Below are 57671 nucleotides of genomic sequence, written 5' to 3'. Positions count from 1 at the left end.
CACCACTGGCTACGGCGACGCCATTTGGAACCACCGAGGTCGCCCTGGATGGTGTCAACGGCCTTGGTTCTCCCCGTAGGCGGCCGTGAGTTCGCCCCACACCGTCTCGCGGTGAAACCACGGAACCTCCAGCCGGCTTCACTTGGTTGCTCTCGAAGAGCAGCACTGCGATGGAGACCTGACGAAGCTCACGGAAACCAAGGAGCGCCGGATATCAGGCCCTCCGGACTCCGGACCGAGGTCGTGCGCATTCTGGGCAGCGCGGTCTGGTGCCTGCGCACCCACGGGAAGGCGCTGGATAGGGTCGGGTACTCCCGGCTTGAGAGGTAGTGGCATGACCGACATCGTGATTGCACAGACGACCATCGATGACGAGAGCCAAGCAAGAGCGCTGGCTCGAGGCGCGGTTGAGAGCAAGCTGGCAGCGGGCGCGCACATCGACGCGCCGTTCACTGCCGTCTACTGGTGGAAGAGTGAGATCGAGACGGCGCAGGAGTGGCGGATCTCGTACATGACGACCACGGACCGGCTGCCGGAGCTGGAGGCGTGGGTGTCCGAGAGGCACTCGTACGAGGTGCCGCAGTGGGTCACGCTTCCCGTGACAGGCGGATCGGGCGCTTACCTGTCCTGGGTCGTTGAGGAGACGACCAAGCGCTAACGCGCTGTACGATGACGCATTCGCGTCTTGAGCGAGTTCTACGTTGGGTGTGGCACGAGCCTCAAGACGCGAACTGCCTTAGTTGATCGGCAAGTTCTCGCTCGTTGCCAGGAAGCCAAGTCGCGATGGCTCGGGCCCGCTCCTTGCCCATCGTATTGGGCTTAGCGTGACTCGCAGCCGCAAACTGACGTGTTACGAAGACGCCTTGTTCGACATCTCCACCGCGTAGCAGCGCGGAAGCGAGATCGCCGAGCACGACAACACCTCCATCCGATAGGCCGTCGCCGAGGCGTTTGAAGGCGGTGTCAGCCGTGGCGGTCAGCTCGGATCGTCCCAGCTGTCCGTACACGGAGAGTGCCAATGAGTCCATGCGGTAAGGGGTTACGAATCGGACCCATGCCTGCTCGCTTGTGTGATCCGCGAAGTCGTAGGCGAAACGTGCTCTCTCCAATGCACGCAGTGCCTCTGTTTCGTCGCCGAGCGCCGCAGCCTCTTCCGCGTGCCTGCCGAGCACCCAGGCGGCAGCCGTCGCGTTGCCGGGGCCCCGAACGTCTTCGGCTGCCTGGGAAAGAAGCCTCAGCTTCTCCTTAGGCGTCGGTGCTCCGTAGCTGGCGTAGGTCAGGGCCAAAGCTCGGAGCGGAGGGTGCCCAGCGGCCGATGCACATTCCGAGGTGACCTGGTAGTAGGCGTCAGCCTTGTTGATCTCGCCCAGATCCCAGGCCACCCACCCGGCCAGGGCTGCGGTTTCACCGGCGGCGATAGTGAGAACCCGTTCGTGCTCGCCAGCACGGGGCAAAGCTGCCGTGATCGCGTCAAGGTGAGACTCGACCGTGCGCTGCAACCGGCGTGCATTGAGACTGAGTTCTTGGATGTGCAACTCAGCAGCTCGGTCAACGAGAGCGGCCACGGAAGGCGCGTCGGCCTTGGAACCTCTACTGAGGGCAAGGGCGAGCCGTCCCCATGGCTCGGAAGCCGCGCTCACGCCGATGGCGGCGCCCCCCAGCAACGTGCGGCGCTTCACGTCCTCCTGGTCCTCCCCATCACGGACGTATTCCCTTCTCTTTCTGGCGCGAGCGGCCTTGGCCTCCCGCTTCAAGTCTTCGAATGAGACACCGCAGGCCGCCGCAATCTGTTCAAGTGTGTGGTTTGTAGGGATGTTCTCAAACCGCTCGTAGCGGCTGATCTCTCGACGGGTCATCGTGTCCCGGCCGGAGACAGCGTTGATGGCGGCTGCCTGCTGCTCCTGCGTCCGGCCTGCATCCTTCCGGAGCCGGAGGAGCAGTTCGGCGAACGGATCTGCCATGAGTGTGACCTCTGTCCGGGGGCGGAATCCAATCATGGCCTCAATTCCCCCTCCAGTTTCCCCCCTTGACAGATTTTTCCCCCTCCGGTTTCCCCTGGTCCAAGGGCCCAACACGCGATGCGATCGGCTCATGACGACGTTCCGCAGGGCGGCACCGCCCCCGCTCACGAGGAGGACCATCCCGGCGGCCGGAACTCGGCCGAGGGGAAACCGACTCTGCAACGCAGCCAGGCTGTCGGGTCGAGGTTCTCTCCTTCTTGCCCGCAAGAAGGCCGGCCTTCTCACCGAGGACAGTCACGGTCGGATCGGTTCCGCGCTCCCCAAGGAAGATGCGCAGGGGATCACCGTGCTAGAGCGGCTGTTGAGATCGACGTCGACAACAAGCGCACGCTCGGACTGGCTCACCACGACCTCGCCCAGCGCAGAGCTACGGGCCGGCTGCGATGCAGCGGAACCCGGTGTCGTTGTCCTTCATCGTGGAATTGGCCGCGTTCACGAGCGCAGGCGCGGCACGCTCGAACGGGCTGCTGAACGCGGATCCCTTCAACTGGTACCGGTTCGGCCCGTCGGTTCCCGGCGTAGAACTCCACTCCCACACGTTTCCGCACAGGTCGAAAACCCCGTAAGGGCTTACTCCAGACTGGTAGCGAGTCACAGACGTCGTGCCGTCGATGCCCGACTCTGCGGTATTGCACTTCGCGGCGGTGGGATCGCTGCCCCACGGGTAGGCGCGTCCCTTCGGGCCGCGGGCCGCCTTTTCCCACTGGCTGACGGTGGGCAGCGCCTTGCCCGCCCAGCGAGCGTACGCATCAGCGTCGTGCCACGTCACCCAGACCACGGGATGATCGTGCAGCGCGCTGGGGCAGCGCTGGCCGGGCCAGTGCTGTGGCGGCCGGTGCCCCGTGGCGCGGACGAACCGCTCGTAGTCGAGATTGGTCGTCGGGTAGACGTCGATCCGGTACGCGTCCACCCAGACCGACGTGTCCTCAGGGCCGGACAGGTAGATGCCTTCCTCGATCAGCACCATGACCTTGCCGTCGACCGGATGCCTTATGGTGCGCGGGTCGCGACGCAGCAGCTCCTCGGTTCGCTCGTGATGCCCCACCGCGGCCTGCTCGGTGAGGAGCTGAGCGAACCGCCACTGGGCGTCGGGGGACGATGTGGAGAGCAGGGTGTCCAGCGCGGCCTGGTTGTTGGGGTGGGGCTTGATCGACTCACCCCGCCCCTCCCAGTTCACGAGTTGCCTGGTGCTGATGCCGACCTTGGCGGCGAAGTCCTTGCCGTTCATGCGCAGCGCTTCGCGCAGCAGAGCTACTTCCCGGCCGGTCCACCGTGTGACCCCCGTTGTCACGCTCGCCCCCTACGGCTACAGGGCCTCGCCGGGGATGGACAGGTACGCCTCACGGAGTGCGCTGAGCACCGGGTGCTCAGTCGGCAGTTCCTTGTCGTCGATCGCCGCCAGGGCCCGAACCCCGATGCTGGTGTTCGTTGCGAAGGCCGCCGCCATGCGCTTGGCCTGGTCGAGGGTGACAGGGGCGGTGCGGTGCTCGACCCCGTGGGCGTGCTCCTGGAGGAGGGCCATCGTCACACCGGGCAGGACCGGTGCCTGCGGCCACACCACCGTCCCGTTGCCGTCAATGAAGGCGACGTTCCAGGTGCCGCCTTCGCTCACGCGACCGTCGCGGCCGACGAACAGGGCGTCGCCGAATCCCGCGCGCTGCGCTGCCCCGCGGGCGTGCAGGGCGCCGAAGAGACCGACGTGCTTCACCTCGGGCAGGTCGCGCTCGTACGGCACACTCATGGCGCGCAGCGGCTCCGGGGGCAGGGCGCCTGCGCCGCGCACGGACACCATGATGTGCGGTTCGTCAGCGTTGGCCGGGTGTCCCATCTCGACCTTCGGGTCGTAGATCGTGACTCGGACGACGCACGGACGGCTCTGCCCTTCCAGGCCCCGGCGGACGTACTCGCGAACGAGCGTGGTGTCCAGGTCCGCACCCCACACGGTCTTGCAGTCGCGTACGAGCCGTTCCATGTGCAGCGTCAGGCCCCGGATGCTGCCATCGCCATCGACGCGCATGGACGTGAAGTGACCGAAGTTGGTCAGGGCCAGGGGGAGCAAGTCGTCTGCGGACACGGGGTTTCCATCAAGAGTTGCCATGCCGCCCAGCATGTCAGGACCCTCCGTTCCTCCGGCACCCCAATCGTAGTTACTGACGGGTCAACTTCACTGAAACTTCCTTCCCTCTTCGGTGTCGCACGGTGTTCGCTTGTCACTGTGCGAACACGCCTGGTGATCGACGGAACGAGGCGTGCCACGCGACGCAGTGACGCCGCATGCCGCACGCTCCCCCACACCGCCCGCACGGGAGGCCCTCGATGAGCCCCGCCCCAGCCGTCGCGCCGACTGCCCCAAAGGCGCCGCCGCAGGCGCCGCGCGCCTTCGACGTGGCCCTCACCTCTGAGGCCGCCGTTGTCGGCCAGGCACGCAGGATCACCCGCGCTTTCCTGGGCCTGTGGAAGGTGAACGGCGAACTGGCCGAGAACATCGTGCTCGCCGTCTCCGAGCTGGTCACCAACGCCGTCGAGCACGGGACCGGCGACGTGGGACTCCGGGTCCATTATCCCGCCGGCGAATTGCGGATCGAGGTCACTGACGACAACCCGACGCCTGCCGAACTGCGCTTCGCTGACGACGAGGACGTGTCGGGCCGCGGCCTGTTCCTCGTCGCCGTCCTCGCGCGGAAGTGGGGCGTCAGCAACGAGGGCAAGACGACGTGGTGCGTCTTTCGCGTCCCTGCGAGGAGGCCATGATGGCCCCAGTCACGCCTGAAGCGGCAGCTGGACTGGGCCAGCGACGCTCCGCGGGCGATATGAATCCCTTACTTGCATCTTCATCCCCTTCAACGTCCTCAGCATCGCCATCTGAGGGCCGCATCGGAACGCCTTTGCCTCAACGGCGTGCCCCTGTTGGGTTGCTTGACCCCGAAATTGATCCGGACAGCGGGACGTCCCGGGACGTCCCGACCGAGTCCTGTGCGGCGGTACCGGCGTCTCCGAACTCCCTGAACGATGCCGGTGTAGCTCGCCGCGCTGTGTCCCTCCTGAACGAACTGCCCTTGTCGGTGAGTGGCGGCTCGAAATGCCTCGGCGGCTCCCCCTTGGGGGCCGCGGAGGTGACACCCCGATCGTCAACTTCGCATCTCACTATTGGAGTTGCTCTTATGCCTCGTACCACGACCTCGGCCCCCGCAGTCGGGGGTGGGCAAGTGGACGGCGTGTCCTGGCCGGAGGGCTCGCTCAGAGAACTGGGCCGTAACTTGAGCACCCTTTTATCCACCCTCGCACCCGGGCCTTCGCCTCTCGCGGTGCAGGAGATCCTTCATCGCGAAGTGACCCGATTGGCCTTCGCAGATATTGCCTCCCTCAGCGAAGACGCGGACGAGCGACACGCGCAACTGCGGTTCTTGCGCGGCCTTTTAATGCGGTTGCTCGGCGCAGTCGTTCCGGTCGATGCCAACGAGTCTCCTCTGGAAGACGATCGGCTGGTGGGACGCGTGCGTGCCCTACTCGCCGAAGAGATTCCCGGCGACGCCGTGCGTGCGGCGTTCCTGCATCGGCGGATGTCCGAGGTCGGGCGGGAGACGCTCTCCGTCCCTCCTGCTGTCGGCGCCTCTGACGACGTGGTCGACGGCTGGGGCAGGACTGTGTGCGCCGGGTTCGATTCAACGCGTATCCGCGAGGCCATTCGTGCGGCGAAGTCCTGGGAGCAGGCGGAGGTGTACCCGCACCCGCACACCCTTGCGGCGGTCACGCGGGCGCTCAGCGGCTACGTCACGACGCTCATCCCCTATGTCTCGTTCCACTTGGAATCGCTCGCAGCCGGAAGCCGGGGCTGGTCAGCTTGCCGGGAGGCGATCGAGCGCTCGAAGGAGGCCCGCGACGCCGCTCCGGGAGAGGGGCTCAAGGCGGCAAGGGAGCACGCCTTCCGTCTCGCGGTCCACACCGAGGTCCTGCTGCGCTACGCCGAACAGGACTGCGAGCGGGACGGTGAGTGACGTGACCATGTTCTATCGTGCGGCGCACCCTGAGCAGCGTCACCGTGCTCCGGTCTCTCCACCGAATTCGGGCCTATCCCGAAGAGACGAGCCGGCCCCAGGGCGTGTTCGACGTGGCTGGCGGCAGGCTCGCGCGCACCGGAGCGCTGTCCTTCTCGCTGCCGCTATCAGCCTGCCCACCGTCTGCGTCCTCGCCGAGCTCGCCCTGCAGCTCTACGGCGGGTCGTAGCTCACACCCCAATGAGCCGACCAGCGAAGTGGGCCGGCACCGATATGACGACGACTGTGCCAGAACACCGAAGGAGTAGGACCATGCCGGCCCCGGACGAGACCATCTCGCCGCCGCTTTCCCTTCAGGAGCGGGAGGCTCTCCTGGGCATCTCCCAGGGAAAGACGACCGCAGAGACGGCCTGCGACATGGGAGTGTCCGACAGCACGGTCAAGACGTACATCCTTCGGATCTGCGGAAAGCTCGGGGCGTCGGAGCGGGCGGGCATGGTGGACCTCGCCTACCGTCACGGGCACTTGGACGTCCCCGAGCCCGTGGACCGCGTGGTCGAGCTGCCCGAGGAGCAGCGCACCGTCCTGGCAGGGCTCGCCGGCGGAAAGACCGTCCAGGAGATCGCAGCCGACGAGCAGCGTCCGCTGGACGACGTGCGCAAGGACGCTCGACGCCTGTTGCGGGCGCTGGGCGCTTCTTCGGCCGCGCACGCGGTCACGCGAGGCTGGCAGTTCCGTCTCCTGGGACCCGCGACCGGCCATGAAAGCTCCCGAGACGTCGTCGCCGTGGCTGGACAGTCATGAACGCCCGCGTCGAGGCCGGCAGCCTGCGACCGAGCAATGGCCACGTCCACGAGCACACGGGGGACGCGTTCACCTGCGATCGGCGACAGGACTTCGTGCCACACGTGATCCGTACGCACCGAGGTGGCCGCTGGCGCAGGGTGGACCGGAGCAAGAACGCCGGCGAGTGGGCGAAGTTCGTCCATCGCTCCGAGATGCTCGTGTTCGACGTCGACGACGGTGGGGAGGGCGGCCCTGGCCTCGTCACGGGCGTGATCCCGTCCAAAGAAGACATCGCGGCACGCCTCGCCGCGCTCGCCCCAGTGCCGGGGACGGCCGTTGCCGAGATCGGCGCGGACTGCGGCTGGACGGCAGCCTTGCTGGACCACCGCCTCCAGGGCGGCCATGTCGTGACGGTCGCGGACACCGAACGTCTCGCCGAGATCGCCCGCCAGCGCCTGCGCCCCTACCCGCGGGTGCGGGTAGTCAGCCGGCCGGACGCCGGGGTCTTGGGGCCGGCGGGCGCCTTCCACGGGCTCCTGTCCCATCGTGCAGTACGCCGTGTGCCGTGGGAATGGGTCACCCGGGTTCGTCCGGGTGGCCGGCTGTGCCTGCCAGTCCGGACCGCTCTGGGCGGATCCAGCACCCTGCTCGTCCTGACCGTGGCGCGCGACGGGGCGTCGGCCAGCGGGCGTTTCCACGCTGGACCAGCCCCGCAGACCGTGTGGCTGCGCGAGCACCGCCCCGGCGAGGGCACACCCGTCGAATCGCAGGGCAGCCCAAGGGCGTCTGAAGTCCTGGACACGAGGGAGGCGCACGTACGGCCGGCGGCCCGGTTGTTCGCCGGGCTACTTCGCCCCGACCTTCGGATGCAGGTCGTGCGCGGCGTTGCGCAGCTCGAAGGCGACGTTGCCGACCGCCTGCGTATCCATGACCACCAGGCGTCTCGGGCCGTGGTCTTCCTCCGCTCCCCCCGTATCTACGAGTGGGGCCCGCGTGATCTCGGCTCCGATCTGTTCGACGCGCTCGGTCAGTGGCATGCGGCCGGAGAACCAGAGGTTGAGCAGCTGGGCGTGACGATCACGGAGACGGAACACACGCTGTGGCTCGGTGCACCGGACGGCCCGTCGTGGCGTCTGCCCGAACTCCACGCGATCACCGGCGAGGGGGAGCGAGATGCGACCTGACGATTCGATGCTCCTCCACTCCTCCGGTGCGGTCGCCGAGGTGCAGTCGCGGCCGTCGAGCGCCCGGATGCAGAACTACCTGCTCGGCGGGCGGGACCACTACATCGTCGATCGGGACAGGACCCTTCGGGCGGTTGACCGGATGCCGTTCCTGGAGAGCGCCGTCCGCCACGAGCGCCTGTACGTGCTCCGGATGGTGCAGGCCCTGGCCGTAGCGGGCATCCGGCAGCTGGTCGACTTCGGCTGCGGCCTGCCCCATGCCCCAACGCCGGTCGATGTCCTGATCCGCATTCATCCCGACGCCCGCGCCGTGTGTATCGACAACGACGTGCTGGTGCACACCTACGCCGACGAGATGATGACGGCCAAGGCGCCCGCTGTCGTCGCGAGCTTGTGCGCCGACGTACGCCACCCCGAGTCGATCCTCGCCTCGCGAGAAATCCTGGAGACGATCAACTGGCGAGAACCGGTCATCCTTCTCCTCGGCAGCGTGCTCCACCACATCGAGGACACCGCGCCGCAGCCCCTGACCGTCCTCGTCGACCAGTACAAACACGTCGCCGCTACCGGCAGCGCTCTGGTCATCACGCACGCCACCGCCGACCTCTCGGGCAAACCCGTGCGCAGATTCGCCAAGACCATGACGGCGGCCGGCTGCCCCGTCCACTTGCGAACGAAGGAACAGATCGCCCGGCTGTTCGACGGCTGGCAACTGACCGCCCCGGGCCTGGCTGCGCCACAGACACTGGCCCTCGAATACCCGCTCCCGCAGCAGGCTGCCTCGTACGCCGGCACCGCCCGAAAGGACGCCGCGCATGGCCGGACTGTGTGATCAGCGGACCGGCGCGATCAAGCCGGTGACCAGCCAACTCCCCATTGTGTCCCGGCTAGACTCCGTGGCGTCCGGAAACGGGCACCCGGGCGTCGCGGTCACTGACGCTGGACGTCACGTCTGCACCCCGGAGATCTGCATGCCCAACCCCCGCGCCTTCCCGCGCGTTGCCGTAATCCACTTTGTGGGGCGGTTGGCTGATGCCGCGCCCTGCTGCCCGGACGCGAGTCGGCTCCGGACGCACCACCGTCGGGCGGGCCAGCGGTGAACGGGCAGGCAGCCTCGCATCCGGGCGGGGAGGACACGGCGCAGAGTGAGTTCGTACACGCCGCGCTGCTCCGCGGCTTCGGGGCGCGAGCAACCACGGTGACGCGTGTGCGAGCCGGGACGGACACCGTCAACCATCGCGCCGTACTCGACGACGAGCGGCAGGTCTTCGTCAAAACCATGCGCCCCGGCCAGGCCGAGGCCGAAGTACGGGCGGCAACGCATCTGGCCTGCTTCGCCCGCACCGGGGGCCTGCCGGTGCCGCGGTTCTGGCTCGGCCGCGACGGCATGCCCTTCGCCCGGCACGGCGGCCGTCTCGTCACGGTGCAGGACTACATCGACGGTGCCCCGGCCTCCACCCGGCCTCTGACGATCTCCCTGGCCGAGGAGATCGGGTCCGTCATCGGGCGTCTTCACCGGCAGCTGGCCGCCTACCCCGGCACCCTGCCGGTCCTGTCCGCCCGCTGGTGGACCGACGCGGGCCAACAGCGCTTCGACAACGACTACCAGCGGCTTCGCGACGTACTCACCCACCATGAGGGCGCGGCAGCCGCGACGCATGCGCAGATGCTGGAGGAACGGCGTCAGGACCTGCTCGCCCACGCCGATTCGCTACGGAAGGGCTTTCCGGCCGACCCGGTGCGGCAGCCGTTGCACGCCGATCTGACCACGCCCAACGTGCTGTTGAGCCCGGCTGGCCAGGTGGTCGCGGTCATCGATTTCTACGCGCGCACGGGACCGACGGCGTGGGAGGTGGGCCGGATCGCCCTCGACCCGCGGACCGTGGCGAGCGAGAGCGACTGGCTGCCCGTCGCCCTCGCTCTGATCACCGCTTACCGGGAGGAGAACCCATATCTGCCCGGGCAGGATCTGGTCGCGTGCGCGCGCGTGGCCCTGGTCCACGCGCTGCACTCGCTGTTCGGGCTGTACGAGCACTACGTCGAGCCCGGCACCTACGACGTTGGGGACGTATTGCGCTACTGGGAGCAACGACACGTCATGACCCGCCGGGTGCTCCCCCAGCTCGACCTCCTGGAAGAAGAAATCCAAGCCGCGGCAGGTGCGCGATGAAGCCCGGCGGACACCACGCCAGCAGCGAGTCCGGCGTGCAGCAGAGCACGGGGCACGAGAACGCCCCCGCCCCCCTGGAGCTCTCGGCAAGCCCGCGCCACCGGGAACCGGTCGACGTCCATCTCATCCTGCGGCGCGGCGGCGAGGTGCTGCTGAGCCGGCGCGCGGGCGATATCTACGCCTCGGGCCTGCTGCACATGCCTTCCGGGCACCTCGACGACTTCGAGGACGTGGTCACCGGGGTGATCCGGGAAGCCGAGGAGGAACTCGGGATCCTCATCCGGGCAGAGCACGTCCGGTTCGCGTTGGTGATGCATCACCGCTCGCCCGGCGGCGAGCACCGTACCGGCTGGTTTTTCGAGGTCACCCAGTGGTTCGGGGTGCCGCGCATCGCCGAGCCGCACCGCTGTTCCGAACTCGGCTGGTTCCCGATCAACGAGCCGCCAGACGACATGGTCGCCTACTGCCGGGCCGGCCTGGAGGCATACCGCGACGGCCACACCTCCGCCCTTCACCTCCAGGAGCCGGACGACCCCGTCGCCTACGACCCGGCCGGGCCCGTCCGTCTGCGTCCGCTGCCGACCCGGTCCCCCGATGCCCGCGCCGTGCTCGGTGATCAGCTCGCCGACTTCGCCGAACAGGCCATCGGACCGCTGGCCGGCGCCAAGGACGCGTCCTGGGCGCGCGAAGGCTCCTGCGTGTGGAAGGTGACCGGCCGTGGCGGCGGCAACTGGTTCCTCAAGGTGCACCAGAACGACAGGTTCCACCAGCGCGAGGTGGGGGCCTACCGACGGTGGGTTCCGGCGCTCGGACGGGAGCACGTACCCCAGCTCGTGGCCGCCGACCCCGCCCAGCTCGCTGCCGTCGTCACCGCCCGGGCGGGCATCAATCTGCACGGCGCGGAGCTGAGCGAGCCGACCTGGCAGGCGGTCTACCGCCAGCTCGGCCAGCTGCTGCGCGTCCTGCACTCCTGCGAGCCGCCCACGATGGCGCAGGCCGTCGGCGGCCTGGCAAAGCTAGAACGCCATATGGCCGCGGCCGACGGACTCCTGGAGGACGGCGAGGAGGAACTGATCCGCCGCCTCGCCCACCACCTGACGACCCTGCCGCCCATCCCCCACGGCCCGCGCCACGGCGACCTCCAGCTGCGCAACCTGCTGCTGGACGACAACATGGTGCTGGTCCTGATCGACTGGGAACGGTCCGAAGTCGGCCCCCTCGTCAGTGACTTCATCCGGATCTCCGACACCTGGGCCAACGCCCCTGCCCGGCAAGCCGCCCTCTTCGACGGCTACGGCCGCCTTGTGTCGCCGGATGAAGCACAGGCTCTGCAGGGCCTGTCCGCGCTCGACGCGCTCAGCGGCATCCAGTACGGCACCGCCCACGACGACCCCGAACTCGTCGAACGCGGCCACCGCACCCTGCACCGGCTCCGCAAGAAGGCAACGTGAACACATCCGATGCCACGACACCGGAAAAGGTGAATGAAGAAGCCTGGGCTGAGTACGGACGCCGACAGATCGACCGCGGCTACCAGCCTCCGGAGGTCACGGAGATCGACTGGGGCTTTTGGGGCACCGGTCCCGGCACAAGCGTCCTCGGTGACGTCGCCGGCTACCGCCTGCTGGACATCGGCTCCGGCACCGGCATCCACGCCGCGCATCTCGCCCGCGACCACGCGGCCTTCGTCGACGCCATCGACCTCTCCGCCACCCAGCAGCAGCGCGCCCAGAGCCGGTTCGCCTCCCTGCCCGGTGTGCGCTTCCTACTCGGTGACGCCGCGGCACACCTGCGCGACGCCGAACCCTACGACCTCGTCTACTCCGTGCACGGACTGTCCTACATCGACCCGTACCGGCTGCTGCCCGCACTGCGGGACCGGATCCGGCCGCACGGACGACTCGTCTTCTCCACCCTTCACACCAACCTCGACGGACTGGGCCCTTCCGACACCGTCGCCGCTCGCCACGGGGAGTTACGGCTGGCGAAAACCGCCCCGATTCCGGTGCAGGTGTGGACGCTCGCCCCCGCCCTCTGGGAGCGGCTACTGGCCGAGTACGGCTTCGCCGTGGAGTCCATCGAGCTCCTGCACGCCCCAGGTGCCGACAACCCGGTGGTCTGCCAGCTCATCCAGGCTCGCCGCCTTCCACACACCGAGGCGCCCAGGGTGGTAGCGCAGGAACGAAGCCTTCGGCCACCCCTCGCCCAGGCGGCCCTGGGCGTCGGCGTCATCGTCACCAACCCGGACGGTCAGGTGCTGATGGGGCAACACCGCCTGGGCACCTACGAGTTGCCGGGCGGCAAGGTGGATGCATGCAACGGTGATGGCGAGTCGATCGAGGCCGCCGCGATCCGTGAACTCGCCGAGGAGACCGGCCTCGTGGCACACCCCGAGGACGTCCGGGTGCTCGCCGTGCTGCTGGACGCACGGCACGACCTCAACCGCCTCACCGCCGCGGTCCTCATCCGCCGCTTCCAGGGCACGCCGACCGCCAAGGAACCGACAGTGGTCGCGCAGTGGCAGTGGCGCCGCCTGGACGATCTGCCCAGTCCGCTGTTCGTGCCCTCCGCCCAGATCCTCAACTGCTGGCGCCCCGACCTGCCCATCGACCATCCGCCCGCCCACCGCTATCCCGTGCGCTCGTCCCCGTCCGCCTCGGCCGCGCACTGACCACGACGCAAGAAGGAGTCCCGCCGTGACCCCGGCGCTGTTCCGATTCGGCACATACAACCTGTTCAACCTGCAGATACCGACCACGCCCGAGCACGAGCGCCGCTATGAGCTGATCGTCGGCATGGTCCGCGCCGGCTTCCAGAACCGCAGAGGTGTCCTTGGCGTGCAGGAGCTCCTTGGCTCCACCAAGACCGAAGCGCGGCGGCTGCTGCGCAGGCTCGCCCAGGACACCGGCATGAGGTGTGAGGCGCTCCCGGCCCGGGGCACGAAGGCGATCCCCGCTCTGGCCAGTCAGGCGCCGGGGGCCAGTGCCCACCGCTTCCATGTGGGGCTGCTGTGGACGCCGGACGTCGAACCGGTACCGGGCAGCCTGCGCGCGTACGAGGGTGGCAGCGACTTCTGGCACGGCCTGGCCATGGCCGACTTCCATGCCGGCGGGCCGGTACCCACCCGCTGGTGTTCCTACCACGCCGACCCCTTCCGCCCGGAGCGGCGGCTGCAGGAGGCCCACCGTGTGCTTTCGGTGTTCCAGGAGCCCGACGTGGCCGGCGGGGTCGCGGCTGACTGGAACTCGATCAGTGCCGACCGCCGCCCGGGCGGCTCGTACTACGACCCCGAGCCCTACCTGGAGCAGGACCACCGCAAGCTGCGCTACCAGGTCATCTTCGACCCCGACGACGCCGATGCGCCGAAGCTCGCTGACCGGCGGGCCGGGGAGTTCCTGCGCCGCGATCCCGGCGGGCTTCGGGACACCGCCGCTGTCCTGGACACGCAGTGGCAGTGGTCGTGCGGGCACTGGGTCGACACCAGTGGCCGCCCTGACGACTTCGGGCGGCGCCGCATCGACACCCTCCGTGTCACCCCGAACGTCGCCGCTACCGCTCGCGCGCACCGCACCCATTACGGTCCCGATGCCGAGGCCGCCTCGGACCACCTGCTGGTCACCGCCGACTTCGCCCTGCACGAGTTGGCGGTGACGGCCGCATGAAGGCGTTCATGCATCCCGGACGACGGTGGCGCGCCGAGGGCGCTCCCGCTGAGGACAGCGTCCGCCCCCATGTGCTGTGGCTGCCGCCGGCCGACGTGATCGACTACTTCCGGGAGGTCCGCGAGGTCCTCGCCCCGTACGAGGACCTTGTGGCCCCGGTTGCCGACGAGGACCTGCACTGGACGATCCAGGGCGCCTTTTCGCACGACTACGCCGACGAGCGCGTCGGCCCCCGCCAGCTCAAGGATGCCGCCGACTCCCTGCGCACCGAGCTGGCCGACCAGGATGCGTTCACTCTCGACATCGGCCCGGTCGCGCTCAGCCGCAGCGCGGTCCTCGCCCGCGTCTGGTCTCATGACGCCCCCTCGAACCCGCCGCTGCACCTGAATCTGCGTGCCCGGGCCGGTCTGTCCAACGCCGGCCTCGTCCTGCCCGAGGCCACCGAGGCGTACTTCCCGCACATGTCGGCCGCTTACGGCAAGGTCGACACCCACTACCTCTCTCAGATGGACCGCGCGGACTCGCTGGCCTCTGCCCTGCTTCGCCACGCCCGCCATCACGTGACCGTGCGCGTCACGTCCGTGTGGCTGGTGATGGAGACCCAGCATCCCGACCGCCACACCTACACCTTCGAACGTGTCCAGGAGCTGCCCCTGGGCTGCTGAGCAACAGCCGGTTTTGCCAGCCGGCATCCATCGCCGAACCACCATGCAGTTGGCGCCGACGCCGGAGGCGAAGGCGCCTGAGGCCCCGTAAGGAACCCCTCTATGACCGATGTGACCGCTAGCTCGCCCTCAGCAGCAGAGCTGCGAGACAAGCTCGTGAACGAGCTCGTGGCCCAGCACGTGATCCAGACGAAGGAGGTCGAAGCGGCGTTCCGAGAGGTGCCCAGGCACCTGTTCGCCCCTGAAGCTCCTCTGGAGAAGGCGTATGCCCAGGCCCCTTTGACTACGAAGCGGGATGAGCACGGCATCACCATCAGCTCGGTGTCCGCTCCGGAAATCCAGGCCACCATGCTGGAGCAGGCGGGGCTCCGGCCCGGGCAGCGTTGCCTGGAAATCGGCTCGGGCGGCTACAACGCCGCGCTGATGGCCTCACTGGTCGGCGAGAACGGTGAGGTCACCACCATCGACATCGACCCGGACGTCACTGACCGGGCCCGCGCCTGCCTGACGGAGGCGGGATACCCGCAAGTGCACGTCGTCCGCACGGATGGCGAGGACGGGTGCACCGAGCACGCCCCCTACGACCGGACGATCGTCACGGTCGGCAGCTGGGACATCCCGCCGGCCTGGGTGGACCAACTCGCCGACGGCGGAACCATCACCGTTCCGCTTCGGATGCGGGGCCTGACCCGCTCGATCACCTTCGCCCGGGAAGGAGATCACCTGGTCAGTCAGTCGGCGAAGATCTGCGGCTTCGTCACGATGCAGGGAGCAGGAGCGCATCAGGAACGACTGCTCCTCCTGCGCGGCAAGGAAATCGGTCTGCGGTTCGATGACGAGTGGCCGGCCGACCCGGACGCTCTGAACGGTGCGCTCGACACCGAGCGAGTCGACGTGTGGTCGGGGGTGGAAATCCCTCGCGGGGAACAGTTCGACATGCTCCAGATGTGGCTGGCCACCGCCCTGGATGGCTTCTGTCTCCTCGCCGTCGACCCGAAGCTGGACACGGGCCTGGTCGCCCCGCAGAACAAGATGGCCTGCCCGGCCGTGGTCGAGGGGGGCAGCTTCGCCTATCTCGCCCTGCGGAAACTGGGCGCAGAACCGGACCCGGTGTTCGAGTTCGGAGCACACGCCTTCGGGCCGGACGCCGCCGCGCTCGCCACCGCCATGGCCGAGCAGATCCGCGTCTGGAGCCGTGACCACCGCGGCGGGCGCGGCCCGAGCATCGCGGCCTACCCGGCCGATACCCCCGATGACCGGCTCCCCGAGGGGCGCGTCATCAACAAGCGGCATGTCCGCGTCCTCATCTCCTGGCCGTCGGAGGACCTGTCTCCGGCGAGCTAGGGCAACCCGCACCATCTCACTCAGAAGGAGCGAACAACATGAAGAACCTCGAAGCCGCGACCACGCAGGTCGATGTGGACTTCACGCTCGACGTCCGCGTCATCGAGGCCGGTGTGCCGGTCCGTGACCTGCTGCGCGACACCAGCGACGGGTGCGGCTCCAGCTGCTCGGGCACGGCCTGCACCTCGTTCGTGGGCGACCCGGCCTGACGCTGATCACTGCCGGTGGCGCCGGGCGGACATCCCGGCCGGCGCCACCGGCACCACCTGCCCCCGCACGCCACCGAAAGGGAAGAAGAGGAGCTGATGACAGCAGGAGCGGACCGGCTGCTGTACCGACTGGCTGGCGTGCCCCTCGTGCGCGCCACGACGCATCCAGACGGGGCGCCTCTCGCCGAAGGACTGAGCTTGACCGGTTCCCCTGAAGCAGTGGTGGCCGAGGGGCTGGCCTGGCTGACACAGGTGTGGCAGCACGAGGAGGCCCGGCGCGCCGTGGAGACCGCCAGCCCTGTGCTGGCCCAGCAGATCTCTGGACTGCTGGAAGGGCGCGCCGCCCAGGTCCGCCAGGTGCGCCGCCTCGTGGCGTCTTTGGCCTCCTACCAATTGCGCTGGCAGGGGCGAGCCACCCCATTCGGTCTGTTCGCCGGAGTCAGCACGGCTCACATGGGCACCGGAGCTCACGTGCGCTGGGGCGAGAGCCACCACACGGTCGCCAGGGCGGACGCGCAGTGGTTGGGGGCCCTCGTCGCCCGCCTGGAGCAGCATCCCCGCCTGCTGGAACGCCTTACGGTGATCACGAACCCGGTCGCCTTCGTGCGCGGGGACCGACTCGTCGGCCCAGGCGAGCCGCCCGACGATCGTCCCGGCGTGCTCGCGCCGATCGAGATATCCGTCCGCCACACGCGTCCCGTGCGCACCGCGACCGACGCTGCTCACGAGCCCATCCGCTTCGGGGAACTTCTCGCGCTGCTGGCCGCCGAGTACCCGAGCGCACCACCGGAGCAAATCCGTTCCCTGCTCGCCGGACTCGTCGCCCAGCACCTCCTGCTCACCAACCTCCGGGCGCCGATGACCGTCCCGGACGCCCTGGGACACCTCCGCGCACAGCTCGAGGCGGCCGGTGCCGACGAGCTGCCCGACCTCACCAGCCTGGTGCACGACCTGCAGGTGATTCACGAAGCCCTGTCGCACCACAACGACACCGTTGCTTCCCCCACCGCCGCCCATGCCATGAGGGCCACGGTGGCTGAGCGCATGAACGCAATCTGCGACATCGCACCGCAGCCACTGGTAGTCGATACAGCCCTGGACTGCGACGTGTCCCTTCCCGAGGCGGTGATCCGTGAGGCGGAATCGGCTGCCTCCGCGCTGCTGCGCCTGACGCCCTACCCGTTCGGCTATCCCCGCTGGAAGGACTTCCACGTCCGCTTTCGGCAGCGGTACGGAGTGGGCGCCGTCGTCCCCGTGCCCGAGCTGATCGGCGACACCGGGCTGGGGCTGCCGGCCGGATACCTGGGCTCGCCGGTGGCGAACACCCAACGCACGCTGACCGAACGCGACGAAACCCTGCTTGCCCTGGTCCAGCAGGCCGTCATCGACGGTGCTGAAGAGATCGTGCTGACCGAGCCCCTGGTCCGCCGGCTGGCGGTCGGCGACCCCTCCGAGATGCTTGCGCCGCCGCGCGCCGAACTCGCATTCCAGATCCACGCCACCTCCCCGCAGGCCGTGGAGAGCGGGGCGTTTCGCCTGCTCGTCAGCTCAACTCCACGCCCCGGCAGCAGCATGGCCGGACGGTTCACTGACCTGCTACCCGAGGCCGACCGCAAGAACCTCTCCGACACATATGCCGCCCTGAGTACCGACACCCCGGAGGCCATTGCCGCCCAGCTGTCGTTCTTCCCCCGTCGGCGTCGCAGCGAGAACGTCGTCCGCACGCCCCAGCTGCTCCCGCACACCATCTCCCTGGCTGAGCACCGCGAACCCCACCCTGATCTCATCCCCCTGCACGACCTCGCGGTCACCGCGGACGCGCGCCAGCTCCACCTGGTCCAGCTGTCGACCGGCAGGCGCGTCGAACCGCGGGTCGTGCATGCCCTGGAGGCGGGGACCCTCACCCCGCCACTCGCCCGCTTCCTCGCCGAGATCACCACTGCACGCTGCGCCGTCTACAAGGCGTTCGACTGGGGAGCCGGGGTACGCCTGCCGTACCTGCCGCGGCTGCGCTACGGCCGCAGCGTACTCGCGCCGGCACGCTGGCTCCTGACGGCCACCGACCTTCCCAAGCCCGCTGCCCCGCCGGCCGAATGGGACGAGGCGCTGGAGACATGGCGTCGTCGGCTTCGCGCCCCGCAAGCCATCGTCGTGTGCGAGTCCGACCTGCGCCTGCCACTCGACCTGAGCCAGCCCCTCCACCGGATGCTGCTGAGGAACCGCCTCGACGCGGCCCGTGAGGTCGAGCTGCAGGAGGCCCCCACCGCAGCCGACCTGGCCTGGATGGGCCGCGCCCACGAATTCCTCCTCCCACTGCGCCTTGCCCGGCCGCGTGCCGCCGAACGAAAAGCGGTGCCGACGTCGCCGTTCCAAGCGATCAAGCGCGACGCGGGACATCTTCCAGGCCGCTCCGAATGGCTGTACGCCCAGCTTCACGGACACCCGGACCGCCAGGACGAAGTCCTGGCCGAGCACCTGCCGCGCCTCCTCGACGGCTGGACCAGCCTTCGGCAGTGGTGGTTTAGGCGTTACCGCGACACCACCCGCCCAGACTCCGAGCAATACCTCGGTCTCTACCTGCACCTGCCCACGCCCGAACAGTACGGACAGGCCGCCAGGCGTGTCGGAGAATGGGCCGCCGACCTGCGCGGCTGCGGCCTACTTGCCCACCTCCAGCTCGCCACCTATCACCCCGAGACGGGACGCTACGGGCACAGCGAGGCGTTGGACGCGGCACACGAGGTATTCGCCGCCGACTCCGCAGCAGCCCTCGCCCAGATCACGCTCGCCCTCCAAACCGGGCTGCCGCCCGAAGCTGTCACCACGGCCGGCCTCGTCGACCTCGCTGCCTCCTACGCAGAAAGCCCCGACATCGGCATGCGCTGGCTGATCGACCGCCTCCCTCACGAGCAGGGCAAGCTCGACCAGAACGTGCGGGATACCGGGATGCGATTGGCCGACCCCGCCGACGACTGGGCGACGCTGCGCACCACCCCGGGCGCCGAGACGGTGATGCGCGCCTGGGAGCGACGCCGAACGGCCCTCACCGCCTACCGCACGCACCTTGCCCGCCAGCGCGATCCCTACAGCGTGCTCAGATCCCTGCTCCACATGCATCACGTCCGCACCATCGGGGTCGACCCGGACCGCGAACGCATCAGCCACCGCCTGGCCCGCGCCTCAGCCCTGCGCCAGGGTGCCCGCGAACGCAGGAGGACGCCGTGAAGGTGCAGCCTCGCACCGCGTCCGCCGCCGCGCAGGAGATTGCCCGGCTGCTGACCACGCCCGAACCGCTCCCCGCTGAACTGGGCTGGCGTACACAGTCCTTGTCCAAGGGAGCGGCCGGCGTCGCACTGCTGCACATCGAGCGCGCTCACTGCGGGGAGGGCAGTTGGCAGACCGCCCACTCCTGGGTGACGGCCACGGCCGGGGATGGAGTGAGCGCCACAGAGGACGCCAACCTGCTCTTCGGCGCACCCGCCCTCGCCTTCGTGCTCCACGCGGCCGGCGCGGACGGAACCGTGCGATACGGCCCAGCCCGCACGGCAGTGGACACGTCCGTCACCGCGCTCACCCACCGCCGCGCTGACCTCGCACATGCACGGATCGACCGGGGCGAACGTCCCGCCTTCGGCGAGTACGACCTCCTGCACGGCCTGACCGGTCTCGGTGCCCATCTCCTCCAACACGCGGCCGGCAGCGACGCCTTGGAGCGGGTCCTGACCTACCTCGTACGCCTGACGCTCCCCCTGCGGGCCGACGACGAGACCCTGCCGGGGTGGTGGGTCTTCCACGACCCCCAGCTCCAGAAGTCCGATGCCTTCCCGGGCGGCCACAGCAACTTCGGTATCGCGCACGGGATCGCCGGGCCGCTCGCACTCCTCGCCCAGGCCCAGCGCCGGGGCATCACCGTCGACGGGCATGACGAAGCCCTCCACCGGATCAGCAGCTGGCTGGACACCTGGCGGCAGGACGCCGACTCCGGTCCCTGGTGGCCGCAGTGGATCACCCGCGACCAGCTACGCACCGGCCGACCGGGCCAACTCGGCCCGCTGCGACCGAGTTGGTGCTACGGCACCCCCGGCCTGGCCCGCGCTCAACAGCTCGCGGCCATCGCCACACGAGACATCGCACAACAGCAGGCGGCCGAACATGCCCTCGTCCGCTGCCTGTCCGACCCGGACCAGCTCAACCGGATCACAGACAACAGCCTGTGCCACGGCTGGGCCGGGCTGTACCAAACCGTCTGGCGGACTGGCCGCGACGCATGCACACCGGAGGTCAACGCGCACGTGCCCGCCATAGCCGACCGCCTCATGCAGCAGTGCCGCACTCGTCTTGGCGACGACATCGGCTTCCTCGAAGGGAGTGCGGGACTGGCCCTTGCCCTCCACACCGCAGCCCACGCCACACCGCCGCTCTCCGGGTGGGACTCGTGCCTGCTCATCAACTGAGCCGCCCTCGGAACAGGAAGGGATGAGGAAAGTGGAACGTTCCGTATCACCGCGTCAAGCTGCTCAGAGCGTCCTGGAGGTTTTGGCCGGCGCTCCGCTCCACCAGGCTGCCGCCCGCGCGGGTATGAACGTCGGCGACCTCGCCGACGCCGTCGAGGTCTACCAGGCCGCGGGAGAGCACGCCCTCGACGCTCAAGCCGAGGCCGCTCAGGGCTGGTACTCCGTCTCCATCCAGTTTGCCGACTGGAACGCCGCCGAGCAGACTGCTCTTACCGGCCTTGGCGCACAACTGGAACAGGCCGAAAAGGACGGGGCGCTCGCCAACTGGTGGTTCCTTCGCAAATACCCCTGCTGGCGTCTGCGCTGCGGGCCCGGCTCCTCGGCCACGCGTACCGATGCCGAGAAAGTCGTGAGCACCATCCTGGACCGGCTCATGGCCGACGGTCTGGTTGACCGATGGTGGCAGACCATCTACGAACCCGAGTCCCTGGCATTCGGCGGACCCCACGGCATGGCCACCGCCCACGATCTGTTCCACGCCGACAGCCGGGGCGTCCTCGACTACCTACGCCGCCATGGCTCCAGCACGATGCCGGACGACGCCCTTGGCCGCCGCGAGGTGTCCGTCCTGCTGTGCTCCGCTCTCTTCTTCGGCGCCGGACAGGAACCACACGAGCAGGGCGACATCTGGCACCGCGTAGAACAACTGCGCCCCCTGCCCTCCGATACACCCGCCGCCCGGCTTGCCGGGATGACCGCGGCACTGCACGTCCTGATGACTCTGAACACCAGCCCCACCAGCCCTCTGTTCGACAAGCTCGGTGCGCTCGCCTTCCTCGCACCCTGGGCCGCCGCCTTCGAAACCGCGGGACGGCGCCTGGGCAGCGCGGCACACACCGGCTCACTCCACCGGGGCATGCGAGACGTCCTCGCCCACCACGTGATCTTCGCCTGGAACCGCATGGGCCTGGACGACCGAACCCAGGGCATCCTCGCGCGCGCCGCACGGGACACCGCGATGAACCCGTCAACCGGCCTGCACAGCCCCCTCTCACCGGGAGTCAGTTGATGTTCACGGAGCCCGACGACCCCAAGACCACGGCGCGGATGCGAACCGCCCGTGCCCAGGCTTGCCGCGCTCTGAACGCCCGGCCCGAACCAGACGCCGACGAGACCTGGGGGTGGCGCGGCCGAACGCTGAGCGTGCCCGTCACCACCCCCGACGGACCCGCCTGGCTCCGCATCGGCTGCACCCCCTCCGACGAGCTCAGCCCCACATTCTGGAACGGCTCCGTAGCCGCCCAACAGGCCATCCCGGAATCGGTACCGCGCCCTCGACTCCGCGTCGTTCACGACTGGAACGACGCTCACTGGACCTACCGCGCGGAACTGTACGAACGAGTCACCACCCGGCCCGCCTCCCCCACCGCCGCACTGACCACCACCCCGGATCTGCCGTCCGCCTGGTGGCGAGCCGTCCGCACCGTGCTGCACGACATCGCTCAGGTGCCCACCGAACGCTTCTCCGTGCACCAGCCCTTCCTCCAACGCGCCATGCCACAGCTCCTCGGCACACCGATCGACACCACACCACCGTCATGGTCCACTGCGCACGGCGACTTCCACTGGGCGAACCTCTGCGCGCCCGAACTCCGCATATTCGACTGGGAAGGATGGGGCCTCGCCCCAACGGGCTACGACGCTGCCGTGCTCCACGCCTACAGCCTGCTCATCCCCTCCCTCGCCGCCCGCATCCGCCGCGAACTGAAAGGCGTACTCGACACCCCCGCGGGCCGGTTTGCCGAACTCGCCGTCATCACCCAGCTCCTCCACGGCACAGCCCACGGCGACAACCTCGACCTCGCCCTGCCCCTTCGCCATCGCGCGGAACATCTGCTGGGACGTCCCGTTCCCCCGCCAAGCAGCACGGTCATCGCCCCGGGGGCCCTTGAAGGCATCACGCCAACACGTCTGCGCGCAAAAGACGGATCACCGCTTGCCGCTCAACGCGGCGAGAGGCAGGCCACGACATGAGCACACACCTGCAACACAGCCTCCCGGGCAGCCACTTCGCAGAGCGCTTGGTCTCGTCCTTTCCCTTGGTGTGCCGCCCCCGCCTGACCTGCCCGGATCTCGAAACCCGGATCGCGGAGGTGCAGAGGTACGCGGAGGGCTGCACAACCCAGTCGGCACTGGACGAACGGCAGCACCGAGCCTGCGTGGTCTGGAACCTAGCAGCGCTGATCGCGGCGGATTGCGGCATGCCCAGCCTCGCCGCATCCCTGTGCGAGCGCCAGTTCCGTGTCTTTCGCTCCGCATGGCCCGTGACCGGTCGCACGGCGATCGCGTCACTGCAGCCCCTCGTCAACCTCGCCCGTCTCACCCACCGCGCCGGCGACCCTCATGGCGCGTACGAGGCGCTACACGCCGTGAACCACGCCGTGCACCACGGTGGGAGTGCACTGGCCCACGGCACGGTCATCTCCTTCGACCGCTTCGTCGCCACCCCCGCGGACCGGCAAGAGGCCATCACATGGTTGCGGGCGATCATGCTCGAAGACGGCACCCGTCTCCTGGCAGCCACCAGCAAGTGGACGAAGGCCGCAGCGCACGCCGCCCTATACGACAACACCGGCGAACGCCTGCGCGAAGCCCGACAAACCCAGGTCATCGAGAGCCTGTACAACGGCCATACCGGCTCGGCACGCGCGGCCCTTGCCACCACCGTGCTCACCGAACCGTGGGAGCACGCGGTCGCGGCGTGCCTGCGCAGCTACATCGACCTGCACACCAACCAGCTGACGCCCGCAGGCATGGCGCAGACGCTGACTCTGGTTCGGCACGCCCAGCAATCATCCGAACCTGACACCGCGCACTTCCGTCTACGGCTCGGCCTCACTGCGATTGATCTCGCCACCGAGACGTGCAGGGGCCAGGCCAAGGCCCTGTGCAGCGAGCTGATCCGGAACGCCGCAGACTCCGAAGACGCCTTCGCAGCCAGGGAAGTCCTACGCCACCACACCGCTCGCCAGCAGATTGCTCCGGGCGACAGAGAAGCGCTCAACACGCTTGTCCACAGGGCGGGCCTGGGCCGCGGATCGATCCCGCCTCCTCTACTCACCGACTTGTTGGCAGCGGTAGAGAGCGCGGAGAGCGTCCTGAGCCGGACCCTCCGCCCTCCCGCGAAGCACCAGACGCCGCGCGGCGTGAGCGCGCTCGCTGAACAGCCGACCGCCCCTAACCTCAAGCGAATGGAGAGCACTGTGACGCCCGTCACCGATCCCAACGTATGGCGCGACGAGCTGGTGAGCCGCCTCGTCGACAGCGGCCACCTGCGCACCCCGGAAGTCATCGCCGCGTTCCGGGGCACCGAGCGCCACTTGTTCCTCCCCGGTGTCGACCTTCAGAGCGCCTGCGTCGAGGACGCGGTGGCGATCAAGCACGACGCCACGGGCACGATGCTTTCCTGCATCTCCGCCCCCTCCATCGTCGCCACTCAGCTTGAACAACTGGGAGCACAGCCCGGCCACAAGATCCTCGAAGCCGGGGCCGGCACCGGTTACAACGCCCAGCTGCTATCCGAACTCGTCGCTCCCGACGGCCATGTGTGGACCATGGATGTCGACCAGGACCTCGTCGACGGCGCTCGGAAGAACCTCGCGCAGGCCGGGGCCGCAAACGTCACCGTCACGCTGGGCGACGGTGCCGCCGGTCTGCCCGAGCAGGCGCCCTTCGACCGCATCCAGTTCACGGTCGGCGCCGGCGACATTCCCGTAAGGATTCTCGACCAGCTCGCCCCCGGTGGACGCCTGGTCATCCCAATGCGGATTCGCGGCAGCATCTCCCGCAGTTTCGCGTTCGAACGCGACGGCCGGACCTGGCGGACAGTCTCCACCGAGATGATGACGTTCGTCCCCCTGCGCAAGGGCGTCTGCGACGACGTCCGCACCATGGTCGACATGGCCGGTGAGGGCGACGTGCGCCTGGAGACCTACAGCGAGCAGAACGTGGATCGCGAGGCGATCCGCACCGTCCTGGACCAGCCCCCGGCCGAGATCTACACCAGCGTGAAGTTCCGCAAGGGCGCGTCCTACGAATGGCTCTACCTGTATCTGGCATACGTGCTGCCGAACGGCCTGTCCCGGATGCCGGGATCCCGCCCGGGCCTCGTCCCGAACTTCGGCTGGGGCTCGATGACCGCACTCGACGATGACACCCTGGCCTACCTCACAAAAAAGGAAGGCGATGACGAGCACGGCCATTTCTGGCAGATCGGCGTCATCGGCCACGGGCCGCGCGCCGCCGAACTCGCCGGCCAAGTCGCCACCGAAATCAGCGAGTGGCACGAAAACTGGGGCAACAACGCACCCGAACCCAGCTTCCGCATGGCTGTCGGTAGCGCTCGCGACCAACTCACAGCCTCCGAAGCACGCTTCGTCATGGACAAACCCAGCAGTCGCCTCGTCGTCGACTGGCCGCGCAGGAGTTGAGCTGGCGGTGCCATCACAGCAATGGAGTGAATTCCGCCCGGTTGACCAACGTCACCGAGCGTGCACAGTAGCGGTATTTCCCGCTCTGCTCGCCAACTCCCGTTTGCACCATGCATTTTTCACAGGCTTCTGACCTGAGAACATCGATTACTTCCCTGGTTTACCTGTAAAATCAATGCAGGCCGGAAACGGTCACCCGGGCGTCGCGGACATGACGCGAGACGACAAGTCTGCGCCCCCGGAGGACACCGTGCCCGCCCTGTTTCCCGCCTTAGCCGGTATAACGGCCCATCTCGGCCGCGCCCGGACCAAAGCGGTCGCCAGCTGCGCAGGCGCGCCATCCGTCAGGCGCGCCGACGCCCCACGTTCCGCAGCGACGCCGGCCATTGCCGTCGCCCTGATGGGCAGCGCGGGGCCCCCAAGACGCACACACTCGCAAGAAACCCAATTCCGTGAGCATCACTGTCTCCCTGGCCGTTGTGCTGGCCGTCATGGTGTGGCTGCTGGTCCGCAACGGCGGTCTCAAGGCCGGCCACGCAATAGCGGCCATACTCCTCGGCTTCTATCTCCACGACAGCTCGCTCGCCCCGTCCATCAGCCGCGTCGTACAGAGTGTGGTCGAGGCGATCAGCGGCATCCGCATATAGACCGGCCGCCGGGGCACCCTCGTGGGCCCGGACCGTACGCCGCCTCCCCCGTCGGCTGCGATCTGGCGCGCGTGCCCCGGCGGTCACTCCCACCCAAGGCGCGGCCCGCTCGCCACAGTCCCCCTCGCCCGGTACGGGTGCGCTGCTCGCCCGTTGCCTGCCGGCCACTCGTTCCCCCTGTCAGGACCACGTTCCGCGAGGTCACCCATGTCTGATCTGTCATGCCCGCGACCAATTGGTCACCGACGTGGCCAGCGCCGGCGTGCGCGCGGCGCCGAGCCACTGCGCACCGAGAAGGGACTGCACCTGCGCGTGCGGCTCCTCGTTCTCGTGCCCGCCCTCTTGGTCACGGCGACCGCGTCTGCTGCGGCTGCCGTCGGCACGACGGCAGCCGTCCATGTGGAGGGCTGGATCATCGGGGCAGTGGCAGCAGCCGCTGTCCTGACGGTGTTGCTCTCCGCGGACTGGCTGGCCGTGCGCACCGCAGCTGAGCTGCATCGGCAGCGAAGCGAGTACAGCGAGTCGGTGCAGGGCTGGCTGCGGCACTTCCAATCCGGCGTGGATGAAGGGCGCAGGAGCATCAGTGATGCTCTGGAGCAGCTCGACCGGGGCGAGCGGCCTTCCCCGCCCGACTTCAGCGCGGCACAGGCAAACTCCGAGAAGAACCCGTGGAACGAAGCCGAGGCCGCTCTGCTCCAGCTGCACGCAGAAGCCTGGCATGCGGTGGTAAACGGGCGGCAGACAGAACTGACGCAAGCGCTCGTCTATCTGGCCGGCGGCTTGACCCTGCTGCTCGTCCGCGCGCTCGGCATCGTGACGGAACTGACCAACCAGGTCCAGGACCCGGACATGCTGTATCGCGTCTACGACGTCAACAACCTCCTCAAGCGCATGCGGCGCTCGGCCGGACGGCTGGCGGTCCTGGGCGGCGTGAAGGCGCGCACGCTGAACCAGCCGATCGGGCTGGTGGACCTGCTGCGCGGCGCGGCGGGGGAAATCGAGAAGTACGCCCGCGTCCGCATGCACACCTCCAGCCTGCATGTGCAGATACCGGGCTTCGCCGGTCCCGATCTGATCCACCTGCTGGCCGAGCTGGAAGAGAACGCCACGCTCTGCTCGTCGCCGGACACCAAGGTCGTCGTCCGGGCGACGAGGGTCACCGCGGGTCTGGCCGTGGAGATCGAGGACCGGGGCATCGGCATGGCCCAGGGTGAACTCAACCGCTGCAACCGGATGCTGGCCGATCCCCAGGACACCGACCTAGCTGAGCAACTCGCCCAGCGTCAGACGGGCTTGCTCGTGGTGGCCAAACTCGCCCGCCGATACGGCATCCACGTGCGGCTGCAGAAAAATCTCATGCACGGGATCACGGCGCTCGTGGTGGTGCCGGACAAGCTCCTGCTCTGGCAGAAGGAGCTGGCGCCCGCGTCGCCGGCACACGGATTCGCTGGCGCCGTGCCGGGCCCGGCGGCGCAAGCCGCGGGCCGCCCCAGTCCCCGGCCGTCCGGCGGTCCCCGGCCCAGTCCCCCGGCCCCAGCGGGGACGGGCCAACTGCCTCACCGAGGCGCGCAGCCCACCGCTGGGCAGCGAGCTGTCGCTTCAGCGGCGACCGTGGCAACGCCTGCGCTCGCCGTGACATCCGACCCTCGCCCCCAGCTGCCGCAGCGGACACCACAGGCAACGGCCCATGATCGTGCGACCCCGGCACGGCCAGAGGCCGGCCCGGTTTCGCAGACGCCGCCGGACCCCGCCTTCATCAGCAATTTCACCCGGGGCGTGCACCGCGCGGAGCAGGCCGCCGCAGCCGGCGAGGCGCAGCCGCCCCAGGAGGGCACGAACTGATCCCCGCCGCGCACCCCACCCATCCTTCATGCCCGGCCTCGCGCCCGGGCACCGGTCCGTACAGCGTACGGAGACACGGAGAATTGCAATGACCACCGATTCCACGGCAGTCCAGCCGGAAGCGGTTGTGGACGAGCTCCTCAACGATTTGGCCCAGCTGCCCGACGTGACCGGCGTCCTGCTCGCCTCGCAGGACGGCCTGCGGCTGGCTCACGCGGGACCGAGCATGGACGGCAAACTCGCGGACCGCCTGGCCGCAGTGATCAATGGCGCCTATTCGCTCGCCCACGGAGTCGACGACGGCCAGGGGCGCGTCGAACAGGTTCTCATCAGGAAGAGCACATTCCTGCTGTTCATCATGAGCGCCGGAAGTCCGCCGGACGTGGTGGCACGGAACGCGGGACGCGACCCGGCCAAGGTCCAGAGCGTGCTGGGTGTGCTGACCAACACGCGGGCGGACGAGGGAGCCGTCGGCTACGCGATGGTCAACCTGATCAAGCGGATGGGCGAGCTGCTGGCCACCCAGGCACGTGTGGACGGGGCCCCTTCCGGTGACGGCCAGTGAGATGGCGGCCGCAAGCGCCCCGGCCTGGGCCGTCGAGGACGCCGAGGGCCCCAGCCTCTTTGTCCTGACCGGCGGCCAGACCACGCCCACCCACGACTTGCAGGTCGAGACGCTGCTGTGGGCCGAGGGAGAACCGCCCTCCGGCCAGCCGCCGGAAGCCGAACAGGCCATGGCGTTGTGCCGGGAGCAGCCCCGGGGCGTCGCTGAGATCAGCTCCCTGATCGGGCTGCCGTTCCAGATCACCAGGATCCTCATGTCCCGGCTGATCGACATCGGCGCGCTGAGTGCCGTGACCGCCACGGGCTCCACTGACCTTCCCGACGTTGCTCTCCTGAAGGCCATTCGCGATGGACTCCTCAAGCTCTGACCTCCCACTGCCGCGCCCGCTCGGCGGCGCGAAGCCCAACTCTGTCAAGATCGTCGTCGCCGGCGGGTTCGGTGTCGGCAAGACCACCTTTGTCGGCGCCGTCTCCGAGATCGCTCCGCTGCGTACCGAGGCCGTGATGACGGCCGCCTCCGAGGGCGTGGACGATCTCTCGCTGCTCCTCGACAAGAAGGCGACGACCGTCGGGATGGACTTCGGCCGGATCACCTTCCCGCAGCTGAATACCGTCCTGATGCTGTTCGGCACCCCTGGGCAGACCCGGTTCTGGTTTATGTGGGACGAGCTCAGCCGAGGAGCCCTTGCCGCGGTCGTCCTCGTAGATACCCGCCGCCTCGACGAAAGCTTTCCCGCGGTCGACTACTTCGAGAACTTGGGTCTGCCCATCGTCGTCGCCGTGAACGAGTTCGACGGCGCCTGCCGCTACGACCCTGCCGAGGTCTCATCTGCTCTCGCCCTGCCGGCCACGGTTCCGGTGGTGCTGTGCGATGCCCGCAAGAGAGCGGACGCGGCCGGCGTACTCGCCCATCTCATCGACCACGCACTCACCCGCCCACATGCCCCCACCTCCGTCCTTCAAGGAGCACAGCTGTGAACCCCCACGCTCCGTCCGACCTCCTGTCCACCGCGGGCCAGGACATCGACTGGCAGAGCCACCTGCCCGAATTCTTCGACCCCACGGCTCCGCCCGTCGGCGCATTCGACGCCTTCGCCCAGCAGGTCGCCAACGCGGCGGGTACCCCCTACGCCATGCTCAACTGGGTCGGCAGCGAGCAGTTCTTCCTCGGTCTTGCCAACCCCGGCGGCGGCGAACTGCCCGTGGTCGGGCGCACCATGCCGCTGACCCACGGTTTTTGCCCGCACGTCGTCCAGCGCCGGGGCTCGCTGGTCCTGACCGACGTCCTCGACTTCGACGACTTCGCCGGCAATCCGGTCGTCGACGAGATCGGCGTCCGCGTGTACGGGGGAGCCCCCCTCATCGACGAGCGCACGAACCACGTCTGGGGCACGGTCTGCGTGGTCGGCACCGAGCCGCGACACCGCTCGGAAGGCCGCCCGCTTTGGGCCCTCATCGATCACTACCGCGACTTGTTCATGACCGAGTTCTACCGGCGTACCAGCTCGTAACACGCCTGCGCGCCCGGCCGCACCACCCGCGACCACCACCCCGAGGGGGAGACAACGATGCCCACGATGTCGTCCACGACTCCGGATCTCACGCCCGACTACGACGCCCTGGTCCAGCACTTCGACGAGTTCGCCGCCGCGGAAGTCACCCCCCGAGTCCAGCACATGGAGTCCTCCCCCCACACCGTGGAACGCGACCTGGCCCTGCTCATGGCCGAACAGGGATGGTTCGGCGCCACCATCTCCCAGCAGTACGGCGGCATGCACGCAGGGCACCTCGCGAAAACCCTCATGATCCAGAGCATGGCGCGCGCCTCCGGCGCGGCCGGCGCCATCCTGCAGGCGAGCCAGCTGCCCGTATCGATGCTCATCCACTTCGGCAGCGACGAGCAGAAGGCCCGGCTGCTGCCCCAGATCGCCGCCGGGGACACGCTGCTGTCGATCGCGGTGACCGAAGAGAACACCGGCAGCCACGTGCTCGGCATGGAAACCACCGCCCGCCGCGACGGCACCGACTGGATCATCGACGGCAGCAAGGCCCACATCGGCAACTCCCACATCGCACACGTCCACTGCGTCGTGGCCCGCACCGCCCCCGCCGACGAGGCCGGCTCCCGCTCCCTAACAGCCTTCCTCGTCGAACACGACCGCAAGGGCCTGACCGTCGAACCCCACCAACCTGCCCTCGGCCTGCACGGCTTCAGCTTCGGCAAACTCACCTTCGACGGGGTGCGAATACCCGAGGCCAACGTGATCGGCGAGGTCGGCGACGGCAAGGACATCGCCTACAGCAGCAGCATCCTCTACGGTCGGCCCAACCTCGCCGCGCTCTCCCTCGGCCTCCACGAAGCGATCCTGGAGTGCACCACCACCTTCCTCAGCGAGCGCGAGCGCTACGGCGGCACCCTCGCAGACCTTCCCGTCCTGCGTGACCGGGTCGCCGTCATGAAGTCCCGGCTGATGGCGGCCCGTGCCCTCGCTCATCAGTCCGCCCTCATGCTGGACCACGGTCAGACCTGCGACGGCGAACTCATCAACGCCAAGTACCTCAACGACGAATGGGCGGTCGAATCCGGTCAAACCGCCATGCGTCTGCACGGCGCCCACGCCCTGCGATGGGACTACCTCCTCCAGCGGCTGTGGCGGGACATCCAGTGCACCTACGCGCCCGCCGGCACCGGTGAAGTCCAACGCCAGCGCCTGGCCGAAACAGAATTCGGTAGCCCTCCCATCCAGTGGTCCAAGCGACTCGCCGCCAAGACCTCGCTCTTCCTACCGCCCAGCGCAGCCGCCTGACTCCGGGCACCCGCGCCCCCTCGACAGCCCGGTCCGCCTCAGCTGCCGCCCCATCCAGGCTTCACCCGTCCGAACTGGCGTGCCGACAACGGCCGGCCATGGAACAGGTCACGCACGGCGGCATTGCATCTCCCACACGTACTCAATTGACACGGAGCACCTCCATGACGAGCACAACTGCCGCCATCCCTACGGCCGAGCGAGATATCTCCGCTTTGCTGGTCGAGGCGCGGCGGGAGCTGGACAGCATCGCGAACCGGGGCATCGTCTCCGCCCCACGTGCCGTCGCCGACACGCTCACCACGCTGGAGGAGCTCGCCCCCACCCTGATCCCACTTGGCCAGGCCCTCGCCGCACGGCTCGGCGACAGGGAGCGCTCCGAACTCCACGAGCTGATTGAGCGAATCGAGGTCCGCGCAGGCTCCCGGCCGCGGGCAGACCTCGCGTACGAACACCTGCTGGTGCTGGTAAGCCAGTTGCAGGAGCTGCTGCGCAGGCTGGAGCGAGCGCACGGCATCTCATGCCGCCCCAGACGGGCAGCCGCCGCCGACCGCGGGAGCCAAGCCCAACCCTCCGGCCCGCAACCTGGCCCATAGGGGGGACAGCATCCCTGCACGACCGTCGGCTCTCTGGCCTTGTGCCACACGCGATCAACGACACCCCTGGAAAGTCATGACTTCGCCTCGGCACATCAAGATCGTCAGTCGTGACCGCCCAGCAGCCGCATTACCCCGGGGCCGTCCGTCCCGACACCTGCCAGCATTCCGTCTGCCCCGTAGGAGAGCATCCTCGTGACCTATCCCGACCAGCCCTTCCCGGGCCCATCGTCGGAGAAGGAGGCGCTGTTCGCGGCTGCGGCGGCCACCGACTACGCCTGCTACCGGCCCGGGCTGCCCGCTGAGGCCGTACGCCTGCTGACCGACACCCTCCACGGGCGCCCCGACCCCACACTGCTGGACCTGGGCACCGGCACCGGACAAGTCCCCCTAGCCCTCCTGGCCGCCGTTCCCGGCCTCGCGCACATCGAGGCCGTCGACGTCAGTCGCCCGATGCTCGACCAGGCCCGCGCCGCGCTCACCCCCGTGCTCGGACGCTGCACACTCACCCTCGTCCACACCATGGCCGACGTGTACGCTCCGCTTGCCCCGCTGCCCGAAGAAGAAGTGCGGGCGCCAGACTTGGTCACGTTCTGCCGGTCGTACCACTGGATGAGCGGTCCGGACGTCCTGGCGATGGCGGACCGGGTCGCCGCCCCCGACGCCACAGTGGCGATCATGGGGGACGGAAGCCTTTGGACGCACCAGGCCGACTGGACTCGGGCCCTGCGCGAGCTGATCCAGCGCTACCTGGGCCCCGGGCGCCGGGCGGGCGCCCGCGGCACCTACACCGAGCCGCGCCACCCGTACGAGGCGGACCTCGCCGCGTCCGCGTGGAGCGACGTCACCCAGCACCACATTCCCGTGGCCCGCACCTGGACGCCCAAGGACGTGCTCGGCTATCTGCGGACCACATCCTTCGCGGGAGCAGAACTCTTCGGGGAGCGTCACACCGCCTTCGAAGCCGACGCCCGGGCGCTGCTCGACGCCTACGCCGGCGAACACCCCCTGGTGGAAAACACGGTGTTCACCCTCCTGCTCGCCCGACGCCCCGCTGGTGCATCGTGAGCGGAACGAAGCCAAGGCCGGTGTCGGCGAACGATGCGCACAGGCTGCGGGACAGCGTCGCAGTCCTGATTCTCGGCCGTATCAAGGACGGCACTTATCCGGTGGGCACCGTGCTTCCTGCGCGCTGGCTGATTGCGGAGGAACTCGGCGTCAGCCGATCGACCGTCGACGTCGCCTGCCGAGCACTGACAGGGCAGGGATACCTGGTCGGTGTTCCCGGGCGCGGGCGCGGGACGGTGATCCTCGATCCGCTGAACCCGTCAGCAGGACCCGATGTTCATGCGCGCACGAGCGAAGGCCAATGCGAGACATGGCCCAGGCCGGGCTCCAACCGGGACATGCTCGAGCACATCACGGCAGGGATCAGGCAGCGGATTGCTGACGGCACCTACCCACCCGGCCAGCGGATACCGAGCGTGGCCCAGATCGCTGCCCAATCCGGCACCCGAACATGGTTGGCGAGGCAGGCAGTTGACGCCCTCAAGGCGGAGGGACTCCTGTATTGCCGCAATCCCAAAGGGCACTTCGTCTCCACTGATGCCGTCAGCGCAAGCGCGCCGAGGGCCGCGCATTGAGCCACAACCGGACGCGGGCATGATCACACAGCCGCATACAGCTCTCGCCGCATGCACGCGAGCGGGCAGCTGCCCACCCGACTCGGCGGAAACGTCCGGGGCGGAACCATCGGCGTTTCGGCCACCGCCACCGTCGGGAAGGCCCACGCCACCCAACGCCGGCCGCCTGCGCGGCGCGAGACTGGGCGGCTGGAGATACGGCTCAAACACACGCGTTCGAAGCCAGACGTCGCGTCGTTATTCCGGTCATCATCAGCCGTTCCCCCCAAGTCGGCACTGGAGGTGCCCAGTTGCCCGTAGTTCAGGCTGCCCCGAATGATCCCCCCTCGACCGCAGGACCATTTGCGTTTGTCCCCCGGCCAGGTCTGGGAGGTGGCGCGTGAGTGCCGAGCCGACGCCCACGGCGGCGTCTGAAACCGCGGCGCCGCGCCGGTTGCCGCCTCCTCCGCCTGCCGAGCTGCGCTACGGCGGCCGGCATGCCAAGAATCCCCTGACAGATGCGTCGTTCGGGAAGATGTGCCGACGGCTTCCGTCGGTACTGGCCCAGACCGCGCGGATGGCCTGGGCCATCGACCGGCAGGCCGTGCTGCTGCTGGCGGGCTGCCAGCTGGCCATCGGTGTGAGCGCCGCCGTCCTGCTCACCGCCACTTCCCGCGCGATGCACTGGATCCTCGCCGCCGGCGAGGAGGCCGACCGGCTCCATCAGGCACTGCCGGCCCTGCTGGTCATCGCCTGCGCGTCGGCGGCCGGGCGGGTGGCAACCGCCCTGTCCTCGTACGCGGACGGCCGCATCACCCCGCGACTGACGACCGAGTCCGACTGCGCCCTGGTGGCGGCGGTGTGCCGGATGGAAGCCGCCGCGCGAGCGGAGGACGGCTGCGCGGACCGGCAGGAGGCGGCGGAGATGGGGGTGGTCCGCAGCCACGTGATGGTGCAGGACGCCACCCGCTTCACCGCCGCTGTCGTCCGCATGGTCAGCGCGAGCGGGGTGCTGTCCGTGCTGCACCCCGTGCTGCTGCCACTGCTGCTGCTCGCCGTCGTCCCCGCCGGCGTGGGCGCGGTACTGCACGCCCGCGTCAACTACGAGACCCACTACGCCAACGTGGGCGACCGCAACGTCCGGCAGAACCTGCGCGGCTGGGCGACCAGCGCAAAGTTCACCGACGAGATCCGCGCCAACGGCATGACCTCGTACCTGGTGTTCTGGTACCGGTCGATCTCGGAGCGGATCGACGCTCGTACCCTCGCCGCGGCACCGAAGATGCTGCGGATCGTGCTCGCCAGTTCGGCAATCGGCGGCATCTTCCTCGTCGCCACCTGGGCGGCGCTCGCCTGGCTCGCAGCCAGCGGACGGATCGAGCCGTCGATCGCCGCGACCGCCGTCATCGCAGTACAGACCGCGCTCGCCGCCCTCAGCCAGCTCGTCATCTACGGCGCAGCCATGTTCCACACCTCCCTCTACCTCGCCGACATGGCAGGCTTCCTCGACTACGCCGCCCAACGCGCACCCGACCGGGGCGACTTCACGCCGAGCCGCCCGGTGGAGGAGATCCGACTCGACGAGGTCGTCTACCGGTATCCGGGCAAGGACACCCCGGCCGTGGCAGGCGTGTCACTGGCCGTACGCAGCGGCGAGATCCTCGCCGTCGTCGGCGAAAACGGCTCGGGCAAGTCCACGCTCACCCGGCTGCTCGCCGCGATCTTCCTCGCGGACAAGGGAAGCGTCCTGTGGAATGGCCGGGACGTCGCCGACATCGACCCCGACAGCCTGTGGGAGCTGTCCGGGCTGGTGCCGCAGAACTTCGCCCAGTGGCCGCTGTCCGTCCGCGACAATGTCACCCTCGGCCAGCCCCACGAATGGAGCGATGACCTGGTGTGGCGGGCCCTGGAAGAGGTCGGACTGCGCGAGGCCGTCGAGGAACTCCCCGACGGCCTGGACACCCTGCTGGCCCGGGAGCTGTGGGGCGGCACGGAACTCTCCGGCGGCCAGTGGCAGCGTCTGGCCTGCGCACGAGCCCTGTACCGCAGGTCAAGCCTGCTGATCCTGGACGAGCCGACCAGCCAGATGGACGCCCGCGGCGAGCACGCCATCCTCGAAGAGATCAAGACCATCGCAGCAGACCGGATCACGATCGTAGTGACCCACCAGCTCGTCAACGCCAAGATCGCCGACCGGATCATCGTCATGGAACACGGCCGGATCGCCGAGCACGGCACGTACGACGAACTCGCCCACGGCGGCGGCCTGTTCGCCGAGCTTCTGGCCCTGTCCACCGACCGCTGACCCCACCACCCCCTGTTGCCGCGCCCCGGACCGGGGCGCGGCGGCTGCGCCCTGTGCCCGCCCTACGGACGGCAACTGCTCGAAGCCACCACCCGCTGCGTTACATGCAAGGGCACAGTCGTCCTGGGCCAGGTCACTGCCGTGGCTATCGCCCACAATGCCGGGATGCCGCGCGGTCCTGCTGGCCCTGCGGCGCGGCACGAATGCCCCGGCCGCACCCGGTGCGGCCGATACGATAACCGGGCCCGGCCACCCCGACGAGAGGACCCAGGCGTGACCCAGCGCCGTTTGGCCCGTGCTGCGGTGTTCTCCGCCGGGTCCTGGGGCACTGCCGTCGCCAAGATCCTGGCCGACGCCGGCACCGACGTTGTTGTGCACGCCCGCCGCGGCGAGATCGCCGACACGATCAACACCCGGCACCGCAACCCGGGCTACTTCCCGGACGTGGAGCTGCCCGCCGCCCTGACCGCGACGACCGACCCAGCCGCCGCGCTGGACGGCGCGGACTTCCTGGTGCTGTCCATCCCCGCGCAGACCCTGCGCACCAACCTCGCCGCGTGGGCGCCGCACATCGGGCCCGACACCGTGATCGTGTCGCTCATGAAGGGCATCGAGCAGAGCAGCCATCTGCGGGCGAGTCAGGTCATCACCGAGGTGACCGGCGTCAGCGCGGACCGGGTCGCAGTGCTGTCCGGCCCGAACCTGGCCCGCGAGATCATGGACGGCCAGCCCGCCGCAGCCACCATCGCCTGCGCCGACGACGGCGCCGCCCACCGCTTCCAAAAGGCATGTCGCACGGGCTACTTCCGCCCCTACACCAGCACCGATGTAACCGGCTGCGAGCTGGGCGGGGCAGTGAAGAACGTCATCGCCCTCGCCGTCGGCATCGCCTCCGGCATGGGACTTGGCCACAACGCACAGGCCATGCTCATCACCCGCGGGCTGACGGAGACGACCCGGCTGGCGGTGGCCATGGGCGCCCACCCGGCTACCCTCGCCGGCCTGTCCGGCCTGGGTGACCTGGTGGCCACCTGCTCCTCGCCGCTGTCACGCAATCGCACGTTCGGGCACCACCTCGGCAAGGGGCTGAGCGTCGAAGAGGCAACGGCCGCCACCCGGCAGACCACCGAGGGCGTCAAATCCGCCGAAGCGATCCTCGCCCTGGCCCGCGCCCACGCCGTCGAGATGCCGATCACGGAAGTCATCTCCGCCCTGCTGCACGAGAAGGTCACTCTCGACGAGGCCGCGGCCACGCTGATGCAGCGGCCCCCCAAACCCGAGCACTGACCCCCGGGCGCCCCACCACGCGGGCCGCCCCTCTCCACCTTCACCCTCCCAACCCGGAGGTTCCTGCCACTGCACACATCCGTGCTGTCCGCTGTCCAGATCGCCGTCACCCTCGGCCTGGTGGCGTGGGTGATCACCGGCTTCACCCCTCTGCCCGGCCGCTGGCTGCGCTGGAAGATGTTCGCGCACATCGGAGGCGGAGAATGACAAACCAGCACGATCCGGCCCGCCAGTCTTCCGGCCAACTTCGGTGTTCGATCACAGCGGTGCCTTGTGATCGTCTAGCGTCTAGGGCAAGGGCGTTGACGGGCTGCCCCAGGCCGTCCACAACACGAGGTCCTGCGGCGGTCATTCAGGTCGGTCCTGATCGAAGTCTGTGGGGAGAAGCCGATGATGACGTTGACCCGCGAAGGCGACTTCGCCGCGGTTCACACCCAGCAGACCTTGCCGTCCTGGCACCTATGCCACCGTCCACACCAGCATCAGTGGGCGGTACAGCTGGAGGTCGTCGCCGAGGACAATCTCACCGACGACGAGTCGGCCGCGGTGCACACCGCCTTCGCCGAGTTCGACGCCTGGATCGAGGAGCACCTGCACCTCCAGTACCTGAACACGCTGGACGACTCCCTGGCGAAGAACTGCGGGGCCTGGCAGCTGGGCAAGTGGATCTTCGCCACCTGGGCGGGCCGGGTGCCGCATCTCGCCGCGGTGCACGTGCAGGGCCCGACGAGGGACCACCCGACCGACCCCTCACCGCGGCCGACCGAGCGGTACGTCGTCACCTACCGCCCCGAGGACGATCCGTCCTACGGCCGCTATCAGCTGGCCAACGACGACATCCAGGTCGCCGGGGTCGACGTGTCCTGGCAGGAGTCCTGGTGGGGGCCCGAAGGGGCCCGGACCATGGAGATGGTCAAGCACGTCACGGTGCGCTTCGCTGAGGGCCATCACCCCTACGCCCGCTGGCGTCTGGACAACGTCCTGTCCGAGTCCATCGCCCCGGACGACCAGCTGCTGTACGTGGAGTCACTCACCATCGAGTACCGGTACGCCGCCGAGCGCACGCTCTACGGCAGCCGGCTCCCGGCCCAATGGTGGGCTTGCGGCACCGATGCGAAGACCGTGCACACGCACGAGTCCGGTCAGGTCATCGAGCCGCGCCGCGAGCAGAACCTGTACACGCTGGGCTCCGCGGACATTCCCGCCTGGCTGCAGTCGCTGCAGCAGACCTACCTGCCCGGACCGCATGAGGTGCCGCCTGCGCCGCCCTCGGCCGTGCACTCCTGAAACCGTGTGCTTGGCCGGGCGGTGATGCCGGGCAGCCGCCCGGCGCACCCCTGCCCACCTGGACACGCGCCCGAGCACCGTGGGGTCTAGGGCTCATGCATCGTCCGCGCCGCTGGTGCGCCGGCCCAGCATGACGGGGAGCGGGGTGCCGGTCGCCGGGGCGGTCCGGTACACGACGTTGTAGTCGCGGGCGAAGCGGTTGGCCTCGGCCTCCGAGCGGCTGAGCCGGTGCAGGTAGAGCGCGTATGCGACCGAGGTGGTCTGCTCCTCGGTCAGGCACAACTGCCAGCAGTTGCCGCTCCGGCTGAACGGGGCAGTGCGCACCCGCTCGGCGAGTCCCTCGGCCGGTCCGACGGCCAGGTCGCGGGCGAGGCTGACGAAGACCCGTACGGCGTCCATCTGGGCCGGCCGTAGCTCCACGAGCCGTTCTCCGGGCCCGGGTTCGGGCCCGCCGGTGGGCTGCAACGGGCGGGCGTGCGCATAGATGCGAACGTCACGGCCGTAGGGGGTCAGCCGCGCTGCCCAGCGCACGGGCCGGGCCAGGCGCGCGGACATTTCCGCGCGGATCTGTCTGTCCGCCAGCTCGACCAGTCCCTCGCCCACCAGCGCCTCCACCTGCTGCTGGAGAGGTACGGGCACCGCTTGGTCCAGCACCCACGCCCCGTGCGCGGCCTGCTCGTGCTCCCACAGCACGTCCAGCATGGCGATTCGCTTCTCGGAGTTCCTCAAGCCGTCCCCCTCTTCGCCTCGATCGACAGCGGGCACGTTCATCGTCCTTGACGATGGCTCGTGTTGCTCTGCATCCCCTGCGACGTCACTCTGGTGAGTTCGTCGTCGGTGATCGGCACACAGACCGGCGAAGGCGGCAGCGCAGGCCACCGCGCCAGGTTTCCAGGATCGCGGCGTGGCGGGCTTTCACCCGGGGAACAGGGGTGCAGCTGCCCTCGGTGACATCGGCGAAGGCGCCGGAGGGTATGGCGTACGGTGGCTCAAGTACCGGCAGGCAGGAGGGTGTTGGATGCAGGACGCAGCCAGTGGCGAGCGACTGTGGACGGGACACGTCCGCATCGACGCGCACGTCGTGGACGACACCGGCTCGGAGCTATCCGTCCGCCTGAGCCGGCACGCGCCCGAGCCGCTTCCGCAACCGGATCAGACACTGCTGGCCCGCTTCCTGACCACTGTGACCCCCCGCCCTAACGACAGCGGGCACGGCGCCGGGACGCTCCCGCGTGAGGCGTTGACGTCACCAGCGGTCGCCGCGTGGGTGGGCGCCGGTGAGGCGCCCGAACTCGTCGTGGACCGGTTCATGGCGCAGCTGCCCTATGCGCGTGCGGCCGGCGCTCTGATCGACGAGAGCACCTGCCGCATCGGGCTTCGCTCGGCCCTCGCGCCGCCGGACGACGACCGCGGCATGCTGCTCACCATGACCAGCGAGACTCCCTCGCCCCCGGTGGAGCTGTTTCCCGCCCTGCTCTACAGCTGGCTGCAGTGGTCGTACCGCGAGGCCAACCCGTCGTCCGGACGTCCGCAGACGGCGTTGCCGCCCAGGAGCGGAAACCTGGACGACTACGCGGCCCAGCTCGCCGGCTGGCTGGAGACGGCACTGCAACAGCACCGTGACCGTCCATCCGTGCCCCCGGTCGAGCCGGTGCGTCCCTTCCATGTGAACCTGGTCGAAGACGGTCAGCTCTTCCGGGTGCGGGTGCACGACTTCGACTACACCCGCTGGCCCGACCAGCCGACCCGGCACGGTGACGGCCTGAGCCCGGAGTGACCCGCTCCATGCGCAGCCGGTAAAGGCCAGTCCGGGCTGGACGTGGTGTCCGGGCCGCCAGCGGCTTCGAACACGGAGCCGGGCCAGTTGTCCACCGGCGCCGGTACTCGATGTGTGCGCCGTACCGTGGTGCCCGCTGACGAGATGCGGATACGGGGGTGCCCCCGCTGTTCGGGCCACGTGGGAGTATGCGGCAGCGAGACAGTGTGAACTCGTCGGCTGAGGAAGGCGCGGCATGACAGGGCAGCAGTGGACTCTGGCAGTCACCAGGGCGCAGCAACTGGCGTCCGCCGCCATGGCCGTCACCGACAACAACTGGGAATACACCGGCACCCGTAACGTGCTGGCCATCGCCCTGGCCGCGCTGGGCCGCCAGAGCGCGGGCGGCGTAGAGGCAGTGACGCTCGGGTCGCTGCTGTGGCATCTGTCGCGCTTGGACGGCGGTGTCCGACAACTCGCCATCCCCCTGGTCGGCGAGGAGCTGGCCCTGGCCACGGACACGGACCCCGCCACGGTGGACGACAGCAGTGATCCGGTCCTCGCCGCCTGGCTGTGGCTGACCCGCACCTGGCCCGCCGACCCCCACCAGCCTCTTTCGAAGGATCGGTGGGATGGCATGACGCGCGGTCTCGCCCGCGATTCTGCGGAGCCGGCCGTCGTGGTCTGCCGCGGCCTGGCTGTTGACGCGGTCTGTCATGCCCTGGAAGAGGAGCTGCACGGGCCCCTGGCTGCCGGCACCGAAGTGCAGGGCGTCGGCGGGGAGGCCGACGGCGCCACCGGCACGGTGATCGCCCCCGCCTGGTTCTTCGACGACGAACGGCGCGACCTGTCGGGCGGTCCCCTGCCGCACGGCTACGAGGTGCAGTTGGCCGAGCCCGCTGCCGACAACACGGTGATCTGGCGCACCGCGGCGCTGCAGGTCGTTCTGGACGAACAGGCGTGGGAGGAGATGCACCGCAGCGCCTACGGTCTGGATGCCTGGACCCGGGCCGAGCGCCAGGCATGGGTCCTGACCCAACGGCACATCGGCTACCACGCCGACGACCTCGACCTCTACGCCTCCGGCGCCTCCTCCACTCCCGAGGCGGTGAGCGAGCGCGAGGACACGTGGCTGCCCGCGAACCGGCTTCTGGCGCTGGCCGTGTGGCGTGCGGCCCGCCGCGAGGGGCGGCTGGTCGACGACGTGGATCTGACCCACCCCCTGTGGTGGCTGGGCGGCGCCCTCCACGAACGGCTCTTCGCCGACCCGCTGCCCGCCTGGGATCCCGCGCCCGTCCTCGGCTCGTGGCAGGAGCTGCGGGAGCGGGAGGACGAACTGCGGGATGCGGCCCGGGGGATCGCGACGTGGCATCAGCTCCGCGACCTGCACGACAACCGTGCACTCCGTGACACCCAGGACACCGCCAGCCTGCAGCCCCCGCCGCTGCTGCTGGGCGACAGCTGCCGGGACCTGAAGTCCGGACCGTTCCGTGACGGACAGCCGCCGCGGTGGCAGTCCGCCGTCGAGTACGCCACCAAGGCCGTCGCCGACGCCATCGACAAACTGCACGCCGGAGAGTGGACACCCCACACCCAGGCCCGGCAGGCCGCGGCCGAACTGCTGCCCACGCTCCAGGCGCCCCCCGACAGCCCCGAACTGCCCGCCCACATCGGCGGGCCGGCCTGGATCCAGCGGGCCGTACGGATCGGACACCTCCAGGCCACGCTCCGGACCGTCCAGGACCACCACAGGGGCGAGGCCGAACTCGACGTCCAATCAGCACCCCTCGGCCTGGCGCTCGGTCTGGTCTGGAACGCCCTGGACGACAGCGCGCCGGCTCTGTCCGGCCTTGAAGAGCTGTGGGCACAGCGGCAACACGATGTGGCCCGGTGGGAACGCACCCACCTTCCCCTCGCACTGCGCGCGTACATCCGCGCCCTGGAAGAGCTCACCTCCACCCTGGGCACCCTGTGCTTCGACCTGTACACCGGCCATTCCACCCGCTAGACACTCCGCACGATCAGGCAACTTGATCGGGACGGGCGCCAGGGCGCTCGGCCTCCCGAGGGAACGGCCTAGGTTGGGTCCCGGGACGAAGTTCTTCGCCCCTCTTCACGATCGAACCCAGCGAGTGGGACGCGCCAGGCTGTAGCCAACGCGCCCGAAAACCGGCGCGAAGCAGCCCCGCCTGCCGGGCTGTTGAAGGACGAGCACCGGTGCGACCGCCGGACGCACGCACCAACGTAGGGTGAGCGTGTGGTGGACATGAACAAGAGCACGGGCTGGCAGATCGCGATGATCCGCGCACGCGAGCACTACATGCTCGACACCCCTCCGGGCAGCCTGCTCGCCCTCACCCTGCATCTGATCGCCCTCCGCGATGAGATCGCCGCCGACGACGTCTCGCTCGCCAACGTGCGCTACGAGCTCAACGATCCCGCCGCACTGCACGAGGCCCTCAACGCCCACTGCCCGCCACTCGCCATGCCCGAGCCCCCCACCTCCCTGCACGCTGTACCGCACTGGCCGCGCTACCCCGCCACGGACCCGGTCCAGATGCGACGGGCCTGGCTGTTGACGAACGCGAGCGGGCCAGACACAACCCCCACGGCTTGGCCAGGCGACGCCGCCCTGATCGCCTACCCCGACACAATCCAGGGCGCCTCATTCTTCCCCCGCGCGGTGGACTCCCTCCGCGGCGTGCTGGACGAGACACTCCTCGCACAGGTCGGCGGCCTCCCCCTCCGTTCCCAGGCACAGGTGCTCGGCGGCCCCGATGACGGCCTTCAGGGTTTCGTCGGCGGCGTGGTCTGGAACCTCGACGACGCTCGCCGGTGCGTCACCGTACCCGCCTCATACCGTATCTACGGCCACGGAGCCGATGCCCGCATCCCTGCCGATGCACTCCACCCGCTTCCTGGTGGCTGAGGGCAGCGACGGGAGCGCGCCGACGCCGAAAGGACCTGTGGCAACCAGATCGCCATGAGCGGGGTCGGCACAGGGTTCTCCAGCCCAGCGCGCCGCCACGGCCGACCGGCGCACCGCAACTGTCCGAACCGCCGACCGCGTGGACGCGCAGACTCCCCGGGATCACCCGACAGGTCCAGGACAAGGCGCTAGGGCATTAGGGTCCCTGAGCATGAACAGTGACGGCCGATGGCACAAGCGGGCCAGCCGGATCCTCTTCGCTGGCGGGCCCAACAACCGGATCCGCCTCGCGGTGGATGAGGCCGTACGGCCCGACGGCACGACAGTCTCGTATCCGCACGTCGTCGCGCCCGACTCGGTCCGGGTCTTGGCCGTACGTCGGGGTCAGGTCGCGGTCGTTTCCCAGCAGCACTACCTCCACGATGCGGAGATCACCGATCTGCCCGGCGGAATGGTCGAGGAGGCGGAAAAGCCGGTGGACGCCGCCCGCCGCGAACTCGCCGAGGAGACCGGCATCGAAGCCGGGTGGCTGTATCCCCTCGCCACCGTGGTCACGGCACGAGCGGTGACCACGGAGAAGGCCCATCTCTTCCTTGCCCACGGCTGCACCCAAGGACCAGCGTCCCTGGACGCCGGCGAGGCCCTGCGCACGCAATGGCGCTCCTGGCATGAGCTGGAACAGACCGATGTCATGGCCCTGCTCTCCGGCACACCGACGGTGATCGCCGACGCGGCGTCGCTGGCCGCGATCCAGCGAACGGCCGTGCTCCTGCGGGCCGTTGGCGGCGCTCTGCCCCTTGCCGACGACGACCTGCCACGCGCCGCCTGGGCGGCCTACACCGCGCTCACCGGACTCGACCCCTTCGCCGATCACCGCCTCGGCATGGTCTGGCTGGACCTCGCCCTCGGCCGCACCGCGCAGGGCCAGGCCATCCTGACTGCCCTCGAAACCGCGTGGGGCACCGAAGAGTTCACCGCGGCCTGGGACCTCGCCGCCGCGCAATTGGCTGCACTGGCTCAGACGCAGTAGCGCACCGACGGAGACACGCCCAAGCGGCCGAACCCCCCTTGCCAGTCGGTGAAGTTGAGCGGTGCCGTATGCACCCCCCAGCAAGGCAAGCACTACGGTGGAGAGACCACGGCAAAGGCAATAGGAGCCCGGCAGTTGGACGACGGATACCGCGAGGCAGAGCCCTTTGAGTCCGAGCCTGCCGCACCTTTTGGAGAGAAAGAGTGGCGGTTCACCCCTCCGCGCCTGATCCTCGTCGAATGGCATGACCTCCACGCCGACTGGCACAACAGGGTCATGGCCGACGAGTTGTTCGCCCCGCCGTCCTATCTCCCCAAGGCTGGAGTCGAGGCGCTCGCCTGCCCCTGCGGCAACTACAAGCAGCTCACCGTCATCGGATCCTGGGACGGGCCGCTGACCCTCGAATGCCCCTGCTCCAGCCCCTTCCGTGCGACCTCCGACGCGCCCTGGGCCGTGAACCTGCTCAAACGGCTCATCCTGTGGCACGCCGACGCCACCTCGGAACTGCGCCAACTCAACGAGCTCATCATCGAGCAGCACACCGCGCACCAGATCTACCGGGACAGGGTCACCGACCTCGTCGAAAACCGGGCCGCCGCCAGCACGGCACACGACCTGCGGGCCCTGATGCACGCGCCGCTCCCAGACCGCCACCTTCTGCCCCTCGCCCACGCGGTAGCGCGACGCGAAGAGAAGGAAACCCGCCCCACACGGCTGGGGCGGGCACTGCGGGAAGTACGCCTGACGCCGGAGGGTGAACGCCCCCGCTACGCAGGCGGGCCCCTCACCCGCTACCTGATCCGCGCGATGACCGCACTCCTCGGCTCAGGCGACCGCGACCTGATGTTCACCGAGGACGGCCGCCGCCTTCTGGACACCATCGACCGCGTAACTATGGATGTCCAAGAACACGATCCGGGTCCTACCACGCTTCGGTGATGGCCGGGTCACTCGCCTGACCTGGGGTACCGCACTTTCTGCGCTCCGGATCCGGCCGACACCGATGGTCTCGCGCCACATGAATCCCTGCCGTACGGACCGGGGTGAACATCTTCGGTTCCGGTGCGGGGGCATTCACTGCCGTGATTGCTCATCCGTCGCGCTCCGAAGCCGTCGCCTTCTCCGATGTCCGTTCGCATCCGTGTACGGTTTCCCTGAGTGCAGGTCAGGCTTCACGGGGAGGGATGTTGGATCTTCGGCATCAGACCGAGAACTTCGTCAATGCGTCCTGGTCGCTGGTGGATCTGCGTGACCTGATCTACAACATGCTCAGCCTGCTCTCCAGCGAACTCAGCGAGCACGGGGGCATGGCCGGCGACGATGAAGCGGGCCGGGCCTTCGCTACCGTGTACAAGGCGGCCGTGAAGACGGTCTTCGACAAGGCCGGGTTCGCTCATCAGGTGATGGCCAATGGGGCGGGGGCGCTTCTCAAGTCGGCCGAGGCATACCTGCGGCAGGAAAGCCGTATCGCGGCCGAGCTCCTCGGTCAGAGCCCTCAGGGGCCGGACATCGGCGCGCAGCCATCAGGCCCTGACTGCTCCCAGCTCGGCAGTCACCATGCCGAGGACTTGCCCGAGGTCGTTGGTGAGACGAGCGGCGTTGATCAGTACCTGTTCAACGAGCGTTTCCTCGGGCAGCCGGACAAGTGCCGTGCCGTGGCGGGGACCTGGCGGGCCGCGTCCAAGATTCTCCATGACGCGTACTGGGATGCCGAGTCCGCATGGCAGCGCGCCACTCTCGACGAGGTCGGCCAGACCGCCGACAGGGTCGAGGAGTTCTTCAGGAAGTTCGTCGGCAAGAGCTCACCGCCTACCGAGGTGAGCGAGGACGAGACCCTCATGGCAAACCTGCCCACCGCCTGCAGGATGATCGCCAAAGCCTGCGACGCCTATGCCGATCACATAGAGACCGCCAAGCGGCGGCTGCCGTATGAGGAGACCGACCCCACCGGCGAGGTCCTCTGGCCGTGGGAGCAGCCGAGGTTCGGAGGGGACGGTCACGACGGCGGACTGCACGAACTCGTCACGAGTGACATGCAGATCGCGGCGCTCGGCAAGATCCCGCCGGCTCTGGACAGCTCCAAGGCGAAGGTGAAGATGCCGCGGCCGGACAACGACAGCCCTGTGCCCGGGCTGCCCCCGTTCCTGGCCCCCCTTACTCGGGTCCCGCTCCTAGTCCCTGCCGTCTTCCGCCCGGCCAACGGCCCGCGCGTGCAGCCCATCCCTCCGGGCATACCGCCCAACCCCCGCTTCCCTCCACTCACACCAGGGCAGCGGAACAACTTCCAGATGTGGCTGAACTCCCTGCGGCAAGGCGATTTCTCCGGCGGCCGGCCAGCTGAGGTCGCCTACCAACGGCGGGTCGCCGGCTATCCCGAGTACGAAGTCCACATCCCGCCGGGAATCAGCCCCAACAGCACGCTGATGGTGGACGGATTCCGCGACGTCGACGGGATGGCCGTCGAGGCGAAGTACGTGAACAAACCGGACCAGCGCTGCTACCGCTCTCTGGAAGATCTCCGCAAGAACCATGCCACCGGTGACAGAGACTTCCTCTACGACAAGGACCGAGTAGAGCTCCGCAAGTACGCCGCCGCCTTGCATGACCCGCGGAACACGGAGATGCGGGGCGTCGAAACCGTCACCAACAACCAGGAAGCAGTCCAGTACTGGCGCATCATGATGGCCGCCTACGGAGTCAGCGGCCAGGCCCGCTACGTTCCCTGACACCACCCCATACCGCCGCACAGGAAGCACCGCAGCCACGATGGAACCCGCAGAGATCGCGGAACTCCGCACCATGTACGTCTTCACCCCGCATGAGGGGCAGAGCTGGGGCCTGACGTTCGAGAGCCTCGAAGCCAAACTGCGCGAGCGGAACCCCGACGAGTTCATCCGAATCGAAGCCGGCGGGCCGGTCAGAGGCTCGTCCATGCACTTCGGCATCACCCTTGCCGACGAACAGATGGAGGGCCTGGCCCGACTGTCATCCGAAGGGGTAGCCGTTCTGGACTGCAACGCCCACTTGGCGGCCGAGTTCGCGCTCTGGCTCAGGGAGTGCGTGGTACCGACCGGCATGACGGTCATGTTCAACACCGAGTGGGGGCTGGAGGGCGACATGCCGCCCACGCCGGTTCCCGACGCGCCTCGGCCGGATATTGTTGCCGCCTTTGTCGCCCACATCGAGGAGACCGGCGGCCTCGACTAGTCGGGCGCGGGGTTTGTTACTCGTGGCCCGCGCTCCGTTGGACCGCCCATTGTGGTTCCGCCCCGACCGGAGGCACACGGCTCTGCGCACATTTGCTGCCCTTGATAAGTCTGGCTTCTCCTCTGTTGGCGCACCTTCAGGGGCGCGAACTTGACGTCGTTTCAGCCGGTGGACACCAGCTCTGCAGGCGTGATTGCGATCAGTCGGCAGGCGGGCACCTCCATGGGCGTGAGTGACACAATCCGTATGGCGAACTCTTTATCTTCCTGCTGCGGCAAGTAAAGACGGCGTGGTGAACTCGACGCTGGATGGATGACGGCCGGCAGATCGGGAGCGTTCCACAGTTTGCACACAGTCGGGTCGAGCCGCACGGTTTTAATGACTTCCTGAAGCCGTTCGTCGTTTGGCCACTGTTCTGCATTGACCCGGAGCGCCGCAATCGTGGGCAGAGCCCAGTCTGTCTGCCAGTTGATGAGCTGAGCCCGCGCTCCCGGCCATGTCAGCACCCATTCCACGACGTTGGGGCCGGAACCCATCCACGGAAAGTACTCCTGGATCTTCTCGTTGCATGCGAGGACGTCCCAGCGCTGGTCGCTGAGGTAGATGCCCCAGGTTTTGCTCTGCTCGACTAGGGCCAGCAAGGCAGGCGGCAGGAGTTGATTGGGAGGGCTCGCGAGAGTGGCGGCCGGCGACCGGCCACGGGCGATGCGATAGACGATGACCCATTCATCGTCGTCCAGAGCAAGGACGGCGCGGATCCGGTGGAGGAACCCGTCACTGTAGTTCGCTGGGCGACCCGATTCGAGGGAGTTGTACCACCGGCGACTGACGCCTGCCAGTTGCGCGGTCTGATCCTGGGTGATCCCGCGAGCGAAACCTGTACCGAACATGGACGTAAACCCCGGTATGTCCGATGTGTTTCGACGTGCACGGGCTTGCCTCAGTATGCGGGTGAGGAGGAGTGACCCTTCACCCCCGTCGCTCGTAACGTTCACATAACGTCCATTAGCGTCCACGGGTGGGATTCGCGTCACAGGTTCACATTTTTCCACGGCGCCACCCGCCGCCATGGCCACTCGTCATGCGGGTTTGAATTTTGGCCAGTTGAAGCCCGCACTCGTAACGGACAAGTGTTGGTTGAAACAGTGACCGTCCGGCTATGAGAACTGCCAGTTCTCATCTACAAGATAAGCACGGCCTTTGTTTCCTGTGGCTTTCGAGATCCGCCAATAGGGTTATTGCCGCCAGGGGATACGCCTTCTGGCCTAATCCGGCTCGGAGGGAGAGCCTCGACCAGCCGGCAGGAAGGGATTGCTCATATGTCTCTGAGAGAGGGCCTCCCCGACGCTCAGGAATCTCCGGTGTCGGCGCGCGAGAGAGCTAGTCGCCGCCGATGGGTGCGGTGGCGTACGGCGGAACGGCGGACGGTGGAACGCGACCTCCACCGCCGGCTCCGGAAGGAGCTGCGCAGTCTGGGTATTCACGCGCCGCTGGATGTGGAGGAGCTGGCCAAGGCGCTCGGTGAGCGGCGCGGCCGTCCGATCGTTCTTCGCCCGGTCCCGCTGGAGGTGCCGGGGCCGTCGGGGCTGTGGCTCGAGATGCCAGAGGTGGACGTCATCGTCTACCAGCAGGAAACGACCCGGCTGCACCAGCTCCAGATCATCCTCCACGAGCTTCTCCACATCATCGTCGCAGAGTGGGAGGGTGACGTCGCGGCGGAGTCTGCGATCGACTTCGTGGAGGAGTGGGCTGCCCTCATCCCTATAGTCGATCCGAAACTGATCCGGCGTGTATCCCTGCGCTGCTCGTACGAGGACGAGCAGGAGTGCTCGGTCGAGCTCGCGGCGACGATCATCCTGGAGTGGTCGTCGGTGGTCGACGAGCTCCCGCCGTTGTCGGAGGACCCGGAGGTCCGCCGTGTGCAGGCTGCTCTGGGTGACCGGCGGGGGTGGCTGTAGGCCATGGCGAAGTACCTTCCGCTGGTCATCGCGGCTGCCGTCGTGTGGAGACTGTTTCTGTGGTCGCGTGCCCCGCGTGACGCTCCCACCAGGTCCGTTGCCCTCACTCTGCTGAGCCTGGGCCTGTCGCACGCGGTGGCCAGGCCAGGGGGCGCCCATGGCCTCGACATCATGGCGGGGCACAACATCACGCGCCTGGTCCAGAACCTGCTTCTGCTGCTCGCGTGCTACTTCCTGATGTGCTTCTACCTGTACTCGGCCGACGGGCCGCCGGCTCGGCGTCGAGCCCGGGCGGAGGGCGTTGTCGTGGCCTTGGTCTCGGTAGTGATCATTGTGGCGGCCCTGACGGTACCGCTGGGGGCGCTGAGCGGGCCGAGCCGCACGATGGACATGACGATCCCGCAGGTCGCCGTCTTCTACCTCTGCGCGGGCCTGTACATGACGTACGGGATCGGGATGGCCGGATGGTGGTCCGCCCGCTATGCCCGCAGGTCGCGTCGGCCTCATGCCACCGGGCTGTGGATCACCGCGATCGGCCTTGGCTCGCTGGCAGTGGCCTGCGGTGTCCGCGCGGTCTTCACCGTCGTCCGCTGGAGCGGAGGATCCGTGCCGCGCCCGCTCACAACCTCGGCGGCAGCGTTGTTGACGGTGTCGAGCCTGCTCTTCGTCGTGGGCATCACCTATTCGGGCCTGCGTGCGAGAATCACGGCCACCCGGCTATGGCTGCGCCGGCGCCGGGATCACCGCCGGCTGACCCCGCTGTGGGAACTGCTGACCGGGATCAATCCGAAGAACGAGCTGAAGCCTGCGTCCCGCACAGCGTGGGATCGGTGGCGTGCCCGTGGCGTGCACCGCCGATACCACAGGCGGATAGTGGAATGCCGCGATGGACTGGTCGATATCAGCCCCTATCTAGCGGCTGGGGACGAGGAAACCGACCTCCTCAGCCTGGAGCCGGCCGAACTGGCCAGACGGCTCCGGCGTGCCTGCGCCACGATCCGGCAGGGCGCCCCCGCTCCTTCACGGCCCGTACCTCTGGCAAGGTCGAAGGGGGATGACCGGGACTCGGATGTCGACCAGTTGATCGCGGTGTCGGAGGCACTGCGCCTGATCGCGTGACCGTGGAAAAGACAGCGAAGGCGAGGCAACATGCTGATCACCGCCGACCGGGTTCTGACCGGCTCTGGGACGTACCTTGAGGACGGCGCCGTCCTCATCGACGGTGACCTGATCACCGCCGTCGGGCCTCGCGCGCAGGTCGCCGGCTCCCCCGGCGCACAGGGCGCCAATCTCTCGTTTCCCGGTGCCACGGTGATGCCCGGGCTCATCGACGCCCACGTGCATCTCGTGTTCGACGGTGGCACCGACCCGTTGGCCGCCTTCAACGACTCGAGCGACGAGAAGCTGCTGCACGACATGCGCCGGCGTGCGCAGCAGCTCCTGTCGAGCGGCGTGACAACGGTCCGGGACCTCGGGGACCGCAACGGCCTGGTACTGCGCCTGCGCGAGGAGATCAGCCAGGGCTCCACCGCCGGACCCCGCATCGTGTCTGCGGGCACACCGTTGACCATTCCCGGAGGCCACTGCCACTTCCTGGGCGGTGAGGTCTGCGGCGAGGAGGCCGTCCGTGACCAGGTGCGGCGCAACGTGGCAGCAGGTGCCGGAGTGATCAAGGTGATGGCGAGCGGCGGCGGTCTGACAAAGGACGGGCCCAAGAGCTGGCAGAGCCAGTTCTCGGCTGACGAGCTGAGGGCCCTGGTGGACGAGGCGCGGCAGGCCGGCGTGCCGGTGGCCGCGCACGCTCACAGCGCTGACGGCATCGCAGCAGCCGTGGCTGCCGGCGTGGACACCATTGAGCACTGCACGTGGATGACCGAGGAGGGCTTCGGCCTGCGCCAGGACGTTCTGAAGGAGATCGTCGATCGGGGCATTGCGGTCTGCCCTGCCGTCAGTCCTCACTGGCAGATGGTGGCGCGCCATTTCGGCGACGAGCGGACGCGAATCCTGTTCGGGCAGGTCCGGCAGATGGCCGAGGCCGGTGTCAGGCTCATCGCCGGTACGGACGCCGGGGTACAGCGGACCGGGTTCCACGGGTCGCTGGCCGGGGCGCTCGGTTTCTACGCGCATGTGGGCATGCCGACCGACAGGGTCATCGACATGGCCACCGCCCACGCGGCGGATGCTCTCGGACTCGGCGGGTCAGCGGGCCGCATCGCGCCCGGGCACTGCGCCGACCTGCTGGTCGTCGACGGCGATCCCCTCGCCGACCTTGCGGCGCTCAAGGAGATCCGTGCCGTGATCACGGCAGGACGCCTGCACGAGCCGGGCTCGTCGGCAGAGCAGAAGCGGTAGCTGCACGGCCGGTCGCCGGGGACACAGGCCCCGGGGCCGGTCTACTTTCCGGCTTCCGCCTCCTTCTCCTGCATCTCCGCCACCAGCTCGTTGACCAGCGCCATCATCCGGGGAGACAGGCCCTGGGGTCCCAGACCACGGGCCTTGACCCTTCCGATAGCTCCTTGCTTGGCGGCAGCCAGCAACTGCAGCCCTTCATAGACCTGCGCGGCAACAGCCTCATCGGACTCGAAGTACAGCGGTGACACGCCGACAACGGCGGCCAGGGCAGGCAGCACTGCCGGAGGTGCCGTCTCCGTGATGCCGGTCCGCAGATCGCTGAAGTCCTCCGCGGTGAGGATGTCCGCCCCCAGCTGGGCATTCACCTCGGCCGCTATCTCGGCGTCCGACGGAGGCCCTTGAGGCCCCGGGTACGAACGCTGCAGGATGAGGGTGATCTTCTCGGCGAGCGAGCCCGGCGGCCTGCCCAAGTCCGCAGCGGCGCCCTGCTGCGTTCCCGGGTCCACTTCCCCGCGTTTTCTCTCCTCCGCTGCGGCGAAGGAACGGTCCTCGGCCCTCCGCAGCTCCTCCTCGCTGACGCCGTACCTCGCCGCCAACGCCGGGATGTACCCGTCTTTGAGACGGCGGTCGCCCTTCTCGGCCGCCTTGACCGGTCCTGCGCTCTTGGTCCCAATCACCCCGGCCGTCTCGTTCAGGTAGACGCCGGCGTCACAGCGCAGATCAGCCAGATCGGGCAGGCCCATCCGCGGAAACAGGTCGTCCAGGTCACCTCGGAGCGCCGCCGCATATGCAGGCAGCTTCTCTGGATCGGGCGAGGCGTGGCCGGCCTCCCAGTTCGCCACCGCCGAGTTGGACACGCCCATGTCAGCCCCCACCTCGCTCTGGAGGCGTTCGGCGGCTCGCCGTACCGCGCGAGCGCGGTGTCGGTCGAAGTGACGGGCAGGCATCGAACCTCGCTTTTTCTCTAAGTTGAAGTGGATGCATCTTGTTGACTTTTTCTGCAACGGGGAATAGGTTCAGCGTAGCGAAAAAGGGGTGCCTTCGCATACCTGCTGGCCCTCTGGATTCGGCCTCCCCACCAGCCCCGCAGGCCCAACGGAGAGGCCCGCGCCGCCTTCGAGAGGTCCCCCTCTCCAGGCCGGAGCGGCACACCCCGCCGCGGGTCGGAGGCCGCTAGCGCCACGCACTGCGCCGGGTAAACGTTTCCCCCCACGCCGTCAGGAAGTGTCGACCATGCCGCAGCCCTCCTTCAGACCGAGCGGCCAGCCCGCTTGGTGCATGCGCCGTGTGAGACCGAGCTCTGTGCGACTTGTAGAGAGTCCTTTAGCAAGGTCTGGATCTTGCCGCAGCGCCTGCATATGTTCGTCGTCCCTCGCCGGGTGCCACGCCCGGCGGCAGACGACATGAGGAGCCGTGTGCGGAACGATCAATCCAGTCGCGTGACGTAGTCCTTGAAGCCAGCGACGGCGCCCATGGAGCGGCAACTCCTGGACGCCGAACGCCACATGACACTCCTGCCCCTCCAGGGGCGGAGATTTACCCGCCTTCGCCGCACCGGACCTTTCCACGGGCACCCCGGCGCGGGATTCACTACGCAGGAGAGTCTTACATGTCGCCTGCCCTGCGCAAAAGGCCGGTGCCCCCGGTCAGCGCGGCAGCCAACTCCGCTTCCCCACATGGCCACCTGCCCGCACGCCGGCTGCTCTGCGCCGGGACCGCTCCGGCGCAGGGCCTCGGAGCGCGCTTCGATGCGGCGGTGTCCCGATGAGCCGGGACGCCCGCGAGTGGGCGTGGGACGGCAGCACCAGCCGCGGGAACGCCCGCTTGGTCCTGCTGTCGATCGCCGACCGGATACCCGACGAGCAGTGCGTCGCCTGGGCATCCCTCGGCTCTCTGATGCGGCGGACGAACGCCAGCCGCAACGCCGTGCGCGGCGCGATCGCTGCACTGGCCGAGGCCGGTGAGTTGGAGGTGCTCGACGACTTCGAGGGCCCGCAGCACAGCACGGTCTACCGGCTGCCACGCGCCGCTGCGTGGCTCGCCAAGGTCGCGGCGGCCAGGAGGGACGACCCCGACGCCTATGTCGAGCCGCTGACGGACGCCGATCCGGTGCCCGAACTGGGCCACGAGCGGCTGCGGAAGCACGGTATCTGGCCCAAGACCGGGTCGGAATCCGACCCCCATCGTCAGAATCTGACCGGGTCGGAATCTGCACCCCCTCGTCAGAACCTGACCCCTCCCCGGGTCAGAGTCCGACCCCCCTCCGGGTCTGAATCTGACCCCCAGAACCGTAGTGAACCGAAGGTGAACCGTAGGTACAGCAGCAGTGCTGCCGACCTCATCTCCGCTCAGGACTGGCAGGTCGACGACGCGAGCCTGTCCTGGGCCCAGCAGCAGGGGCACCTCGCCCGCCTCGGCGAGCACGGCCTCCGGACCGCTGATGCGAAGTGGCGCCACCACCGAGCCGCCTGGAGCCCTCGCCCCGCCGCGGCCTGGGCTGCCGACTGGCAGTCCTGGATCGCCCGTGAGCACACCCCCACACCGCAGCGCCCGAATCTCTACGCCCTGCCCGGCGGCAGCCCCGCCCCGCAGACCGGCATGACCAAAGCCGACCTGCACATGGCCGCCCTGCTCGCCGCCGTCGACGAACCGACTGGAACGGAGTAACTACCTTGGACCGCCGTGAAGTTGCTGCCGTGCTCACCTACGTCGGCCGCCTGGACCCGCGCACCATCCGCACCGACGCGGGCGAGGCCCGCGACCAGCTCGCCATGTGGCACGAGCTGCTCGGCGACGTCCCGATGGCCACCGGCCAGGGCTGGGACGTACGCGAGACCGTCCGCAAGCGCATCGTGAGCTCGCCGTACCCGATCCTGCCGGCCGACGTGGCCCGCGAATGGCACGCGCACCGCCGCGAGCGTCTGGCCCGGCACACCGACCCGACACCCGTGGCCGACCCGGACAACCCGCAAGCCTGGCGGGCGGAGCTGCTCGCGGCGCGCGACGCCGTGGCAGCCGGGCACACCGCGCCGTCGGCACACCGCGGGATCACCGCCGGACGCCACCGGCCGGGCCTGAAGGACCAGCTGGCCGCCGTAGGCTCCTACATCCCGCCCGCCGTCCGCGCGGAGCTGGCCCCCTACCGCCCGGCCCGCGCCGCCCGCGAAGCCGCCATCGCCGCCGGGGGCCCCGACGTCCTCGCCGTGCCGTGTGAGTGGTGTCACGCCGACAAGGGCGAGCCCTGCCGCCGCCGTCGCATCACCCTCGACGGCACCGCCCGGGGCAGCGCTCCGCGCGCCACCGCCCACCCCGGCCGCATCGACCGCGCCCTGGCGGCACAGGCACAGGCGTCCGCCGCCTGACCGCAGCCCTCCTTCTCTACAGACACGTTTCGCCCTGCGTACGGCCCAGCCGTACCCCGAGCCCGCCTTGCAGCGTCCCGCCGCACCCCAGCCACCACTGGTGCCGAGCGACCCGCGCCGACCGAGGCGACTTCCGGAGACTGCCTTGCGCCACATCACCACCAACGACACCCCCACCCCGACCATCCGGGGCATCGCCGACCACAGCTGGCAGGAACGGGGCCGGTGCCACGGCCTGCCGGCCAAGGAGATCGACGAGCTGTTCTTCCACGCGGCCCGCGACCGCGCGGCCATCGACGCGGCCAAGGCCATCTGCGGCAGCTGCCCGGTGAAGAAGGCGTGCTTCGACTACGCCCTCGACAACGAGATCCGCCAGGGCATGTGGGGCGGGCTCACCGAGGACGAGCGCCGCCCCTGGCACGCCAAGGTCAACAAGCGCCTGGACTACAGCCGGGTGAAGGCCGCCTTCGAGGGGCGTGACATCCACCTCAGCGACGCCGAGCGCGAGGCCGTCACCCGCCACGCCTATGTCCGCGGCTGGAGCCCCGAGCGCCTCGCTTACGCCCTACGGCTCGAAAACCTCGACTGGGCGCGCGACCTGATGCGCAACGCCGCCCACGCCGTCGCCGACCGCGACCGCTACTGGGACCAGGCCGACGGAACCGAGTCGGCCGACGAGACCGCTGAGGACGAGGACGTCGCCTCGCCGGTGCAGGTGCCCCGCCAGGTGCAGACCGACTCCCTGATCGCCGCTCTCCGAAAGGCCGCATGACTCACCCCATCGCCCTGTCCCTGCCCTACGGCATCGAACCCGTCTATGTCGTCACGGCCGTCGGGCTACTAGCTCTCGCGCTTGCCGGCTGGTCGATCCGGCGTAACCGGAACCGGGCGGACGGCAAGCGCGTCGGCACCCCCGCGGTCTGGGTCGCGGCCCTCGCCGCGCTCAACTGCACCGTCTACTCAGGCGACACCAGCTGGCGGTTCGCCGCCGACTACCTCGACATGGCCGGCACGGTGGAGCGGGCCATGATGTTCAGCGCGGGCGAGGCGGCGCTGTTCGCGACCGCGCTGATGGCCCGGCAGAACCTGAAGACCCAGGGAGCGCCCGGCCTGCCCGGCGCCCTGGTCTGGGTGATCACCGGGGTTCAGGTTATCCCGGCGTACGCCGAATCAGGCACGGTGGGCGGTACCGTGCGGGCCTTCGTCGGTCCGGTCATGGCGGCCGTGCTCTGGCACCTGGCCATGGGCATCGAGCTGCGGCTGCACAAACCGGACGCCGCCTCGCAAGGACTCCTGGCCACGCTCGGACGCGAAGCGCGGGAGCGGCTCCTCTCACGCCTGGGCATCGCCACCCGCAACCGCGATGCCGCGCAGATCACCAAGGACCGCGCGACTCGACGGGCAGTGGCCTTGGCCTCACAGCTGGCCGGGATGTCGGCAGCGGATCGCGAGAAGGACACCAGGATCACGCGTCGGCTCCAGTCGGCTCTCGCCCGAGCCGGGGTCGGTACCGATCCTCAGCAGCGTCAGGCTCTCCTGGAGCAGCTGGCCGCCCGCCGGCACGCGGTAGACCTCGCCACCATCGATCTGCCGTCGCCCTGGGCCCAGTCCGTGCACGGCTGCCCGGACTCCGATCGCGAGATCCGGTCCCCTCTCGGCCCGTCCCCGGTGACGCTGCCGACGGGTGAGAAGCAGGTGAGTTGGTGGCTGAGCGCCGTCCCCAACGACGGTCTCCAGAACCGCGGGGACGGGGACCGTACGGAATCGGGGACGGGGACGGAAGCCGAAGGGGACCATCCCCACACCGTCCCCAACGACAACGGGGACCGCGTCAATGAGCCCGAGTCAAGCCTGTTGAGCGAGGGCACGGCGGCGGCGATCGGGGACCGAGGGGACGCACCCGCCGGGGCCGAAAAGGCCGACGCCGACACCGAGGGCAATGCCGCGCACGACCGCGAAGCCGCTGCTCAAAGCGGTGCAGGACCGTCCTTCGCAGCCGTCCCCAACGGCGACGAGGCCCGGGAACACCCGGACACGGAAACGGGGACGGAGGCGGAAGGGGACCGTCCCCACACCATCTCCAACGACAACGGGGACCGCGAAAACCCCAACACGGAAACGGGGACGGAAGCCGAAGGGGACCGTCCCCACACCGTCCCCATACGCCGGAAGCCGACGCCCAAGACGAAGGCGCAGCGGAGTCGGCCGGGCGGCGGGAAGCCCAAGCGCCCTCGGCGTAAGCAGCTGAGCCTCGAAGAGACGGCCGAGCTGGTGCGTCCCCACATACCCGCACTGCTGGAGCGCGACGGAAATGCGGTCATCACGCGCCCGCAGCTGCGGGAGATCCTCCGCTCTCTGAACCTCGCGGGCGGCCGGAACGAGAACATCACGCGGCTCCTGCAACTGCTGCGAGATGAGGCGGGCACCGCGACAGGGAGGACGGCCCGATGAAGACCTGCCACAGATTCGCCACCATCAAGGCCGACTTCGAACGGGACGCGCGCTTTCTGCGCGGTTACGCCGAGCGCCACGAAGGATCCGCGCTGGCGAAGACCAGCGCGAAGAACGCGGTCTCGGTGAAGCGGAACATGGCGCGGGCCCTGAACACGCACCTCGACCGCTGTCGCGAGTGCGGCTGACGCCTGCAAAGAAGCAGGTCGCGCGCCTGACTCCGCATTCCGCATGGTGGCCCGGCCTCGGTCGGGCCACCGCTCCTGCCACGGAAGGTTCGCCATTTCTGCCCGCCACCCGCGCACGCGCGTCCCGTCGATCGCCGAAGCCGGCGCCTGGGCGGACGTGCTCGTGCACCACCAGCTGCTGTACGCAGCCGTGCTCACCCCTACCGGCCAGTGGCTCGTCCAGGACCGGCTCGAATCGCCCGTCCGGGTCCTCGCCGGCGCGACTGCCATGGTCGATCTGGCCGCCGAGATCCAACAGCGCATCCGTACCACGAGGAGCAACACTCGATGACACATCCGACGACAAGCCCCTCTTCCGCGCCCGATGAGCCGGAAGCCAACTCGACCTCAGCGGGAGCAAGTTGGTGCGAGAGTCGGACTCCCGTTGGGCGAAGCCAGCAGGGCGCGCAGCAGGTTGCCGTGGAGGAAGACCTGGCGGCGGCGCCAGCGGTCAAGCAGGAC

54 protein-coding genes are annotated in these 57671 nt (G+C 68.9%); 48 read left to right on the top strand and 6 right to left on the bottom strand.

Annotated features, from left to right (window positions below):
* Positions 1-334: 334 nt before the first annotated feature.
* Positions 335-658, top strand: a complete 324-nt coding sequence (gene cutA / locus ACWC1K_RS23015) for a divalent-cation tolerance protein CutA (protein WP_450833833.1) — start codon at positions 335-337, stop codon at positions 656-658.
* A 61-nt stretch (positions 659-719) separates the two neighbouring features.
* On the opposite strand, the gene ACWC1K_RS23010 is transcribed toward cutA, so the two are convergent.
* From ACWC1K_RS23010 to ACWC1K_RS23000, 3 genes are all read right to left on the bottom strand, one after another.
* Positions 720-1961, bottom strand: coding sequence for a helix-turn-helix domain-containing protein (locus tag ACWC1K_RS23010; protein WP_450833831.1), 1242 nt, complete (start codon positions 1959-1961; stop codon positions 720-722).
* Positions 1962-2388: 427 nt separating this feature from the next.
* The gene (locus tag ACWC1K_RS23005) at positions 2389-3312 is read right to left on the bottom strand and encodes an SUMF1/EgtB/PvdO family nonheme iron enzyme (protein ID WP_450833830.1); all 924 of its coding nucleotides are present in this window, start codon (positions 3310-3312) and stop codon (positions 2389-2391) included.
* 15 nt (positions 3313-3327) lie between these two features.
* Positions 3328-4119 carry an aminotransferase class IV family protein gene (locus ACWC1K_RS23000; RefSeq protein WP_389086732.1) on the bottom strand — a complete coding sequence of 264 codons (792 nt, stop codon included), beginning with the start codon at positions 4117-4119 and terminating at the stop codon, positions 3328-3330.
* A gap of 218 nt (positions 4120-4337) precedes the next feature.
* Between ACWC1K_RS23000 and ACWC1K_RS22995 the strand changes: the two genes are divergently transcribed.
* The 31 genes from ACWC1K_RS22995 to ACWC1K_RS22845 all read left to right on the top strand — a co-directional run bounded on the left by ACWC1K_RS22995 (position 4338) and on the right by ACWC1K_RS22845 (position 37937).
* Positions 4338-4772 carry an ATP-binding protein gene (locus ACWC1K_RS22995; protein ID WP_389086729.1) on the top strand — a complete coding sequence of 145 codons (435 nt, stop codon included), beginning with the start codon at positions 4338-4340 and terminating at the stop codon, positions 4770-4772.
* Between the two features lie 554 nt (positions 4773-5326).
* Entirely contained in the window at positions 5327-6016 is a 690-nt protein-coding gene (locus ACWC1K_RS22990) for a DUF6415 family natural product biosynthesis protein (protein WP_389086727.1), read from the top strand.
* Between the two features lie 312 nt (positions 6017-6328).
* Positions 6329-6820 carry a LuxR C-terminal-related transcriptional regulator gene (locus tag ACWC1K_RS22985; RefSeq protein WP_450833827.1) on the top strand — a complete coding sequence of 164 codons (492 nt, stop codon included), beginning with the start codon at positions 6329-6331 and terminating at the stop codon, positions 6818-6820.
* Complete coding sequence (locus ACWC1K_RS22980; protein ID WP_389086719.1) at positions 6817-7986, top strand: methyltransferase domain-containing protein; 1170 nt, start codon at positions 6817-6819, stop codon at positions 7984-7986. The genes ACWC1K_RS22985 and ACWC1K_RS22980 overlap by 4 nt, the downstream gene beginning before the upstream one ends.
* A complete protein-coding gene (locus tag ACWC1K_RS22975; protein WP_450833826.1) occupies positions 7976-8818 on the top strand; it encodes an SAM-dependent methyltransferase in 843 nt (280 codons plus the stop codon). Before ACWC1K_RS22980 ends, ACWC1K_RS22975 begins: the two co-directional genes overlap by 11 nt.
* Before the next feature lie 375 nt (positions 8819-9193).
* The gene (locus tag ACWC1K_RS22970; protein WP_450833824.1) at positions 9194-10156 is read left to right on the top strand and encodes a phosphotransferase enzyme family protein; all 963 of its coding nucleotides are present in this window, start codon (positions 9194-9196) and stop codon (positions 10154-10156) included.
* Positions 10153-11607 carry a phosphotransferase gene (locus ACWC1K_RS22965; RefSeq protein ID WP_450833823.1) on the top strand — a complete coding sequence of 485 codons (1455 nt, stop codon included), beginning with the start codon at positions 10153-10155 and terminating at the stop codon, positions 11605-11607. The genes ACWC1K_RS22970 and ACWC1K_RS22965 overlap by 4 nt, the downstream gene beginning before the upstream one ends.
* Positions 11604-12827 (top strand): bifunctional class I SAM-dependent methyltransferase/NUDIX hydrolase, encoded by a 1224-nt coding sequence (locus ACWC1K_RS22960; protein WP_450833821.1) that lies wholly within the window; start codon positions 11604-11606, stop codon positions 12825-12827. Before ACWC1K_RS22965 ends, ACWC1K_RS22960 begins: the two co-directional genes overlap by 4 nt.
* Positions 12828-12852: 25 nt before the next feature.
* Positions 12853-13818 carry an endonuclease/exonuclease/phosphatase family protein gene (locus ACWC1K_RS22955; protein WP_450833820.1) on the top strand — a complete coding sequence of 322 codons (966 nt, stop codon included), beginning with the start codon at positions 12853-12855 and terminating at the stop codon, positions 13816-13818.
* Positions 13819-13826: 8 nt separating this feature from the next.
* Positions 13827-14483, top strand: coding sequence for a 2'-5' RNA ligase family protein (locus tag ACWC1K_RS22950; protein WP_450833819.1), 657 nt, complete (start codon positions 13827-13829; stop codon positions 14481-14483).
* A gap of 102 nt (positions 14484-14585) precedes the next feature.
* Positions 14586-15827: a methyltransferase, FxLD system gene (gene fxlM, locus ACWC1K_RS22945; RefSeq protein WP_450833818.1), complete on the top strand. Its 1242-nt coding sequence runs from the start codon at positions 14586-14588 to the stop codon at positions 15825-15827.
* 38 nt (positions 15828-15865) lie between these two features.
* Complete coding sequence (locus tag ACWC1K_RS22940) at positions 15866-16036, top strand: FxLD family lanthipeptide (protein ID WP_389086699.1); 171 nt, start codon at positions 15866-15868, stop codon at positions 16034-16036.
* Positions 16037-16234: 198 nt separating this feature from the next.
* Complete coding sequence (locus ACWC1K_RS22935) at positions 16235-19261, top strand: lantibiotic dehydratase (protein ID WP_450833817.1); 3027 nt, start codon at positions 16235-16237, stop codon at positions 19259-19261.
* Positions 19258-20490 carry a lanthionine synthetase C family protein gene (locus ACWC1K_RS22930; protein WP_450833816.1) on the top strand — a complete coding sequence of 411 codons (1233 nt, stop codon included), beginning with the start codon at positions 19258-19260 and terminating at the stop codon, positions 20488-20490. The genes ACWC1K_RS22935 and ACWC1K_RS22930 overlap by 4 nt, the downstream gene beginning before the upstream one ends.
* 22 nt (positions 20491-20512) lie before the next feature.
* Positions 20513-21559, top strand: a complete 1047-nt coding sequence (locus ACWC1K_RS22925) for a thiopeptide-type bacteriocin biosynthesis protein (RefSeq protein WP_450833814.1) — start codon at positions 20513-20515, stop codon at positions 21557-21559.
* Positions 21559-22524: a hypothetical protein gene (locus ACWC1K_RS22920; protein WP_450833813.1), complete on the top strand. Its 966-nt coding sequence runs from the start codon at positions 21559-21561 to the stop codon at positions 22522-22524. Before ACWC1K_RS22925 ends, ACWC1K_RS22920 begins: the two co-directional genes overlap by 1 nt.
* On the top strand, positions 22521-24980 hold the full coding sequence (fxlM, locus tag ACWC1K_RS22915) for a methyltransferase, FxLD system (RefSeq protein ID WP_450833811.1): 2460 nt from the start codon (positions 22521-22523) through the stop codon (positions 24978-24980). The genes ACWC1K_RS22920 and fxlM (ACWC1K_RS22915) overlap by 4 nt, the downstream gene beginning before the upstream one ends.
* Before the next feature lie 452 nt (positions 24981-25432).
* Positions 25433-25627, top strand: a complete 195-nt coding sequence (locus ACWC1K_RS22910; protein ID WP_389086684.1) for a hypothetical protein — start codon at positions 25433-25435, stop codon at positions 25625-25627.
* A 207-nt stretch (positions 25628-25834) separates the two neighbouring features.
* Positions 25835-27469, top strand: coding sequence for an ATP-binding protein (locus ACWC1K_RS22905; RefSeq protein ID WP_450833809.1), 1635 nt, complete (start codon positions 25835-25837; stop codon positions 27467-27469).
* An 88-nt stretch (positions 27470-27557) separates the two neighbouring features.
* The gene (locus tag ACWC1K_RS22900; RefSeq protein ID WP_389086679.1) at positions 27558-28034 is read left to right on the top strand and encodes a roadblock/LC7 domain-containing protein; all 477 of its coding nucleotides are present in this window, start codon (positions 27558-27560) and stop codon (positions 28032-28034) included.
* Entirely contained in the window at positions 28021-28401 is a 381-nt protein-coding gene (locus tag ACWC1K_RS22895) for a DUF742 domain-containing protein (RefSeq protein WP_450833807.1), read from the top strand. The genes ACWC1K_RS22900 and ACWC1K_RS22895 overlap by 14 nt, the downstream gene beginning before the upstream one ends.
* Entirely contained in the window at positions 28382-29011 is a 630-nt protein-coding gene (locus ACWC1K_RS22890; protein WP_389086675.1) for a GTP-binding protein, read from the top strand. The genes ACWC1K_RS22895 and ACWC1K_RS22890 overlap by 20 nt, the downstream gene beginning before the upstream one ends.
* Positions 29008-29544, top strand: a complete 537-nt coding sequence (locus ACWC1K_RS22885; protein WP_450833804.1) for a GAF domain-containing protein — start codon at positions 29008-29010, stop codon at positions 29542-29544. The genes ACWC1K_RS22890 and ACWC1K_RS22885 overlap by 4 nt, the downstream gene beginning before the upstream one ends.
* A 66-nt stretch (positions 29545-29610) precedes the next feature.
* Positions 29611-30840, top strand: coding sequence for an acyl-CoA dehydrogenase family protein (locus ACWC1K_RS22880; RefSeq protein WP_450833802.1), 1230 nt, complete (start codon positions 29611-29613; stop codon positions 30838-30840).
* Between the two features lie 164 nt (positions 30841-31004).
* Entirely contained in the window at positions 31005-31436 is a 432-nt protein-coding gene (locus tag ACWC1K_RS22875; protein ID WP_450833800.1) for a hypothetical protein, read from the top strand.
* Positions 31437-31631: 195 nt separating this feature from the next.
* Positions 31632-32504, top strand: a complete 873-nt coding sequence (locus tag ACWC1K_RS22870; RefSeq protein ID WP_450833798.1) for a class I SAM-dependent methyltransferase — start codon at positions 31632-31634, stop codon at positions 32502-32504.
* Positions 32501-33079: a GntR family transcriptional regulator gene (locus tag ACWC1K_RS22865; RefSeq protein ID WP_450833796.1), complete on the top strand. Its 579-nt coding sequence runs from the start codon at positions 32501-32503 to the stop codon at positions 33077-33079. Before ACWC1K_RS22870 ends, ACWC1K_RS22865 begins: the two co-directional genes overlap by 4 nt.
* 379 nt (positions 33080-33458) lie before the next feature.
* Positions 33459-35363 (top strand): ABC transporter ATP-binding protein, encoded by a 1905-nt coding sequence (locus ACWC1K_RS22860; RefSeq protein WP_450833795.1) that lies wholly within the window; start codon positions 33459-33461, stop codon positions 35361-35363.
* 273 nt (positions 35364-35636) lie between these two features.
* Positions 35637-36650 (top strand): NAD(P)H-dependent glycerol-3-phosphate dehydrogenase, encoded by a 1014-nt coding sequence (locus tag ACWC1K_RS22855; protein WP_450833793.1) that lies wholly within the window; start codon positions 35637-35639, stop codon positions 36648-36650.
* An 81-nt stretch (positions 36651-36731) separates the two neighbouring features.
* The gene (locus ACWC1K_RS22850; protein ID WP_450833791.1) at positions 36732-36857 is read left to right on the top strand and encodes a hypothetical protein; all 126 of its coding nucleotides are present in this window, start codon (positions 36732-36734) and stop codon (positions 36855-36857) included.
* Positions 36858-37040: 183 nt separating this feature from the next.
* Positions 37041-37937: a 6-carboxytetrahydropterin synthase gene (locus ACWC1K_RS22845; RefSeq protein ID WP_450833789.1), complete on the top strand. Its 897-nt coding sequence runs from the start codon at positions 37041-37043 to the stop codon at positions 37935-37937.
* Between the two features lie 93 nt (positions 37938-38030).
* On the opposite strand, the gene ACWC1K_RS22840 is transcribed toward ACWC1K_RS22845, so the two are convergent.
* A complete protein-coding gene (locus ACWC1K_RS22840) occupies positions 38031-38666 on the bottom strand; it encodes a DUF6417 family protein (RefSeq protein ID WP_450833787.1) in 636 nt (211 codons plus the stop codon).
* A 289-nt stretch (positions 38667-38955) separates the two neighbouring features.
* Here ACWC1K_RS22840 and ACWC1K_RS22835 point away from each other — a divergent pair, with 289 nt between their 5' ends.
* The 7 genes from ACWC1K_RS22835 to ACWC1K_RS22805 all read left to right on the top strand — a co-directional run bounded on the left by ACWC1K_RS22835 (position 38956) and on the right by ACWC1K_RS22805 (position 46859).
* Complete coding sequence (locus ACWC1K_RS22835) at positions 38956-39714, top strand: hypothetical protein (protein WP_450833786.1); 759 nt, start codon at positions 38956-38958, stop codon at positions 39712-39714.
* Between the two features lie 235 nt (positions 39715-39949).
* A complete protein-coding gene (locus ACWC1K_RS22830; RefSeq protein ID WP_450833784.1) occupies positions 39950-41701 on the top strand; it encodes a hypothetical protein in 1752 nt (583 codons plus the stop codon).
* A 258-nt stretch (positions 41702-41959) separates the two neighbouring features.
* Positions 41960-42622 (top strand): hypothetical protein, encoded by a 663-nt coding sequence (locus ACWC1K_RS22825; protein WP_450833782.1) that lies wholly within the window; start codon positions 41960-41962, stop codon positions 42620-42622.
* Between the two features lie 211 nt (positions 42623-42833).
* Complete coding sequence (locus ACWC1K_RS22820) at positions 42834-43652, top strand: NUDIX domain-containing protein (protein ID WP_450833780.1); 819 nt, start codon at positions 42834-42836, stop codon at positions 43650-43652.
* Between the two features lie 276 nt (positions 43653-43928).
* Entirely contained in the window at positions 43929-44591 is a 663-nt protein-coding gene (locus tag ACWC1K_RS22815) for a hypothetical protein (RefSeq protein WP_450833778.1), read from the top strand.
* Between the two features lie 104 nt (positions 44592-44695).
* Positions 44696-46378 (top strand): restriction endonuclease fold toxin-2 domain-containing protein, encoded by a 1683-nt coding sequence (locus ACWC1K_RS22810; RefSeq protein WP_450833777.1) that lies wholly within the window; start codon positions 44696-44698, stop codon positions 46376-46378.
* A gap of 73 nt (positions 46379-46451) precedes the next feature.
* Entirely contained in the window at positions 46452-46859 is a 408-nt protein-coding gene (locus tag ACWC1K_RS22805; protein WP_450833775.1) for a hypothetical protein, read from the top strand.
* A gap of 161 nt (positions 46860-47020) precedes the next feature.
* Here the strand turns inward: ACWC1K_RS22805 and ACWC1K_RS22800 are convergent, their stop codons facing one another.
* Positions 47021-47854: an MmyB family transcriptional regulator gene (locus ACWC1K_RS22800; protein ID WP_450833974.1), complete on the bottom strand. Its 834-nt coding sequence runs from the start codon at positions 47852-47854 to the stop codon at positions 47021-47023.
* A gap of 432 nt (positions 47855-48286) precedes the next feature.
* On the opposite strand from ACWC1K_RS22800, the gene ACWC1K_RS22795 reads away from it, so the two are divergent.
* Genes ACWC1K_RS22795 through ACWC1K_RS22785 form a run of 3 tightly spaced genes read left to right on the top strand, consistent with a single transcriptional unit; the run spans position 48287 to position 51169 of the window.
* Positions 48287-48817, top strand: coding sequence for a hypothetical protein (locus ACWC1K_RS22795; RefSeq protein WP_450833774.1), 531 nt, complete (start codon positions 48287-48289; stop codon positions 48815-48817).
* A gap of 3 nt (positions 48818-48820) precedes the next feature.
* A complete protein-coding gene (locus ACWC1K_RS22790) occupies positions 48821-49936 on the top strand; it encodes an MAB_1171c family putative transporter (protein ID WP_450833773.1) in 1116 nt (371 codons plus the stop codon).
* Positions 49937-49966: 30 nt separating this feature from the next.
* A complete protein-coding gene (locus tag ACWC1K_RS22785) occupies positions 49967-51169 on the top strand; it encodes an amidohydrolase family protein (protein WP_450833772.1) in 1203 nt (400 codons plus the stop codon).
* Between the two features lie 41 nt (positions 51170-51210).
* Here the strand turns inward: ACWC1K_RS22785 and ACWC1K_RS22780 are convergent, their stop codons facing one another.
* A complete protein-coding gene (locus ACWC1K_RS22780; protein WP_450833770.1) occupies positions 51211-52173 on the bottom strand; it encodes a helix-turn-helix domain-containing protein in 963 nt (320 codons plus the stop codon).
* Positions 52174-52933: 760 nt separating this feature from the next.
* On the opposite strand from ACWC1K_RS22780, the gene ACWC1K_RS22775 reads away from it, so the two are divergent.
* The 6 genes from ACWC1K_RS22775 (at position 52934) to ACWC1K_RS22750 (ending at position 57501) form a co-directional block, all read left to right on the top strand.
* Entirely contained in the window at positions 52934-53836 is a 903-nt protein-coding gene (locus ACWC1K_RS22775; RefSeq protein WP_450833768.1) for a helix-turn-helix domain-containing protein, read from the top strand.
* Positions 53837-53841: 5 nt separating this feature from the next.
* A complete protein-coding gene (locus tag ACWC1K_RS22770; RefSeq protein ID WP_450833767.1) occupies positions 53842-54531 on the top strand; it encodes a zinc finger domain-containing protein in 690 nt (229 codons plus the stop codon).
* A 145-nt stretch (positions 54532-54676) separates the two neighbouring features.
* Entirely contained in the window at positions 54677-55303 is a 627-nt protein-coding gene (locus ACWC1K_RS22765; RefSeq protein WP_450833766.1) for a WhiB family transcriptional regulator, read from the top strand.
* On the top strand, positions 55300-56982 hold the full coding sequence (locus ACWC1K_RS22760) for a hypothetical protein (protein WP_450833764.1): 1683 nt from the start codon (positions 55300-55302) through the stop codon (positions 56980-56982). Before ACWC1K_RS22765 ends, ACWC1K_RS22760 begins: the two co-directional genes overlap by 4 nt.
* A complete protein-coding gene (locus ACWC1K_RS22755; protein ID WP_450833763.1) occupies positions 56979-57170 on the top strand; it encodes a hypothetical protein in 192 nt (63 codons plus the stop codon). Before ACWC1K_RS22760 ends, ACWC1K_RS22755 begins: the two co-directional genes overlap by 4 nt.
* A gap of 43 nt (positions 57171-57213) precedes the next feature.
* The gene (locus ACWC1K_RS22750; RefSeq protein ID WP_450833762.1) at positions 57214-57501 is read left to right on the top strand and encodes a hypothetical protein; all 288 of its coding nucleotides are present in this window, start codon (positions 57214-57216) and stop codon (positions 57499-57501) included.
* Positions 57502-57671 lie beyond the last annotated feature (170 nt).

The sequence above is a fragment of the Streptomyces sp. NPDC001492 genome, from assembly GCF_053597275.1.
Note: the sequence above shows the minus strand (reverse complement) of the source record. Positions and strands in the feature narration are given on the sequence as shown.

Coding starts and splice junctions, on each gene's coding strand:
- cutA (WP_450833833.1), top strand. CDS start 335: ATGACCGACATCGTGATTGCACAGACGACCATCGATGACGAGAGCCAA.
- ACWC1K_RS23010 (WP_450833831.1), bottom strand. CDS start 1,961: ATGGCAGATCCGTTCGCCGAACTGCTCCTCCGGCTCCGGAAGGATGCA.
- ACWC1K_RS23000 (WP_389086732.1), bottom strand. CDS start 4,119: ATGGCAACTCTTGATGGAAACCCCGTGTCCGCAGACGACTTGCTCCCC.
- ACWC1K_RS22995 (WP_389086729.1), top strand. CDS start 4,338: ATGAGCCCCGCCCCAGCCGTCGCGCCGACTGCCCCAAAGGCGCCGCCG.
- ACWC1K_RS22985 (WP_450833827.1), top strand. CDS start 6,329: ATGCCGGCCCCGGACGAGACCATCTCGCCGCCGCTTTCCCTTCAGGAG.
- ACWC1K_RS22980 (WP_389086719.1), top strand. CDS start 6,817: ATGAACGCCCGCGTCGAGGCCGGCAGCCTGCGACCGAGCAATGGCCAC.
- ACWC1K_RS22975 (WP_450833826.1), top strand. CDS start 7,976: ATGCGACCTGACGATTCGATGCTCCTCCACTCCTCCGGTGCGGTCGCC.
- ACWC1K_RS22965 (WP_450833823.1), top strand. CDS start 10,153: ATGAAGCCCGGCGGACACCACGCCAGCAGCGAGTCCGGCGTGCAGCAG.
- ACWC1K_RS22950 (WP_450833819.1), top strand. CDS start 13,827: ATGCATCCCGGACGACGGTGGCGCGCCGAGGGCGCTCCCGCTGAGGAC.
- fxlM (WP_450833818.1), top strand. CDS start 14,586: ATGACCGATGTGACCGCTAGCTCGCCCTCAGCAGCAGAGCTGCGAGAC.
- ACWC1K_RS22940 (WP_389086699.1), top strand. CDS start 15,866: ATGAAGAACCTCGAAGCCGCGACCACGCAGGTCGATGTGGACTTCACG.
- ACWC1K_RS22925 (WP_450833814.1), top strand. CDS start 20,513: ATGAGGAAAGTGGAACGTTCCGTATCACCGCGTCAAGCTGCTCAGAGC.
- ACWC1K_RS22920 (WP_450833813.1), top strand. CDS start 21,559: ATGTTCACGGAGCCCGACGACCCCAAGACCACGGCGCGGATGCGAACC.
- fxlM (WP_450833811.1), top strand. CDS start 22,521: ATGAGCACACACCTGCAACACAGCCTCCCGGGCAGCCACTTCGCAGAG.
- ACWC1K_RS22905 (WP_450833809.1), top strand. CDS start 25,835: ATGTCTGATCTGTCATGCCCGCGACCAATTGGTCACCGACGTGGCCAG.
- ACWC1K_RS22900 (WP_389086679.1), top strand. CDS start 27,558: ATGACCACCGATTCCACGGCAGTCCAGCCGGAAGCGGTTGTGGACGAG.
- ACWC1K_RS22890 (WP_389086675.1), top strand. CDS start 28,382: ATGGACTCCTCAAGCTCTGACCTCCCACTGCCGCGCCCGCTCGGCGGC.
- ACWC1K_RS22880 (WP_450833802.1), top strand. CDS start 29,611: ATGTCGTCCACGACTCCGGATCTCACGCCCGACTACGACGCCCTGGTC.
- ACWC1K_RS22875 (WP_450833800.1), top strand. CDS start 31,005: ATGACGAGCACAACTGCCGCCATCCCTACGGCCGAGCGAGATATCTCC.
- ACWC1K_RS22845 (WP_450833789.1), top strand. CDS start 37,041: ATGATGACGTTGACCCGCGAAGGCGACTTCGCCGCGGTTCACACCCAG.
- ACWC1K_RS22835 (WP_450833786.1), top strand. CDS start 38,956: ATGCAGGACGCAGCCAGTGGCGAGCGACTGTGGACGGGACACGTCCGC.
- ACWC1K_RS22830 (WP_450833784.1), top strand. CDS start 39,950: ATGACAGGGCAGCAGTGGACTCTGGCAGTCACCAGGGCGCAGCAACTG.
- ACWC1K_RS22825 (WP_450833782.1), top strand. CDS start 41,960: ATGAACAAGAGCACGGGCTGGCAGATCGCGATGATCCGCGCACGCGAG.
- ACWC1K_RS22820 (WP_450833780.1), top strand. CDS start 42,834: ATGAACAGTGACGGCCGATGGCACAAGCGGGCCAGCCGGATCCTCTTC.
- ACWC1K_RS22815 (WP_450833778.1), top strand. CDS start 43,929: ATGGCCGACGAGTTGTTCGCCCCGCCGTCCTATCTCCCCAAGGCTGGA.
- ACWC1K_RS22805 (WP_450833775.1), top strand. CDS start 46,452: ATGTACGTCTTCACCCCGCATGAGGGGCAGAGCTGGGGCCTGACGTTC.
- ACWC1K_RS22790 (WP_450833773.1), top strand. CDS start 48,821: ATGGCGAAGTACCTTCCGCTGGTCATCGCGGCTGCCGTCGTGTGGAGA.
- ACWC1K_RS22785 (WP_450833772.1), top strand. CDS start 49,967: ATGCTGATCACCGCCGACCGGGTTCTGACCGGCTCTGGGACGTACCTT.
- ACWC1K_RS22775 (WP_450833768.1), top strand. CDS start 52,934: ATGAGCCGGGACGCCCGCGAGTGGGCGTGGGACGGCAGCACCAGCCGC.
- ACWC1K_RS22760 (WP_450833764.1), top strand. CDS start 55,300: ATGACTCACCCCATCGCCCTGTCCCTGCCCTACGGCATCGAACCCGTC.
- ACWC1K_RS22755 (WP_450833763.1), top strand. CDS start 56,979: ATGAAGACCTGCCACAGATTCGCCACCATCAAGGCCGACTTCGAACGG.
- ACWC1K_RS22750 (WP_450833762.1), top strand. CDS start 57,214: ATGGTGGCCCGGCCTCGGTCGGGCCACCGCTCCTGCCACGGAAGGTTC.